Raw genomic sequence first — 57,671 nt, forward strand, 5'->3', positions numbered from 1 at the left:
ATTGATGGTGCTTCATATTCGATCACCTCTTCATTTCTTTAAACGAATAACATTCCATGACGTTTTAGCCAATTGTGCTGTTAAGAGACCATCACTTAAACATGTGTTTCTGTTTTGTTGTGGAGAGACTGCTTGATGATCTACTGTGTTAACCGCTTTCAAATCATCATGGGCAAGTTCAATATGTTCAATCAACTGATAGCCTTGAAAACTTCTTAAATCCATATCAATTGGCATGGTAGATTGCAAATGTTTATTAACTAGAAATATGGTCAGTTCTTCTTGTTCTTCGTTATACACAGCAGCTGAATCTACATAAGGGACATCTGTGAAGTCTTTACTATCATACTTCGGGGTCGTTAAGATAGGTTTCAACGAAATCCCTCGGCCATATACTGATGCATGCATATAAGGATAGAAAATCGTTTGTTTCCATGCACGCCCATTATTTTCAGTCATAATCGGCGCAATGACATTAACAAGCTGAGCCATTGCGGCCATTTTGACACGATCAGCATGTTGTAAAAAGGTAATCAACATACTCCCAACAAGTAATGCATCTTCAAAGTTATAATGATCTTCCAATTGCGGCGGCGCAATTGACCATGGTTCGATTTTCTTATCGGCATCATTAGAGTGGTACCAAACATTCCATTCATCAAAGCTTAACTGAATCGACTTCTTGCTGCGGTGCTTCGCTTTAATGTAATCACACGTGGCGATAACGGTTTTAATAAAATGATCCATATCTAAATTTTTAGCTAAATAGTTGGCTGAATCATTTGAACGATTTCCATAATATTGATGTAATGAAATGTAGTCTACTTGTTCATAAGCAACATCAAGTGTGGTTGCTTCATACTCAGGGAAAGTTTGCATAGCCGTACTAGAGCTTCCACAGGCGACTAATTCTATTGTAGGATCTACTAGTTTCATTGCTTTGCCTGTTTCTTGAGCAATACGTCCATATTCATAAGCTGTTTTATGACCAACCTGCCAAGGGCCATCCATTTCGTTCCCTAAACACCATGTCTTAATCCGATGTGGCTCTTGATAACCATGAGAACGGCGTAAATCACTCCAGTAAGTCCCACCAGGATGATTGGTGTATTCAATCAGATTACGAGCCGCATCAATACCTCGCGTTCCTAGATTAACTGCCATCATCACCTCAGCACCAACTTTTTTCGCCCAATCAGCGAACTCATTCGTACCGACTTGATTGGTTTCAATCGTGCGCCATGCCAATTCTAAACGTCGCGGCCGATCTTCCTTAGTTCCAACCCCGTCTTCCCAGTTATACGCCGATACCATATTACCACCAGGGTAGCGAACGATCGGAACTTGCAACTGCTTGACAAGTTCAATAACGTCTTTACGGAAGCCTTGTTCATCTGCTTCAACATGGTCAGGTTGATAAATCCCACCATAAACGGCACGACCTAAATGTTCTATAAATGAACCATAAATGCGCTCATCTACTTTAGCAATTTGATAGTTTTTATCCAAAATGAGATTTGCTTTTAACTTATCCATACAATCTCCTCCCACAAAAAATGATTTTTCGTTTTAGCTGCATTATGTAAAGCTAACTGTCTATTAAACCCGTTAGCTTTTTACATGTTATCCCAACTTTTACAGACAGTAATTTTTTTCAAAAATAACGCATCTTCAAACTCGTCTGATTTATTTCTTCATCCATCGTCTCCCTAAACCTTTAACATTCTCACCATACAATGGTTGTTAAGCTGTCTTATAACTCTTATTCATACGAATCGCTTTGTTCTTAGCAAAATAGAATACAAAAGCTAACATATAAATTAAGAAGCCAACCACATCCATACTTGCTAATTGGATAACTGCCCAGAGCGCTAACCAAATCATTGTTCGCTTTTGAATTTGGTTATCTTTTAGGTGAACACCCACTAGAAAGTTTATAATCGCCATCACGAACATAAATAAACCAAACGCTAAAATGACACGGGAAACATTTCCCATCAATGACGTACCTACTATAGCTAAATCAGCATTAGAACCTTCTAACGCTTGGGCACCAGCATCATTAAACCACCGATAGTAACCAAATAATGTCATCAGAGCTGTGAACAGATTCCATATTGCACCCGTCATCACTAATTTTCGTTCGAGACCTCTTTTCATCGCAATCACCATACCTTTTATTAGCCTTTAATCCCCGCATTTAAGTTAATAGCCGAAACAAAATATTTTTGAGCAAATAAGAAGAGTAGCAAGGTTGGAATAATAGCTAATATCGCAGACCCCATCAGTTGTCCAACCATTTGATAGTTACCATAAATATCTTGTAGTAATAACAAACCCGCCGTGACAGGCATTTTTTGAACATCGGTATAAACAATAACTGGCCACAAGAAATCATTCCACGACCCTATAAATGAGAATAATCCCCCTACAATTAATACAGGCTTAATCAAAGGTAGAACAATTCTAAAAAAGATAGTGAAATCACTCGCACCGTCCACTCGAGCTGATTCATCTAGCTCCTTGGGCACCCCCTTCATAAATTGTCTGACAAGAAAGATGTTTCCCATCCCAGCTAATCCAGGTACAATCATTGCCCATGGCGTATTTACCCAACCTAAAATATCAACAATGCGATAAAGCGGAATAATATTTACGACGTTAGGAAAGAAAGAAATACCAAGCAACGTAAAGAACAGAACATCTCTCCCTTTAAAACGCATTCTAGAATACCCGTAACCTGTAATTGAAATAACAACAACAACAAGTAAAGTATGTGTAATTGAAATAAAAAGTGAGTTACCGATCCACCTTAAAATCGGTGCTGAAGACGTATTTTCAAGAATAGCCATGTAGTTATCAACAATCCAATTTACCGGTAGCAAACGGAAGCCTTCGTTTACCACTTCTCCCTGAGAACGAAATGATGTGGTAAAACCAAATATCATTGGTACAACCCAAATTAAGCAGACCGTAATAAGAAATAAGTAAGCTAAATACTTAGATATATTATATTTTTTATTCATTAGTTATCCCACCTTCCCATAATGATTTACGCTGAATTACGGTTCATCACATAATATTGTGCTGCCGAAATAATTAAGATGACCATACCCAGTAACACCGCCATTGCTGAAGCCATTCCAGCAATAGACTGTCCAGACCCAAACGCTAAATCACGGATATACATCATTAATACTGTTGTGCTTTCACGTGGACCACCATTAGTCATCATCAATGGCTGACCAAATACATTAAATGACCCAGCCGTTGTCATAACCACTGTATAAATAAGCGGAAATCTTATTGAAGGTAGTGTGACACTAATAAATTTCCGAATCGGACCAGCCCCATCAATCTCTGCTGATTCATATAAATCTTGAGATACGTTGCTAATCGAAGCACGATAAATGATCATATTACCGCCAATACCACCCCATACAGTCATGATAAATATCGTCATCCAAGCATAAGGTTGTGTTGCCGTCCAAACCGTATCTGCACCAAAAAAGTTATTCATCATCCCTAATTGACTATTGAAAATCAATGACCATATTAAGGCGGCAGCTGAAATCGAAATAAGGCCTGGAATATAAATAATCGATTGAAAAAAGTTTTTGAATTTTACTTTTTTATGTTCAATTGCCGAAGCAATAACTAACGGTATAGCTACCATAAGCGGGACACTTACACCAACAAAAATCAGCGTATTTTTCATACCATTAAAGAATTCATGGTGAAAAGATGAGTCTTGATTGGTTAAAATCGTTCGATAATTGTCTAACCCTACCCAAGTTGGAGAAGTCATAAGATTCCAATTCGTAAAAGATGCATATACACCATAAATTGAAGGGATTAATATGAAGACTACGAATAAAATGATATGTGGACCTATAAAAAACCAATGCGAAAATTTACTTTTATCCATTACGGGTAACCTCCTTAACTTCTTTATATCAGTAATACGCCAAAGTAAATTTGGCGTATTACTTTAGCAACTTATTATTCGTTTGTATCTACATCATCATCAAAGTCTTCAACAGCATCTGCTGCATCCTCTAATTCTGCATCACCTTCTGCAACACGGTCATTAACAAAGCGTTGCATCTCATGCAATCCTTCATCTACATCCATTTCACCGTGAACAATATCTGCAATATAGTTATCAATAGCTTCTGCTACATATGGATAATGCTCATACGTGTAAATATATAATGAATCCTCATGTCTTTCATCTTGAGTATAAAAGGACTGCATAAATTGATCGTACTCTGGATCTTCTACAACTTCACGACTGGCTACAATTTGCCCTGCTTCTGCCCATTCAATTGAATGCTCTCGAATATATTCCAGAAATTCGCCGATGCCTTCCTCTTTTTCAGGTGTTCTCTCTTCACTTCTCAACATTGAGAACAAGTGCGCCGAAGAACGGTTATGGAAGACTTCAGCAGAATGTGAATACGTATTCGTCACACCGAAGTTCAAACTTTCAACTTGTTCATGTGCTAGTCGACTCCAAGTGCCATCCGTTGAGAATAATACATTACCAGATTGAAACATCAAATAACCATCTTCACCGTACGGCGTCATCAGACCTGCTTCATTAATTTCACGCAAATAACGAATAACTTCTCTCATTTCATCAGTATCGACAGTTGGTTCACCATCTGCTCCTTCAATATCACCGCCGACATTTTGTAATTGTGCTAATGCTACCCAACCTAACAATGCATCGTTCACCACATAATGACCCTCTTCTAATTGACCTTCAAGTTCTAACATTTCATCAAAGGTCACAACATCATCATCTAGCCAATCCATAACATCATATTGCTCTAATAAGTCAATATTGTAATACATTGCGCTACCGTGAATATCTAGGGGAATGGTATATTGGACATCATCGATAATACCGGCTGTCCATGCTTCTGGTAAATAGTTATCTTCATTTAATTCCGGTTGTTGCGAAATAATAGCATCCATTGGCACTAACAAATCATTGTTAACAAAACTAGGTACACGATCAGCATGAATCAACGTTAAATCGGGAATACCACTCCCTGACTGTAATACGGTGTAAATCTGTGTATACAAGTCAGATGTGATCACATGATTGACTGGATGTTCTGGATCCGTATCATTATAGTCTTCAACTAATTGATCCATATAGGCACCGTCTTCTCCTGTTAATGGTGTCCAAAATTCAATGACATTCTCATTTCCTCCACATCCTGTTAACAATAATGTCGTTACTGCTACTATTAGAAAAGCCAATCGTTTCTTCATGATAACTCCCCCACTTTCATAATATTAAGTTCAGCAAGACATATACATTCTATCCTTCACTAATATGGTTGTGTTTGCAAAACGGTTATGAACAAAGAAATGAAAGACTTGTTAAATCACAACCACATAACCGCAAAATCATACGTATATGTTTACGCTTTCATTATATCCGTATTTGTATGGTATTTCAATTGTTTTTTTACTAAAAACCACATATTCTTACTACAACCGTTAAACAAAGTGTCAATAACTTTGTTTTAACAAGTTTTTTGTTAGATTAACTCGATCGTACAACTATTTAAAAGTATCGGTTTTTCACCTATTACAACATACCCAGCGTAATCATTCCTTGTAAAAACAACGGCCCCCACACTACCTTTCCATCCCCAACCACGATTTACCTTACCTGTAATTAAACCCTGATCAAGATCGAGCTTGAATGTGATTAACTTTTGATTTATTCAAAAAAAGAGTAGACGCACTTTGATTGGTTACAACGCTAGTAAATGCAATATCTTTTATTTTTTTATAAGCGATATATTGTTTGATTAAAAATAATCGTAACAACAGTGTCATTACGATTATCGATGCTTATTTATTCGGTTTTTCAGTAGAATGGCGCACGATAAGTTCTGGATTAAAAACAATTGACTCTTTCGTTTCTTTATTGTTAATAGATATATTCAACTATTCATTAATAACTCTTTAATCATTTCACCATATAAAATCCCCCTTACTCATTTCTATTAATAAGCAAAGGAGATTTCCCTAGTATATTTATAGTTGCTTCTACTAAAATGTCTTGATCAAAGAGCAGTACATCTGAGAACAACGAATCTTATAAAATATTCTTCTTTAATGCGTATAGAATTAAAGAATCATTGATTAAAATATAAACAAGCAATAACTTATTGATCAGCTGCCAACTTTAGCATCTACGCACCTCAGTTATTATGAGATGTAACTAATAACTTGTCTATTTTACTAAAAGCACGTAGCATGACCCACATGACTAAGGTCGAAGTTAAACCAATCGAAAAAAATACAATCAGGCTTGGAAATTCCAAAGATAAATACACAATGGCAGAAACAAAGATAATGATTGTCATGGTGTAATGGATTTTACCTATACCAAATATTAAGGTATTTTTGATATGTTGCTTCAACGTTGCTTCATAGTGAATATATAATGGAAACAACCAAATAACCATAATAAGATATACAAAAGCAACAAAATAAAAGGCAAAAGGTGTGAAGAAATGCATTTCATTTTGTGCACTTTCAATCAATCTAAAATTAATATAAAGCACCATACCTATCGCTAGAACCACCCATCCTGTTAAATTGGCAAAAACAAATGCTCTTTTATACATGTCTTTAAACGTCTTCCATAACCTTATATCTTTTTGCCCATTTGCCAGTATCAGTTTTCTTGATACACCTAATGCCGCGACAGTAGCCGGAAAGAAGCCAAATATAAACAATCCTGAAAACAAGAAAAGAAACCACATGAAATTAATCATTGTTAAATTTAATATCCATCTTGATATGAGATCTATAGCTGAAATTGCACGCCCATTTCTCACTTCCAAATCACCCTTATTCTGATAAATTACTTATTAACCTTTTACTCCACCAACCGTTAGCCCTGATACAAAATATTTTTGGAAGAAAATAAATAGTATAATTATCGGAAGGATTGTGATGACTGAACCAGAAATTAAAATGTCGTAATTATTACCATACGGTGTGAGTAAAGATGCAAGCCCTACAGGTAGCGTAAACATATCATTAGACCGAATAACAAGTAATGGCCATAAGAAGTTATTCCAACTGCTTAAGCCTTGTAATATGGCCATGGCTGCAAACGAAGGAAGCATAAGAGGCATCATAATCTTAAAGAAGATCCCATACTCCGTTGATCCATCAATTCTAGCCGCATCCATCAATTCCTTTGGAAGACCTAATGCATATTGTCTAAAAAAGAAAACAGCAATCGGTGCAACAATCAAAGGTAACATAATACCAAAGTACGTATTGATCAAATTTAAATCAATAAATAATTGATAAAGTGGCAACATCAAAATTTCAAACGGAATCATTAATATAAGTAAAACCAACAAAAAGACAAAATTACGCCCTTTAAAGTTATAAACGGCCATGGCATACCCAACCATTGATGAAAAAAATAAAGATAAAACAATGGTTACAGTAGTGATAATTAGACTGTTGCCATACCACTGCCAGTAGTCGCCGGCTTCCCTGAAAATATACAAATAGTTGTTTAAGCTTAAATTAGACCAATCGATCGTCAAGCTGATTCCATTTCTCATTAATTCAGAAGAAGGACGAAATGATGAAATCAGTAAACTTAAGATTGGAAATAGTGCAACCAATGATATAACACAAAAGAAACAGTTAATGATCACCTTTATTAACATCGTTTTAGTATCTTTCATTATTCATCACCTCGCTTAAATGCACCTGTTAAGTTAAGCTGAATAATACTAATAACAAATATAATCAAGATAATAATAACTCCTAAAGCAGCACCAAATCCCATATCATTTCGCTGGACACCTTGTGTATACATATAACCGATCATAGATAGACCAATATTACCTGGAGAGTTTGTTTCCCAAAAGACATAACTCTCTTCAAACATTCTAAATCCATTTATAATTGAAATGGTCGTAACAAAAGTGATAATTGGCTTCAGATGAGGCACGGTGACATAAAAAAACTTTTGAAATACGTTCGCGCCATCAATGTCAGCTGATTCGTATAACTCTAAGGGGACATTTTGTAGTGCCGCCAAATAATACATAACATTTACGCCCATCCATCGCCAACTACTCAATATGACCATTAAAAACATAGCCGACCAAGATGTATATTGCCATTGAATGGGTTCTACTCCAAACCAACCGATGACTTGATTAGCAAACGATGACCCTGTTTCACCAAATAGCAATCTAAATACCGTACCCGCCACTATAATAGAAGCAAGCGATGGTATAAATAATGAAGCTCTGTAAAACGTCGAAAATTTAGCGAATTTAGAATTGAGCATAGCAGCCAAAAATATAGGAACAGTTACTAAAATGACACAGGTTAATATGACATATGTTGTTGTGTTCTGGAATGCTTGATAAAATGTAGGATTTAATATCCTTCGATAATTACTTAATCCTACAAACTCCGTTTGACCCGGTAATATTCTTTGAAAGCTCATAACAAACGCTTGTATAGTTGGATAAAATGTTAATAAAGTAAATGATATAATAAATGGGAAAATAAACACATAAGGTGCCACTTTTTTTGAGTTCAAAAAAGTTAAAAGTCTGTTTGGTCTTGTGTAAATGTTACTCTTCATTTCTTGTCCCATTTACCCATCCTCCTAATTTATTTTTCAAGGGAGACAGCTTACAAACTGTCTCCAAACTGTGTTTTAATCCATTATCGCTCTAACACTTTCAGTTGCTTGCTGCAAAGCTTCTTCCGGTGTTTGACTTTGTTGCCGTAAAACATTAAACATAATGTTAGAGTCTATCTCCTCTAATACATCTGGTGTATATGGTGTCATGTGTACACCAACCACATCGTCTCTAATGTCTAGCAAAATATCGAAAATATCATCATGAAAATAACGATAAAAATCATTATCTTCTCTTATTTCCTCTGAATCCCATACATCCCAACGTGGTGGATCAAAACCTAATTGTGTCCATAACGCTATGTTTCCTTCTTCTGTTAACTTGGCATATGCTAGAAAGTCTTTTGCAAGCTCTACGTCTTCTGCTTGATTGGTAACGGTAGTGCCTGTTCCTCCCATAGCAACTGATCTGGTATCTGATCCCGGCCATTCTGGCAGTGGACGCATTTCGATATTTCCATCTAAATCTTCCATATTGACCATAAATTCATTCATATAAAACGTGGGTGCAATCAGAGAAGCCTGCCCTCCACCATTCATAAAACCAAAAAATTCTTCTGAATGATAATGACCGCCAGGGGTTACATCAGCTATTTCATGTTCTATTACTAAATCTGCAACAAATTGCAGTGCCTCAATATTCTCTGCACTATCTAATGTCAAGTCGCCATTATCATCAAAAAAATCTGAACCAGACTGACGAACAAACGGCCAAATACCATACCAATTCTCAGCTATTGTAGTCATTGGTACACCTGTATTTTCCGTTACCTGTATCCCTGCTTCAACGTAGTCATCCCAAGTTATTATTTTATCAATATCAACACCCGCTTCTTCCATGATGGCGGTATTATAGTAAACAACAGTTGCCCCTAAATGCGTTGGCGCACCATAATATTGTCCTTCATGACTATACATATCCAGCCGCTCTGTTATAAAATTATCTATCTCGGGTTCAATTAAGTCATTTAACGGCTCCAATTGGATTTCACCTTGTAAAAAATTTGGAAACCTAGCAATTTCTATATCTACCATATCTGGTGCCCCTTGGCCTGATTGCAAAGCTAACGTTAAATTATTGTGCATTTGATCAAAAGGATAAGTCTCTGCAGTGAACTGAATTGGATTGTCTGGAAACTCTTCATTCCATCTTATAGCAGCATCTTCAAAGAAATCTGCGTGCGTTCCTGCAAAAGTCCAAAATGTTAATTCAGAAGCCCCTTCTATGTTGTCACCAACTGTTACGACCTCCTCAGCTTCTTCTCCGCTCTCTGTTGCTCCATTACCGCCACAAGCAATCAATACGATGGTCAACAGTAAAAAAACAAAACTGAAATATATTTTCTTCATAGTCTTCCCTCCTTAAGATATTACGCACATATGAAAGGTATAAAAAACAATTATTTGTTCGTACATATTATAAAAAATATTATACAATACTTTGTATGCAGTTTTGACGTTGTGAATTTCATCATAAAAAAGCTGTTCAAATATGGATTTCAAAATGAAATCCAATACACTCAATCTTGATCGCACAACTTTAATAAACACTTTCGTTAACGTTGAATATTGCATTTAATCAATGGATGTGAACGACTTGTTAAATATATGCAGTGTCCTACTAAAACATTCGTTTTATGACGACACTTTTTCATTCAACTTTACTTCTCTCTTTTAAATGGATTAACTTAGCTCACAAAAAAACCGTAACAACAAGATGTTATCACAGTTTCATTGATCACTTATTTAATTTGGCTGTAGATTGACGAATAACCAGTTCTTGTTCGAACACATATGAATTTATTGTTTCCTTCATTTTCTGGCGATTACTATTTTTATCTCTCACTAACTCTAAAATCAATTCAGCAGCCTTTTTACCTAACTCACTTTGCGGGTGTTTAATCGTTGTCAACTTCACCTCGGATACTTCGGCTAAAAAGGAATCGTCAAATCCTACAATTGATATGTCCTTAGGAATTTGCAATTCCCTTTTACGTAATACATCCAATAATGTAATTGCCAATTCGTCGTTATAGCATACTAAGCCGGTTGGCCGTTCTTTCTCAGGTAAAGCTAATAATTTTTCTAATTCTTCAATGGGTTTATGGTATTTATCTTCTGTTCGATACGTCACAATGTTATTTGGATTAATCGGCAAACTATGTTTACGGTGGGCTTTTAAATACCCTTTCATCCGCTTCGCGCCTTGTCCGTCATCATTTTTAAAGAAACCGACTATATTTTCATGACCTAGCTCAATGAGGTGTTCTGTTTGTTTCAATCCACCTAATTCATCATTAACGGTAATGCTGAGCGGCTCTAACTCATCATAATAAGCATTAATCATAATATAAGGAATATTTTGGCGCTCAAGATTTAAATAGTAGTTAATATTAGGATTACTTATCGCACTCTTGGTCGGTTCAACGATTACACCGTCAAAATGCTGTGTTAAGATCTTCTCTAAAAAGCGCCGCTCGTTTTCATGATCATTATTCGTACTAAACAAACTTACATGATAGCCGTTTTGACTTAAGTATGACTCAGCTCCTCTGATAATAGAAGGAAAAATGTAATCAGAGATATATGTGGTTATAATCGCGATATTTTTTTGATTCTGAGGGACTTGTCCGTTCTCCTCTTTTGATCGATCTGCACAAAAAGTGCCCGCCCCTTGTTCTCGATAAAGCCAACCTTGATTGACTAATTCCCCAATTGCTAACCGAACGGTATGTCGACTGACATTAAATTGTTTCATTAACTCGCTTTCCGAGCTGATCTTTTGATGGGGTTGAAAAGTCCCATCTAATATTTTTGACTTAATTGCTTGTTTGACGATACTGTATTTTGTCTGCATAAGTTACACCTCACTCACTAAATCTTATTATAACTCATCATATCATTTATTATATGTATTTAAAATAAGATTTTGTTATTCAAAGGTCGTTGCTTCATATATGTCGTTTAATCACTCTCGCATTAATTGATACGTATATGTTCATTCATAAAAATACCCCCTCCTCAATATAACAAGAAAACAATGTTAATCAAGTGGGGGATTGTCACCTTCATTCATTTTATGAAGATTTTTTCTTATTTAAGATATCAAAAGCAACTGCTCCCAACAATACTAACCCTTTAATCGCTTGTTGCCAGTCAATTCCTACACCAAGAAGGGACATACCGTTATTTAACACACCCATTATTAATGAACCAATAACAGCACCTACCACTGTTCCAATACCACCAGTAAGTGAAGCACCTCCAATTACAGCTGCGGCAATGGCATCTAATTCAAATAAATTCCCCGCTTGTGGTGTTGCTGCATTTAGTCGACCAGCAAAAACAAGGCCTGCCAACGCAGCCAGCACACCCATATTCACATAAACCCAAAATTTAACTTTCTTCGCTTTTACACCGGATAACAAGGCAGCTCTTTCATTTCCACCCACTGCATAAATATGTCTACCACCAATTGTTCTATTCATATAAAAAGTATAACCAGCCACTAAAATAAGCAAAATCAATAAAATATATGGAATACCAGCATAAGCAGCTAATCTATAAGCAAAAAAACCAATGATAATCACAACACTTACTACTTTAGTTACAAAAAGAGTAGGAGATGACACGACTTGATTGTATTTTTTCATATTCTTTCTAAATTTAACTTGCATCACGACATATAGGATACAAGCTATTACACCAAGGATTATCGTAAAAAGATGAAGAGAATCTCCCGAAAACCAATCATTCATGAAACTTGAACTGATGGTTCTAAACTGTGTTGGAAAAGGAGCTAAGGTTCGCCCGCCAAGTACGACCATGGTTAGACCTCTAAATAATAACATCCCTGCCAAGGTCACGATAAAAGCTGGCACTTTAATAAAAGCAACCCAAAACCCTTGCCAAGCACCAATCAAAGCACCGATCACTAGTGAAAGTAAAACAGCTAACACGACAGGCATATTCATGCTAATCATAAAGGTGGCAGAGATTGCGCCAATAAATGCAGCCACTGATCCTACTGAAAGATCTATTTCACCAGTTATGATGACAAGTACCATACCTATCGCTAGAATAATAATATAACTATTTTGCATAATTATATTTGTTATGTTTAATGGGGTTAACAATATCCCCCCCGTTAATACTTGAAAAATGATGACAATACCAACCAAAGCAATGATCATTCCAAATTTTCTTATGTTCTGTGTAATTAAATTCTTGATTTCGTTCATTTAACTTCACTCCTATTATCACGTGTCATATACGTCATCAGTTTCTCTTGGTTAGCTTCTGCTTTAAGAAATTCCCCTGTCATACAACCATTAGACAATGTATATATTCGATCACATGTCCCTAAAAGTTCAGGTAGTTCTGAAGAAATAACAATAATACATTTTCCATTTTCAGCTAATTTGTTCATTATTTTATAAATTTCATTTTTTGCCCCCACGTCAATTCCACGTGTAGGCTCATCTAATATAAGAATATCAGGGTCCGTATATATCCATTTTCCTAACACCACTTTTTGTTGATTTCCACCACTCAAATTGATGACTTTCTGATTAACATGAGGCGCTTTTATGTTTAATTTAACTTTTAGCTCCTCCACCACTTCCGATTCTTTATACTCATCGATGGTTATTTTTTTTAGTAATTTACTTAAACCGGATAGGGTCATATTTTTTTTAATGCTATCCTCTAGAATTAAGCCATATTCTTTACGATCTTCAGACACATACGCCATCCCATGTCTAATAGCTTCATCAACATCTTTGATTGAAATCTCATGCCCGTTCTTCTTTAGTTTTCCGCTCAAAAATTTCCCGTACATGCGCCCGAAGATACTCATCATTAATTCCGTTCGTCCGGCACCCATTAGTCCAGCAATTCCAAGTATTTCGCCTTTTCGAACGTTAAAATTCACCTTATTTGCCACTAATCGGTTTGGAATTTGCGGGTGAGCGACTGTCCAGTTTATAATTTCTAACATAACATCCCCAATGTTGACATTACGATCTGGATAAAGGTTATCTAAACTTCTTCCTACCATCCCTCTAATGATTCTGTCCTCGGTTATATTTCCATCTTTGGCTGATAAAGTCTCAATCGTTTTCCCGTCTCTCAAAACCGTTATATGATCAGCTACTTTTAATACTTCTTTTAACTTATGTGAGATTAATACTGACGTTAAACCTTGCTTTTTAAATTCTACTAATAGATCTAGTAAATTTTCACTTTCTGTTTCATTAAGTGCTGCAGTTGGTTCATCAAGTATTAAAAGGTTCACTTTTTTAGATAACGCCTTGGCTATTTCAACTAACTGTTGTTGGCCCACACCAATATGTCGAATCAAATCACTGCTTTCCACCCGCAAACCAACTTGTTGTATAAGTTTATTTGTTTCAATTGTTGTTTTTCCCCAATCAATGATCCCTTTTTCTGTTTGCTCATTACCTAAATATACGTTTTCTGCCACAGACAAATCCGGTATTAGTGCAAGTTCTTGATGGATAATGACAATTCCTTTCGCTTCACTTTCATTAATATCTTTAAATTCACATCGTTGATTTCTAAAATGAATCTCACCGCTGTATGAACCGAATGGGTGAATACCACTTAATACTTTCATTAAAGTTGATTTACCAGCGCCATTTTCACCTACTAGCGCATGAATTTCACCTTCCTCTACTTTGAAATTCACATCGTCTAATGCTTTGACACCAGGAAACGCCTTTGTAATATTCTTCATTTCTAATATCACATCACCCAAATCTAACACCTCTTTCAATTAAGAGGTAAATAACACTAAGCTATTTACCTCTTAATAATTTATCGATTAATGAATTTCATCCTCATCATAGTAACCCGATTCAATCAATACTTCTTCATAGTTATCAATATCCACGGATACAGGCTCTATTAAATACGACGGAACTATCTTTTCGTTGTTATCATATGTCTCTGTATCATTCACTTCTGGTTCTTCATTTTCAATTACAGCTCGAGCCATCTCGACAGCCTGTTCAGCTAGTAACCTTGTGTCTTTAAAAATCGTTTGCGTTTGTTCACCTTCAACGATCGATCGAATCGATGAACGTTCAGCATCTTGACCCGTTATAAGAGGTAAAGGACGTGAATCTGTACCGTAACCTACCGCTTTTAATGAAGAAACAATACCTAAGCTAATACCGTCAAACGGTGAATATACGACATCAATATCCTCGTCTGAATAATGTGCACTTAGCAAGTTATCCATACGTTCTTGTGCTTCTGAACCACTCCAGCGTAAAGTAGCGCCTTGGCTGAAATCCGTTTGCCCACTTCTAACTATCAATTTACCTTCATCAATATAGGGTTGGAGTACAGACATTGCACCATCCCAGAAAAAGTAAGCATTATTGTCATCGGGTGAACCAGCAAATAATTCTATATTATAAGATTCTTCACTTTCATCTAACGCCAACTGCTCCTCAATATATTCTCCTTGTAATACACCGACCTGAAAGTTATCGAACGTGGCATAATAACTGACATGTTCGTGATTCATAATCAAACGGTCATAAGCAATGACAGGTATATCTAAATTTTGCGCTTGATCTAGCACATCAGTTAATGCTTCACCGTCAATTGAGGCAATAACAAGTATGTCCACACCTTGTGTAATCATGTTTTCAATTTGAGATAGTTGATTTTCCACAACATCTTCCGCATATTGCAAGTTCGTTTCATAACCTAAATCTTCAAACATATCTACCATGTTGTTCCCATCATCAACCCATCTCTCTGAAGATTGTGTTGGCATGGCAATCCCAACTGTCCGCTTCTCACCATCTCCTTCTTCTGATTGACATGCTGCTATCAATAGTAAACTCAATATAATCATTACAATTAGCTTCTTCATGATAAATCCTCCTTCACCCTTTATATTGAATACGTTTACATTATATGCTTGGTTATACGTACATTTTACTCAATTTATAAATTAATTTATAAACACACCCTTAGAAGGCGATATATTGGGCTATTTTTAAATCTCATACTTGGATGGTAGCTTAATGGCGGATCACTAACTATTGCTACTAAATGATCTGTATCATCCTTTGAAACACTCTAAGTTTATAAAACGGACCTTCAATTCAGGACTTTAGCGTCCGTTAGCTCCCGTCTAAATTGATTTTCTATATGCTCTATTTTGAGGCAGGCATTTTATTAACGATTATTTGTGATAAAATCAGCATTTGCTTCGTACTTAGTGAATACGTTCGCTTTACTTTATACTTGGCACTTTTAAATTTTTCATTGGATCCAACTTATTCGTTAAATTTCACCATAGAAAAACCCGAGATCGCACATAATCTCGGGTTTTTCAAGTTAATACTATTTTTTAAATGCTATTTCATTCCATCTTAATTCATTTTTAAATTGGCGTAAGTTCAAGTCTTTATCAATGACGACACACTCGATATCTACCATCTCGGCGAAATCAACAAGTTGCTCTGTTGACACTTCAAAAGATAAGACCGTATGATGCGCACCACCTGCATAAATCCAAGCTGTGGCAGATTCACTCAATGAAGGTTCAGGTTTCCACAATACTTTAGCTACCGGTAAATGTGGCGTGTCTATTTTCGGTTCTTCCGCCTTAATTTCGTTTATAATTAGGCGATAGCGACCGCCCAATTCAACAAGTGATACATTGATCGCTTCTCCACCTTTGCCATCGAAGACAAGACGAGCCGGATCCTCCTTACCACCAATTCCGAGTGGATTTACAACAATCTTAGGTTTTGTCGCCGAGACAGTAGGACAAATCTCTAACATATGCGATCCTAAAATCATTTCATTATCTGGTTCTAAATGATACGTATAATCTTCCATAAATGACGTTGCCTTATTATCTGAGATCACTTTCATTAATCGCGTAAGGGCTGCGGTGCGCCAATCTCCCTCACCAGCAAAACCATAACCTTGTGCCATCAACCTTTGAGCGGCTAGACCTGGCAACTGTTTCATCCCATGCAAATCTTCGAAGTTTGTCGTAAATGCCGTATAATTCCCTTTACTCAAAAATGACTTTAATGCTAATTCAATCTTTGCTTGATAAAGGATTGCATCTCGAATCGGGCCATGTTCACTAGCCTGTTCAGGCAGTTGATATAGTGATTGATACTCTTTATACAGTTGCTCTAACGCTTCATTTGACACTTGATTTATTTCTTCAACCAAATCACCAATGCCATAGTAGTCAACGGTCCAACCAAATTTAATTTGGGCTTCAATTTTATCTCCATCTGTGACGGCAACGTTCCGCATATTATCACCAAATCGTGCCACACGGATATTCGTGCCTTCTTTAACACTAAGGGCTGTTTTCATCCATGTTGCTAATTGATTAATCACATGTTGATTTTCCCAATGACCGACAATAACTTTCCGACCCAATCCTAGTCGTGTACCGATAAACCCATATTCTCGGTCACCGTGAGCCGCTTGATTCGTATTCATAAAATCCATATCTATCGTTTCCCATGGTACATCACGGTTAAACTGTGTATGCAAATGAAGTAACGGTGTTTGCAAAGCTTTTAAACCAGCAATCCATGATTTGGCTGGCGAAAAGGTATGCATCCATGTGATCACACCCGCACAATCTTCATCAGCATTTGCCTCCAACGCTAATCGGTGAATGCTATCAGCGGTGGTTACCACTTGTTTAAATTTAATTGGATACGGTAACACACCGGCTCCATTTAGCCCTTCAACAATCTTTTTAGAATTCGCTTCAACTTCTAATATGGTCTCTTCCCCATATAGAGGCTGGCTCCCTGTAACAAACCAAAATTCGTAAGGTTTTATCTCTAACATATCCATTCCTCCAAACGTCGTTTATCTTTTATAAATAAAAATCATTGTCCATAATAGGCATTTTTACCATGCTTTCTTAAGTAATGTTTATCTAATAATGTTTGTTGCATATCTTGTGTATTGGGGTTAATTTGATAAGTTCTTAATGCCATTTTGGCAACCTCTTCAAGAACCACTGCATTATGGACGGCAGCAGCTGGGTCTTTCCCCCAATTAAATGGAGCGTGGTTATGAACAAGTACACTTGGAACGGCATTTTCATCGATTTGTTTAAATGTCTCCACAATCACATGTCCCGTTTCCAACTCATAATCACCGTTAATCTCAGCTTCTGTCATCTTCCTTGTGCATGGGATTTCTCCATAGAAATAATCACCATGTGTTGTGCCTAGTGCAGGAATAGGTTTTCCTGCTTGCGCCCAACTTGTCGCCCACGGTGAGTGAGTATGCACAACCCCGCCAATATTAGGGAAATACTTATACAATACTAAGTGCGTCGGGGTATCAGAAGATGGTTTTTTATTACCTTCTACGATATGTCCGTCTAAATCGACAACAACAAGATCATCAACCGACATATCCTCATAAGGAACGCCACTCGGTTTTATTACAACTAATTGAGATTCTTTATCGTAACCGCTTACATTACCCCATGTAAAAGTTACTAATTCGTGCTTAGGTAACGCTAAATTCGCTGCTAACACCTGTTCTTTTAATTTATCAAGCATGTTATTCAATCAACACCTTTCTCTCCGGAGTTTCTTGTACGGATGTATCATTACTCATTATCATTTTAATATAATTTGTACGTACATTCAATATGAAAGTTTATCTTTTTTTATTTTTCTCACAGGTTAAAAAAGCTTGTTTTATAAATATATAAGCTTATATTATTGTAATATGACTGTTTGTTTTCATTTAAATATTAAAAAAGTCCATACAAGTTCACCTCGAATTTAAGTAGATCATGATAATCAGCATTCCGTATATAGAGCATTTATTTATTGACAAAATAGTGCGTGCGTTTATATGTGATGGTCCTAGACCTTTTTTCCTCTGATGTTTTAATGAGTAAAACTTCCCTACTTTAGTCATGTTCAAGAATTAACCATTAAACCTGTATAATGGAAGGGTAATTATGACGAATGAAATCATAAGTCGTTGGAAAGAACTAAATTCTTTAAATCCAGAGCTCCCTTACCCACAAGAAGAGGTAGTCAATAAAAACTGGCTAGAAGTTGGATTATTTTACAATAAAGAACTAATTGATTTAGATTTGACCATATCTGATTATATTTTAGGAGGTATTTTGCAAGAGGGTCAAACTGCAGAGGAACTAGTGGCAGGTGAATTATACCAATATGAGGAGTAAACGCAATGAAAATTAACAAAAAAAGAAATTTTATTTTTATCTTCATCTTATTTATTTTATTAATTACCTTCTTTATTGCCTATAATCACTCTGGACCAAGCAAGGAATTTTTATTTGAGCAGCATGAGTTGGCGCTTAAGTTAAGGCTAGATATAGACTATCAAGTCAACCATGATTCGCTTGTCCCTATTCTTAACGCTACATCATATACAGATGAGTTACTAAGTAGATGGAATGCAATAGCTAATTTTCATCCGACGTTTAATTATCCTAAAGATGCTATAAAATCAGCCGATTGGAATGCAGTAGGAAAAGTCCTTGATCACGATTGGGAGATTTATGATGATATAGCTAATGATATGATAGCTAAAGCAGAGGACGTTCCAGAAAATTTTAGTTTACATGGCCAACATATTTATGATTATATACTAACTGGAGTTACCAACAAATTATATTTTAAAGAATTACTTATCGAGTTAGGGATTGAATAATTGCGATCATATTATTGGAGGGATAAGCCTAGTGTCTAATAAGAAGAAGCTTTTCCTACTATTTTTAGTCATTATTAGTATTATAAGTTGCTTGTATTATTTTATAATGCAAAATGATGAAAAATTGATAGAAAAAGAGCTAACGCATTTAATACAAAGCGATTTAGAAGGTTATCAATTTAAGTTTATTGACAATAATCACGCGCTTGCTTTTTATGGATGGGGATATCCTTCTCAACCTCATTATGGTTTGGTAGAGTTAGAAAAAACAATGTTTGGCTGGCAAGTTATTGATGGCTATAGTAACTTTTTTATATCAGAAGATAGCCTAATCTTATGGGAAGCTACTTCACTAGCTGACTATTTCATCTTAAGAGGACCTATACATCATCGCGTCTCAAAACTTGAACTGGTAAACCAAACAAGTGAAAAGTTAACCGCAGAAATATTTGAAGTGAACGCTGTGCATAACATGTTTTATTTCCTATTAGAAGAAAAGCCCTCAACGGGTGCTACGCTGATATTGCGAGATCCTGAAAATGAAATAATTGAGCAAGTAGATCTAGAGTTTGATGACAAATAATACTAATATACACTTTCTTCGCTTAACTTTAAGCATTTGAAGTGGGATTTTTGGTTATTGAGTCCAAACATTTAAATGTGGTGGAGTAGACAGCACCCCACCACACATGGCAAAACATCGGCATTGTCCCAAATGCTTTGTATTTATTTGCTGTTGTCTGGTACTTGAGGTGCTTATTCTTTTAGGTATGTTCTCCTCCAACGCTTTTCTATCTGATTCTAATTATTCACATACAGCCTCAAATCTTCACTGTTACACAGATATCCTCCACGTTTACTCGTTTTACAAAAGATTAACAATGATTCTACCACGCGCTTTTCCTTCTAATAACGTTGGTAGTGATTCACTTAATGCATCTAAAGTAATTTCTTGATTGGTAATCGATTGAAATTGTTTGGTGGTTAACTTAAGATCTGTAGCCATGCGTTGCCATACGTTTTTTCTAACATCCATCGGACAAAACACGGAGTCGATCCCAATTAAGTGTACACCACGTAATATAAATGGATGAACAGAAGTCGGGACTTTAACACCGCCTGTTAGGCCACTAACAGCGACAGCTCCATTATAGCTTAATTTACTAATAATCGAAGCAAGTGTCTCTCCTCCAACCGGATCAACAGCGCCCGCCCACGTTTGTTTATCAATGCTACGACGTTTTTCACCTGTAACTGCCTTTCGATCAATGATCGTTGTAGCACCAAGGTCAGATAACCATTGATGCGCTTCGTCTTTACCTGTACTCGCTTCAACATGATAACCAAGATTAGCTAACATCGCTGTCGCAATACTGCCCACACCACCAGAAGCACCTGTCACTAATACATTTCCTCGATCTGGTGTGACGTTGTGCGCTTGCAACTGATCAATTGAAAGGGCAGCTGTTAATCCAGCAGTACCTAGTATCATTGCTTCTTTCAATGTTAACCCATTAGGTAGAGGAAGCACCCACTCCGCTTTCACTCGTGCATATTGACTATACCCTCCATCATGGCTAACACCTAAATCGTAACTGGTTACAATAACAGGATCACCTGTCGAAAAACGGTCATCACTTGACTCAACAACCTCTCCAGCTAGATCAATACCAGGAATCATAGGATAATCTTTTACAATCGGACTATCTGACATATTTGCCAAGGCATCTTTGTAATTAATCCCCGAGTAGTGTACACGAATGAGAACTTCCCCTTCAGGCAAATCTCTTATCGTCAATGCCCTTACTTGACCATCGACTTGACCATTTTTTTCAACTAACTGATAAGCTTTGAAACTTCCATCCATCTTGATCACCTCTCCATATAGTATTCAAAAACATGCTTTGCACGATTAACTGATTCTGATTCCATTATACATTGCCATGTCAAAACAGGCACTTATTTTAGATAAGTGCCTGTTTACTATGATGTTTAAGAGCTTTCTTATCCTGCTTTAACCTCAGGTGTATAAAGCTCACTCTGCTGCTCTTTACGTGCCCATCTCACTAGAAGGTAGGTAAATGGTGTATCGGCTACAGCAACAATAAATTTAAATACATATTGTGTAATAATCATTGAGATCAAGACGTTTGTAGGAACAGTACCTATAAATGCAATGATAATAAAGATAGCTGTATCAATAAGTTGACTTGATGCTGTTGATAAATTATTTCTCAGCCATAACTTCTTCGTTCCATGTTTCTGTTTTAGACGATGGAAGACCGATACATCAATATGTTGACTAATGATATAGGCGAATAAACTAGCAAACATCACACGGAAACTACCGCCCAATATCGCCTCAAATTCTGCTTGCATCCCGAAGGCTTCTGCAGCTGGTAAATGAATCGCCGCTAAAACAAAAAACAAAGCAACAACTTGGGTAAAGAAACCGGCTCTTACTGTTTTCATAGCAGCATCTTTGCCATAAACTTCACCAATCACATCGGTAATTAAGTAAGTGACAACATAAACAATCGCTGCAGCTGGTAAAATAAATTCACCCACGCTGAACAATTTTACTGAAATAATATTAGATAAAATTAATAAACCAACAAATAAACCATTTAAATAAATAAACATTTTTAACGCTCCTTCACTATAATTAGGAGGTCTCTTCACTAACCCTCATTAGCGATTATCAACTTTTTCTGGGTACAGGTCGTGATTCAGCATACGATGTGTTGCCATCTCTTCATATTTCGTATTTGGCTTACCATAATTACAAAAAGGATCAATCGAAATACCACCGCGCGGGGTAAATTTCCCCCATACTTCAATATATCTTGGCTCCATCAATTCAATCAGATCGTTCATAATGATATTGATACTATCCTCATGAAAATCACCATGATTACGGAAACTAAACAAATAAAGTTTAAATGATTTACTTTCAACCATTTTTTGATCAGGAATGTAACTAACATAGATCGTGCCGAAGTCTGGCTGATTTGTTTTTGGGCATAATGTAGTAAATTCAGGGCAATTAAATTTAACAAAATAATCCCGGTTCGGGTGCTTATTGTCAAATGTCTCAAGAACTTCCGGTGTATAATCAAAGTTATATGTCGTCTCTTGATTTCCTAGTAGTGATAAATCTGTTAATTCATCTTGCTGACGTTGATCCATTTGTACACGTCTCCTTTCACTGTCTACTATCCTCAGGTTACGATCACACCCATATCGATCGATTCCTCATACACAAAAAAACCACACCCACTAAGGATATGGTTCGTTATCACGTCATATGCCCTTAGTTTTTTATAGAGGGTTTAAGCTAAGAACCTCTCCGATAAATAATCGGAAAATATTTTTCCATTACTGAGATAGTATACTGATTTACAAACGTGTTGTCAATAACGTTCTAGTTAGTTACTCAACTTTCGCACACTGAAAATAGTCATTCAACCTTGATCGTGCTCAATAGGCTTGTTGACATTACTTCTGCATGGATGTGCCGCGGACGTTTAGCACGTTATTTCGTTCCGAAAAGCAAGGGATTCGCTTTTCGCGGGGATGGCTTCAGCTAACTTGCGTCGCAAAGATCACGCCTCAAGTGGATCTTCAGCTCATCCTATTCCCGCAGAAGTCTCACCTCTTGCTTATTGCCACTTAGACAATGCGATTTCTCCATTTTGCGTACGAACGCAACTGCTTTCGTGCGAATTTCTTACTTTTCATGCGATCGCAACTCGCTTTCATGCGAATTTCTTACTTTTCGTGCGATCGCAACTAATTTTCATGCGAACGTAACCTGCTTTCGTGCGAATTTCTTACTTTTCGTGCGATCACAACTCGCTTTCGTGCGAATTCCTCTCTTTTCATGCGAACGTAACTCGCTTTCGAGTCAAGTCCAGCCGCACGAAATAAAGCACTATTTAGCAGATGAGATATGTGTAGACGCCTGCGGGAGTAGCCCACCTACGCGTCTAAAACAAAAGGTTTATAATCAATCAAAAATCTCTATTCAAAGGCAACGCTTGTATTTAATATTAGAGAAAGTTGAGTTAGTTAAATAACTCAGTTAAACTGTGTAGTACTTGATCGATTTCTTCAACCGACGTTGTTAATGGTGGTAAAATACGGATCACATCCGGTCCTGCTACGAGTATTAGCAACTGGTGTAACTCCCTTGCCTTGTTAACATAGTCAATCGCCGCTCCGTTTATTTGCAGACCCAATAAATAACCTGTTCCTCTAACCTCAATAATTGCATCAGCTTGTTCGGCTAATTGTTGTAACTTTGTTTTGAAATAAGTCGCATGTTCTTGGACGTCACTTAAAAATGAAGGTCCCAGTAAAGTTTCCAATGTAGCGAGACCAGCTGTGGTGGCAAGAGGATTACCGCCAAAAGTAGAGCCATGCGTACCTGGAGAAAAAGCCTTAGCAACATGCGCTTTTGCCAGAACAGCACCAATAGGAAATCCCGAACCAAGACCCTTAGCAACGGTAACGATATCCGGTTCAAAATCATATTGTTGATAGGCAAACAGTGTCCCTGTTCGTCCCATCCCAGTTTGAATTTCATCAACAATAATCAGCACATCGTGTGCGCGGCAAATTGCCACTAACTGCTCTACCCATGCTTTTCTAGCTGGAATCACACCCCCTTCTCCTTGTACAAGTTCTAACATAACCGCTGTCGTTTCTGGTTTAATCAAATCAGCCAGGGCATCGCTATCGTTATATGGCAGATGGCGAAAACCCGGCATTTTAGGTGCAAAGCCTTGCTGAATTTTTTCTTGAGCAGTAGCAGCTAAAGTTGCCAACGTTCGCCCATGAAAGGACTGTGAAAATGTCACCACTTCATATTGGCCTGTTCCTTTAATCTCGGCAGCATATCGCCGTGCCAACTTCAATGCCGCTTCATTGGCCTCGGCTCCACTGTTGCAAAAGAATACGTGATCAAAACAACTGTTTTCCGCTAGCTTACCGGCTAACTGTTGTTGACTTGGAATATGGTAAAGGTTCGAGCAATGCCATAGTTGTTCCAGTTGATCAACTAATGCGGCTTGCACATATGGCGGGCGATGTCCCAAGTTACAAGTCGCAATCCCTGATGTGTAATCTAAGTATTTAGCCCCTTGTTCATCCCAAACATAACTCCCGCTTCCTTTTGTTAATGTTAATGGAAAGCGATTATATGTTGACATGAGATTAGCTGTAGAGTCATCAATTATCATTTCTTTATTAGGCATGAGCAACCTCCTTTAAATAAATACGTGTGCCAACCGTTGCACCATTAATAAATTGAGCAATACTATTAGGGTTCATTCCATTAAGAATCGCCACTTCAGTTACACCAGACTTCAACGCATCAATCGCACCTCTTACCTTTGGAATCATCCCACCATTGATGACTTGATCGGCAATCAACTGTTCAATTTTCAATGGATCAGCAACCCGCAAGACTTCTTCTCCGACATAAATACCATCAATATCACTAACAAAACAAAGTGGAGCAGATAATGCAGATGCAATAGCTGCCGCTGCCGTGTCCGCATTAACATTATAGCGTTGTTGATGCGGCCCAATAGCAATCGGAGAAATAACAGGGATATAATCTTGCTTAATCATCGTCTTAATAAACGGTGTATTTACTTGTTCAACTTGACCGACATAACCAATTTTCTCTGTTGTTCCAATCGGAGTAGCTACAAGTAAATTGCCATCCACACCACTAATCCCAACTGCTTTACCCTGTTGTTCATTCAACTTTCTTACCATTTGCTTATTTATCGAACCACTTAGTACCATCTCAACTACATCTAACACTTCATGCGTTGTGACACGCAACCCATCAACAAACGTTGTCGCCACGTTCATTTGTTTTAGGTGCGATGAAATCATTGGCCCGCCCCCATGTACAATAATAGGGTTAACGCCTTTTGCTTTGGCCAGTGCAGCTATGTTTTTATAAAAAGCATCAGGCAATTGATCCACGATACTTCCACCACATTTAATTACTAAATTTTTCACGTTAACTCCCCCTCACGTTCGATATGAAGCATTTATTCTGACGTATTCATAAGATAAATCGCAACCCCAACCTACTGCACGACCTTGACCATTACCAACATTCACATCGATGATAATGTTGTCCTCCATTAAATAAGCCTTTGCCTCTGATTCATCAAACAGAACAGGAACACCGTTGCTGACTACTAAAATATCTCCTAATCGAACCGACACTTGATCAGGGTCAACGTCAACCCCACTATAGCCAATCGCTGTAATGATCCGACCCCAATTGGCATCTGAACCATGAATAGCTGCCTTGACAAGATTAGAAGAAACAACAGCTTTACCGAGCTTTCTCGCCCCTTCATCATCTGTTGTCCCAGCTACTTGCACTTCTATTAGTTTGGTCGCCCCTTCCCCGTCTCTAGCAATCTCTTTTGCTAACGTTTGGCAAACAAACTGTAATGCCTGTAAAAATAGCTCCCATTTCGGATGTGTCGGTTGAAGTGTCGCATGGCCAGCCTGACCGTTAGCCATGACTAACACCATATCATTCGTACTCGTATCTCCATCAACCGTAATCATGTTAAAAGACTGATTTGTTACCTCTTTTAGTGCTGAGTCAAGCGCATCAGCATCTACCTTTGCATCAGTGGTAATAAAGCTGAGCATCGTCGCCATATTAGGATTAATCATCCCTGATCCTTTAGCGGCACCACCGATCGTGACAAGCGCACCATCAATTTCAATCTGGACAGCTAGGCCTTTTTCTACCGTATCTGTTGTTAAAATCGCTGTTTCAAATTGCTCACTGGTTTGGACCATCGGATCAATTGCATGTATGCCTTGTCTCAGTTTAGCCATTGGTAAAAGTTCACCGATTAACCCAGTTGAAGAGACGGCCGCATAGTGGGGAGCTACATTAAATTTGTCAGCGATTAGATCTCGCATTTCATAGGCATCGGTAAGTCCTTGTTTTCCCGTACACGCATTAGCAATTCCTGAATTAACAAGAAGTACTTGTAATTTTTGCTCAACAGCTATACTTTCTCGCGTGACCGTTAACGGAGCCGCTTGAAAACGATTGGTTGTATAAACACCTGCAGTAACGGCTGGTACTTCTGAATATAACCAAGCCAAATCAAGTTTTTTCTTACGAATTCCACAATGTAAGCCACCCGCCTTATAACCAATAGGAGAGGCAATGTCGCCGTGTTTAATCATTTTTATATCTTCAGTCAATGTCGCTAGTTTCATTGTGTTAACCTCCTTAAGGATAGACAGGCAGATAAGCTAAACCGGTCTGCTCATCCCACCCATACATGATGTTCATATTTTGTACCGCTTGACCGGCCGCCCCTTTTACTAAATTATCAATTACCGCTATTACGGTTAACTTTTGGGTACGTTGATCAAGAAAAATTCCCAGATCACAATAATTACTACCATAGACTTCTTTTGTTGCTGGAATTCCACCTTGTGTACGCACACGAACAAAGTGATCGTCTTGATAGTAAAAATGATAGATCGCTTCCAATTCTGATTGCGTTACCTGTTGATTTAAATCCGCATAGATCGTCGTCATAATCCCACGTGTCATTGGAACAATATGTGGCGTAAAGTGGACACGATAAGATTGTTCAGATTTTTCAGATAAAGATTGCTCTATTTCTGGAATATGCTTGTGATTCCCAATCTTATAAGCCCTCGTATTTTCATTCATTTCCGAGAAATGAACCGTTAAAGAAGTACTTCTTCCAGCACCTGATACACCTGTCTTGCCATCAATAATCACCGAATTTGGTGAAATCAGCTTTTGCTCGACGATCGGCATGAGTCCTAACAATATTGCTGTCGGATAGCACCCTGGATTAGCAATGAGTTGAGCATTAGCAATTTGATCACGGTAGACTTCACTTAATCCATAGACAGCCTTATCTAAATACGTTTGTTCTGCTGTGTCTGAACCGTACCATGCTTGATATTGATTCGGATCATTCAAGCGGAAATCACCTGATAAATCAATACATTTAACCCCGGCGTCTAACAATTGAGGCACTAAGCGACAACTTACACTTGGTGGTGTAGCGAAAAAAACAAGTTCAACTTGCGCTACTATATCATCCACACTTAATGTATCCATCGGCTTATCAATCATATGATTCACATGTGGGTATACGTCTGAAAATAAAGTACCCGCTTGTGAGTGTGATATGATTTGCGCAATCTCCACATGTGGATGGTGTTGCAGAAAACGAATAAGTTCCACCGCTCCATAACCTGTTCCCCCGATAATAGCTACTTTCATCTCTATAAACACTCCCAATCCGATCTTGTTTGTGGTTAATTATTATACTTCATTTTGTATGTTTATACAATAGATATTCACTAATTTATTTGTTTTTAAGATTAAAATGAATATTTATACATTGTGGTTGTATATTAATATGGGTCAATATACATTTAAAAAAAGCGAAAAACAATACATAGCGCATCTAACGATCTCATTAAAAAATGGGGATTATATTTTTTAGACAACCCTTTATTTACTTCATAACATACAAAAAAAGAGCTGAAACAAAACCTAGCTTTTGTTTCAGCTCTTTTTTATTTAACTTAAGGCTTGATTTAAATCTTCTAATAAGTCAGCGATATCTTCTATACCGACAGAAATCCGAATCAAACCATCCGCTATGCCTAGCTCTAGTCTTCTCTCTCTCGGGATCGAAGCATGTGTCATCTTTGCCGGAATTGAAATTAAGCTTTCTACCGCGCCCAAGCTTTCTGCCAAAGTGAAGTATTTGACTTTGGCTAGCACACGATCAGCATTTGCTTCACTACCGACATCAAAAGAGATCATGCCACCAAACCCATTTGCTTGTTTGTTAGCCAATTGATGCCCTTGATGTGTTTCGAGCCCAGGGTAATACACGGTTATCACTTGATTATGATCAGCTAGAAATTCAGCGATTTGACGTGCATTGGTATCAATCGCCTCCATTCGAATACCAAGCGTTTTTATGCCTCGCATCAGTAACCAAGCATCTTGTGGCCCTAAAACTGCACCGACTGAGTTCTGAATAAAGTGGAGTTGTTCAGCTAGCTCTTCCGAGTCAACAACCACTAGCCCCGCCACCACATCACTATGCCCTCCAATATATTTGGTTGCACTATGGATCACAATATTTGCTCCAAAATCAATTGGGTTTTGAAAATAAGGCGTGGCAAATGTATTATCTACGATTAAATGCAGACCCTGCTTATTAGCTAGCTGGGCAACTGCTTCGATATCTGTTATTTTAAGCAATGGATTTGTTGGTGTTTCGATAAAGATTGCCTTAGTTTCCGGTTGAATAGCCGCTTCAATTTCTGCTAGCTCAGCAGTATTAATAAATGTGTAGTTTAAATTAAATTTGGTTAATACTTTCGTTATTAACCGATACGAGCCCCCGTAGACATCATCGGTAATAATAATGTGATCTCCGGGCTGAAAAAGCATCATCACACTTGTAATTGCAGCCATTCCCGAACCAAATGCAAAGCCCGCCTTACCATTTTCTAATTCAGCGATCACTGTTTCAAGGGCATGCCTTGTCGGATTACCTGTACGCGAATATTCATAACCGGTATGCTTTCCAGCTTCAGGTTGTTTATATGTGCTAACTTGATAGATCGGAACCGAAACAGCTCCTGTCTTTTCATCACCAGTAATACCACCATGAACCATCTTTGTTTTCTGTCGCATTATATGCCTCCTTGATAAATCTTTTTACTTAAGTAACGCTCACTACTATCCGGAAATACGGTAACAATATTTGTATTTGCTTCTGCTTTTTTAGCTTCTTGTACCGCCGCATACATGGCTGCACCTGATGAGCTACCAACTAACAGCCCTTCCTGCTTACCGAGCATGGTCACATAGTTAAAAGCATCTTGATCAGAAACTGTATAAATATCATCAAAGTGATTTTCATTCATATACGGGGGGATCACTTCCATACCAATACCCTCCGTTTTATGGGGGCCAGGCTTTCCTCCCCCAATGATAGAGCCTTCAGGTTCAACAATAATCGTCTTGATCTGATCATTCTTTTCTTTAAAATATTTTGCGGTCCCAGCAAATGTGCCCCCTGTTCCAGCGCCAGCAATAAAAATATCAATGACACCATTAAGGTCGCTCCACAATTCAGGGGCTAGCGATTGATAGTATGCATACGGATTGATCGGATTCTCAAATTGTTGGGGAAGATAACTATCAGGGTATTGCTGTTGTAATGTCTTTGCTCTCTCTACCGCACCTTGCATCCCCAGTGCAGAATCAGTATGGACAATCTCTGCTCCAAGCGCCTTCATCAGCTCTTGTTTTTCTATACTGAACTTTTCAGGCACACAAAATATAACACGGAGTTGATACTTCTGCGCGGCCAACGCTAAGCCAATACCTGTATTTCCAGCAGTCGGTTCGATAATCGTCCCGCCTTGTTTAACTTTTCCCGTCAACAAGGCATCTTCAACAATCGCCTGCCCTAATCGATCTTTGACACTACCACCAGGGTTAAAATACTCTAATTTTACATAGATTTTCGTTCCATTAGGTTGTCGAAAGCTTTTTAATTCAATTAATGGTGTATTTCCTATTGTTTCATGGATATGATTAACTAAAGGCATGTGACCACCCTATTCTGCAAAAACAACATGCCATTGGTCTTGCTTATTAAGCATATCCTTAGCAATTGTCTTTGCTCCATCTAGACTATGGTTGGCTGCCCAGCCACACTGGACTTCATTACAAGCAGGTACTTCCCTCGCTTCTAATACATCTTTTAAAGTTAAGGCTAACGCTTCGATGACTTCATCATATTGATCATTATTTAAAATGGATAGATAGAAGCCGGTCTGACACCCCATTGGCCCGATATCTAATACATGATCAAGATGATTTCTAATTTGTTCCGCCATTAGATGCTCTAACGAGTGTAGTCCGGGCATTTCCATATGTTCTTGATTGGGTTGTTTAAATCGAATGTCATATTTATAAACACGATCTCCATTTGTACCTTGGGTCACACCAACCAAACGAACATACGGGGCTTTCACCTTAGTATGGTCTAAATTAAAACTTTCAACATTCATTTTTTCATTCATCTCCTTTAACCTCCCTTTTTTTCTCAGCAACTAATAACCAAACGAAGTCATTCATCTGCTTAGATGAAATGTCAAAACCAGCCTCTATGAAAATAGTATTTATCGTTGACAAAAGCGGATAATGCTCTGTACGTAAATCTTCAGCTAAATTATAAAATAATTGTTGTTCCGCGCGTTTAATCGTCTCTTCCTTCACTTGACTAGATGCGAAGACCGTATCCGCAAAAACAACACGTCCTCCGATCGGTAATTGTTGATTAAATTGATAGCATGCGCGTTGTTTTTCATTATCTGTCAAGTGGTGAAAAGCGTATGTGCTTGCAATGGTTTCTATAAGTCTTTCAGGCTGTGAAAAATTCAAAAAATCGCCATTGACAATCGTCGCCTGTGGTAATTTCATACGTGCCTTTTTTCGCATCGCTTCTGAAGGCTCTACACCAATGACATCATGATGAGCTTGTAACAATTTTTCAGTTAAATTACCTGTGCCAACACCAAACTCTAATACTGTTCCTTTGACTTGATTAACAACCGCCTGCAAAATCTCGTCATAGTGAAGAAAAACAGCCTGATATTCTTGATCATCACCCGAAACCGTTCGATCATAATCTTCTGCCCAATTATCAAATAAAGAGACAAATTCTCTGCCCATGTCATTATACGCTCCCTTATAAATTCTTACTATATTACTATGAATTATCGGAATAATTGGTTATAACTTATCACAATTTATTTGTAAAAGCAATTTTTTAAAAAGGAATGACTGTGGGGATGATGATAGTAAGGGTTACTTTAATACCGTTAACAAATGTGATAAGCAACAGAGATAAGGGTGGTTTGAGGAAGGGGGGTGACTTAGCGTAGCGTGCTACCTAGAAGTAATTATTTTTTGTAATTATCAATTACGAGCCCCCCTTTTTATCATCAATAAAACAAACCTTCACTCAGGGCGTATTTTCATCTCTCGCCCACTGATGGTGAGTTGAGGAATTAGGAGATTAGCGTCCGCTGCTCTCGTAGCGGACACTTTACCTATTAGGTTTCTTCTCGATGTTGGTATTATTATATGGTCATTCAACCGTATTGGTTAAGGTGCCAATCCCCTCAATGGTTAACTCTACCTGATCACCAGCTCGCAAAAAAGCAGGTGGCTGTTGAGCAAACCCTACACCATCAGGGGTTCCAGTCAAGATGATATCACCAGGCTCTAATGTCATTAAGTTTGAAATAAATGCAACCAAATAAGGAATATTAAAAATAAGCTGATTTGTGTTAGAAAACTGACGCCTCTCTCCATTTACTACAGATTGAATCATTAGATTACCTGGATCTTCAATCTCATCAGCTGTTACCAACCAAGGTCCGATAGGTGTCGAGCGATCAAGCGTTTTACCTTGCAGCCACTGTGGTGTTCGTTTTTGTAAATCTCTAGCGGATATATCATTAGCGATCGTATAACCAGCGACAACGTCCAGCGCCTCTTCTTCTCTTACCATAGTAGCTTGATCACCAATCACAACAGCTAATTCGACTTCATAATCTAGTTGTGAAGTTTGCAAACTTTTCATAATCGCATCATCAGGACCAATTAATGCATTAGCAAATTTAGCAAACAAAACAGGATATTCAGGTATGTTACTGTTCATTTCGATGACATGATCACGATAGTTTGTACCCACACAAATAATTTTATTTGGTTTCGTAACGGGAGGCCCAAGCTTGACAGACTTTCTATTGTAAATGAACGTTGTCATCGGTGTTTCCCTATGATAGTTAAACGTTCGCTTGGCACTATTTAAAGCCACTGCTCCCGCTTGATAAAAAGCGACTGGATCCGCTGGACAAATATAATCTTCTTTTGCCCCTAATTGTTGTGACGCTTTAGCTAAATCGACCACTTGATCATCATTTATAAATCCAGTCCGATAACCTTGAGCCGAATCCTTTAACTTATAAGTAACGATTTTCATATGTAAATCTCCCCTTTGTTTTAACTTACTATACTCAACTTTCGCACACTGAAAATAGGCATTCAACCTTGATCGTGTTCAATAGACGCGGTATTCAATATGCTTACTTCTGCATGGATGTGCCGCATGCGTTTAGCACGTTATTTCGTTCCGAAAAGCAACGGATTCGCTTTTCGCGAGGATCACCCTATTCTCGCAGAAGTCTCACTCATTGCTTATCTCTACTTAGACGGGTGGTTCATACTGAATGCGATTTTCTCACTTTTCGTGCGATCGCAACTAGCTTTCATGCGATTTTCTTACTTTCTGAGAAAGTTGAGTTATTATACTAAACAAAATAGAGATGCTCAAATGAACATCCCTTTACGATTGCGTGATCAGGTTAACGGGCACACCATGTTCAATCGTATTTCCAATTGTACACCCGCGTTTTGCCGATTTTTCTAGTTTATTCCTTGTTTTTTCATCAAGATCTCCTTCAAACACAATCGAAACATCTAACTTCTCCATTCTGGAGGGGCGAGCCTCTGCATCTTTAGTCGCTGATACTTCAATCGTATAACCATCAATTTCAAGTTGATCTCTTTCAATAATCGCATCAACGGTTAGTCCCATACAAATACCAACAGAACTGCACAAATAATCAACCGGTGAAAAGCCATCAACAGGGTAGCGACTAGATGTAGCTATGCTTTCTGTACCTCTTTCATTTGTAATTTTGTGAGCGTGGTCTTTTTGTTTTTTTAAAGTAATCATCTGTTAACCTTCCTTTCAAAATTGTATTATTATCTTCTCTCAACATCAGTTTTTTAGACCGATTAAAATCGACTTAACCCTCTACGATCATAAGTGTTCGCATACTTTTTCCATTTCGCTTGTCTAATCATTTGATTAATCACTTCTGAGCAGATTAACCCTAATGCAATCGCTCCCGAAAGCATAATCACTCGTGCTGCTAACGGAATCGCCTGATCATAATTATTTTCAACAAATTGCCTCATCGCATCATAAGCCAAGCCACCAGGAACAAGGGGGATAATACCAGATACATTAAAAATAATAATCGGCGTTCGAAACCACTTTGCAAGGATTTGACTAACGATGGCGACGACAATAGCCGCTAACAACGTAGCAACAATGGCATCTATCACTAATAAACGAAGCAAAGTGTACACAAACCAGCCTAACATTCCAACCACACCACACTGCCATAGCACGCGGCGCGGCGCGTTAAAAATAATAGCAAAGCCTGCTGCTGCTATAAAACTAACCAATAACTGTTCTACAATCAAAAACTTGCACCTCACTTCAAATAGTCGATAGATTCTTTTACGGACGGTTATTATGTGATAAAGAGACTTCATTTATGAACTTGTTTGTTCCTGCAAATTTGCTCGCTTTTCTGATGCTTAACACTTTAAAATGATCACTTTGACGTTTCCTGCTTTTTTGTCTACTTTCTAACGTACAAGAAAAAATATAATCGACACACCCGCTCCAATTGCAAAAGCCGTTAAAAAAGCTTCGGCTCCTTTCGTTATCCCAGAAACTAAGTGACCTGCCATTAAGTCCCTGACTGCATTTGTAATTAGTAACCCGGGAACAAGGGGCATGACTGAGCCAATAATAATGTTGTCAATTTCAAGACCCCATCCCATTTGAACCACGAAAAAGGCAGTTACCCCTAATAGTATCGATGCTAGAAATTCGGCAAAGAAGCGAATTTTAATCACACTATGTAAATAGCGCATCATACCATAGCCAATGCCACCAACAATAACTGCTGGGATAAAATCATACCATTGACCATCAAACATGATCGTGAAACCACCACTAGCAAAGGCAGCTGCTAATAATTGAACCCAAGTTGGGTAAGTATCACGTTGCTGGTCAACTTGCCGTAATTGTTTGTCTGCCTCTTCTATTGACAGTTGACTAGACGATACATGGCGAGAAATACTATTAACTTGCGAGACTTTATGTAAGTCTGTGGCCCGTTCCTCAATCCGCACAAAATGAGTTGGCGCCGTTATATCATAAGCAAACATGATAGCAGTTGGGGTCGCATGAGCCTGGGCATTCTCCATCTCGAAAGCTTGAGCAATTCTTACCATCGTATCCTCCACGCGATATGTTTCTGCTCCGCTCTGCAGCATAATTTTCCCCGCTAATAAACAAATTTCCACGACTTCGGTTTGTTGCAAATCACACCCCCCTTTCTAGGTTCGCCTTTGTATCGCGTGATATAACATGATTAGTATTGACCCGACTAGTGCGAAGGCAGCCATTGTAAAATACAGCACATGACCACCATATTGCTCGATGATAAAACCTCCACCTAAAGAACCTATTATCCCCGATATACCAAAAAAAACAGTCATAAACATCAAATGACCCGTGGCCTGTAATTCAACTGGAATTAATCGAGAAACGTATTGAAAAGAAGCAAGGTAAAACACACCAAAGCAAAGGCCATGAAAAACTTGTAACAACACAATGATAGAGGGCGAATCAACTACACCATACAACAGCCATCTCCCTGCAAATAGTAACCCTGCGGTTGTCATAAAAATCAGTGGATGGAATTTTCTAAACCACTTTCCAGCAAAGGCGAATACAGCGGCTTCACTAGCAACACCTACAAACCACGCCCAGCCAACTAAACTATCTCGTCCTCCAAGTTCTCTAATAAACAAGCCGATAAAACTATCATTCGCTCGGTGTGTTATTGTGATTAACAATAATACAGCTAAGTATATAAGTAGACGATAATTTTTAATAAGTTTATGTATATCTTTAAGCTGAACAGGCGGCGTCTCCACTTTAACATCTACAATTCTAAAACTAACAATCAAGACTAATGTACCCATAAATAAATACGGAATGACTAAATATTGAATGCCGACCCAGCCAAGTAATTCACCGACTAAGAGAGCCGACGCTGCAAAACCAATCGATCCCCATGTCCGAATCGCACCAAAAGAAACACCTAAAGCAGACGCTCTACGTTGTGCCAAACTATCAGCAAGTGGGCCAATTGGTGAAACAAAAAAATAAAAAAAGATAGCGAAAACTAAGATCAGCATGAGCGTCTTCATTTGAAAGAACACTGCACTACTTATAAGTAAGCCACACGTTACGATGATCAGTATTTTTCGTACCGTTTGATACTTATCACTCATAAACCCCCAAAAGGGTTGTGAAAATATAGACACTGTCGGTCCAACTGCGAGTACCCAGCCAACTTCTTGACCCGTCAACCCTCGATAAGCCAATAATAGTGGCAAAAAACTCACAACCATCGTGTTCGCCCCATGAAAACTAAACAATAACATCTTTAACGGAACAAGCGATCCTTTATCTGTCACAAAAACTTCTCTCCTCACATGCATTCATCTAATAGTCCCTATTATAAGACTTTAATTAAGGAATGGGAAGGAAAGAATAGATATGAAAACCACAAAACACTCACGTTAGATCAACTTGATCACAATCAAAATCTCTTACTTTATAATCAGACACCTTGTTATAGATTGAAACGATGACCTTATCGTTTAAACGATCTACCACTTACTGCCTTCCCAAACACTTGAAGATCTAGCTTCACAAAGACCCCTGACACATTGAAGAAGGAGAATTTTTCCGAAAAACATTAAAATATATTTTGTTCACGACCAGGAATAAACGGTCTTCGTATTTCATCAAACCGTTCTGCAAAGACAAGGGATGACGCATCAGAGAGTAACGCTTTAATACTGATTATTAAAACAATGGCTATCATGATGCTTCTCAGTAACTTTTTCATTTAACACACCGCCTTTTTTTACTATACGTTTAGAAGTTATCTGATGAACAGCTAGCACTTAATCGTTAACGAATAGCTGCTAAAGTGGGGATTAGAACCGTTTTTGCAAATAAATCAAATGATCATTTTTGACGAATCCATGTTTTTATTAACTCATCATTATTAATGTAAACAGCCCACTCGATTTTATGCTCTATCATTGATAATCATTTACGAGAAAGCTCGATTAACGTATAATGTGTAAAAAATGAAAGGACAGTGACATGATGAAAAAAACAGGCTTAGCGATCATAATTTTTATCGGTATGACTATACTAACGCTTATCATATTAACGCAAATCTCATCTGATAAATCTGATAATATCCAGAAAAGCGCCGATATTAACACCATTTCTGCAGCAGATAGTTTTCAACAAGATGACGATCATTATTTTGTCTACTTTTGGCAGGAGGGCTGTGTTTATTGTGAGCAAATCGAAGATGAAATGGTAGACTATGCCAATAACGGGGAAATCCCGATTTATTTAGTAGATATGCTAGAAAATGAAAATCAATCTGCTTGGTATGATTGGGAAGCACACCACCAACAATACGATCAAGTGATTGGCGAAGTAATTGATGGCGAAGAACAGCTATATCAAGATACGGAATCATTAGATAGTGAAGTAAATTGGTCGATAACGACTGATGATAATGATCAAATAATTGCCGTCCACCAGACACCTTACCCTAACTTAGAACCTTTACAAGCAGATCAATTAGAAATAACAGGCACACCTACGCTTATTTATTTCGAAGATCAAACGGTTTCGGCTTATGCGATCGGTGATGAAGAAGTCACAGCAATACTTAATCAGTTTCCACAAAATTAAACGTGTATATGTGGAAGTTTTTTCTTTGCAACTTAAGAACTAGATCCCATGTCCCGAAATGCCACTTAATAATTACTCAACTACCTCATCTGAATGTTCAGGTTCAGCCAAGATAGCATAAAGGTAAACCGAATATTAAATATAAGCGTTGCCTTTGAATATAGATTTTCGTTTTATTTCGTGCGGTTGGGTTTACTCATTCCGTATGAACCACCCGTCTAAGTGGAGATAAGCAGGGGGGTGAGACTTCTGGGAGAATAGGATGAGCTGAAGTCATCCCCACGAAAAGTAATGGCAACAAGCATATTTAATACCGCGTCTATTGAACACGATCAAGGTTGAATAACTATTTTCAGTATGCGAAAATTGAGTAATTAGAAATGAATGAAAAAAAGCAAATCGAGACGCTAATCACTGCGTATCGGTTTGCTTTTAAATATGATATATCTAATACTAAAATTTCAAAAAATGCGAAAATAAAGAAAACACTAAATTCTACTTATAAGTAAATCCATTGCTTTTTCAATGCCTTTAACACGGCATTGGTTCTATCTGGAACTTCAAGCTTATGTAATATTGAACTAACATAATTTTTTACTGTTTTATCGGATAAATAGAGTTCATTTGCAATCCCCACGTTACTATATCCTTTAACTAAAAGTTGCAAAACTTCCCACTCTCGCTTTGACAAAATATCAAAAGGAGGGTCTGGCTTTTTGGACTGAGCGCGAACATACACTTCTAACAAGCAATTAGCTAGTGAAGGATGTACAAAGCGCTTCCCCTCTATTACCCATTGTATTGATTGCGTTAACCCCTGCTCATCCATGTCAAAATAAAGATAGCCATCTAACCCAAGCGCGAATAATGACGTGGTACAAGGATCATGGATATCTTCCACCCAAGCGACCACTTTTTTATTTAACGATTGAAAGTATTTCGCAAAGGTTTCGACGGGAATAGGTGTATGGATATCAATGATGACTAAATCAGCTTGCTGAGCATAATCGATTAATATTCTTTCATCCTTTGCATCACAACACACTATTTGGCTGTCAGAAAATTGTCGTTTTAATAATTCGATTATCCCATCACGTAAGAGTGATGCCTTTTTAACAAATAGTAATTTCATCGTCTATTCGATCACTTCTTTTCTCCAAATATTTAGTATTTGTTCTTATATTTTTGAGCAAATCGAACGCAAAACTTGGGGTGACCAACTTATTACATATGTTACTTATTTTAGCCAAAATCGTCAACCAAACCACCCACCAACATGGGGATTGTGAGCAGAAGAAACAAATTAAAGTTATATATTGGTAATTTTTTCGAGGCTTTTGTATCGTGACTTATATCATACTTTTATCAAGTAAATTTAATAGATAACATTCACGAAAGTAGACTTACAGATTGATATGAGCTAAATAGTACGTTTAGCTTATCTAAGATTAATCTTAATATAACAAATTTTTAATAGTTATTTAGACTTATTTTTCAACATAATAGTGTATTAGTCAACAGTCTTCCCTACTATCATAAATAATTTTTCATATTTCGACAAGACTAAAACTAAAATTAGTTTTTTATTCCTATTTTCCACTAAAAAATTGTAAAACTAAATACTTAAAAACAAGAGCTTATTAATAAAGAGGCCAGCCTATCACCCACCTAAATAGATTACCTCTGTTCTCTATTTTGTGGCGGTGTTTTACGGACGGTTAGCTGTGATAAACATCGTTAGCACCCATAAAATTGCGTTCGCTATAAACACCTCTATCATTAGGATTTGTTTGTACATATACTATCAAAAAAAGACCCTCGTGCCACGAGGATCCTCTAATCGTTTTGAATACCGAAGCGTGCGTTGATCTCTCCACGCAATAATTCTTTTCTACCATTTCTTTCTTGCTTTCGCTTTCTACGAAGCATTTCTTGACGGATTTCGAAGGTTTGAACACCTTCTTCACGTTTATTAGCAATGTCCATAAGATGTTCAACATCTAAAAATGAGTACTTACGATTACCTTTAGGAGAACGCTCAGGAAAGATAAGTTTACGCTCTTCATAATACCGAATCTGCCGTTCTGATAATCCCGTTAATTCACTTACAATCCCTATCGTTATCACTTTACGTTCTTTATATGAGGTTTCTTGAAGCAATTTGATCACCACCACTTTATGTTTGTGATACTTTATTATTAAGTATACCTTGTTACGTGATAAAATTCGATCGAATTGTAAGATTATCTTACAACGTTTGTATACATACCGCGCTCAAGGGGAAGTTTATTCACATCGATGTTTTGCATTCAAATAAATCGCATGACAACAGTTGTTTTGGTATAGTAGTGTTAAGGAGGATGAGCAATGGATATAACAATTTCACAACCAGCCATCAAATGGTTTATTAATGAAATGAACCTATCAGAAGGGGATTACATTCGTTTCTTTGTACGTTATGGTGGGCACGGAGGCGCTCAAGTTGGTTTTTCTCTTGGTGTTTCTAATCAAGATGAGCCTTTTGAACCTGTGACTAAAACGACAATAGACGGGATTACTTTTTTTGTTGAAAAGAAAGATGAATGGTATTTTGACGGATCTGATTTACATATAAAATATTCCAGAAAAAAAGAGGAGATTGAATTTCTCCTTCAATAATTGATTAACCAAAGCGCCGCCTTGTCAGGGTAACGCTTTGGTTGTCTTTTAATTATAGTTTATTTTAGCAATCACCGGACGTTCTGTCGGTTCAACTTGATCACCTGGAATACCAAAATACGGCGTACCATCCTCATTCCAAAATAAGCGTTGTATCCTTGCGTGACGGTTATGATCATATAATGAATTTCCCTTAATTTCTTTATAAGGTCTTGCGTGATAAATCAATAAGTCATAACCATCTTCATCTTGACTAAAACTGTTATGCCCCGGACCAAACTCTTGAGTTGTCGCACTCGTTTCAAATACCGGATCAGGTGTTTTTTGCCACACTGTAGGATCTAATAAATCCGCATCCTCATCTGCTACAAGATAGCCAACAGCATAGTGATGATCCGTTGCATTTGCCGAAAAGGCAATAAATATTTTTCCGTGTCGCTTAATCACAGCAGCACCCTCGTTAACATATAAAATACTATTCTCCCAATCATACTCAGGTGTTGATAATAATATCTGATTTTTTATCGTCCAAGGATTCTCCATTTCCCCAATATATAAATTAGAGACAGTGTCATTATCAACCTTTTGTGCCCAAACAAGATAACGTTTTCCTCTATGCTCAAAAGTTGTTGCATCCAACGAAAAACTCTGAAATTCCGTATTAACCTGCCCTTTTTCATGCCACGTACCTGTTAGGGGATTTTGACCTGTACATTCTAACACGTACGGTCTGATTGCCCATACGTCTTCTTTTTCACCCGCAGCAAAGTGAATGCACCATTTATCATTAATATAATGTAATTCTGGCGCCCAAATGTGCTCAGACATTATCCCTGTCTCATGGCGTTCCCAAATCACGATTTCTTCAGCATCGGGTAACGCTTTAATCGTTTTTGCACGCCTTAACACAATCCGATCGTAGAGAGGGTATGAACCAGTAAAATAATAATACCCATCACTATGTTTATATAAATAGGGATCAGCGCGCTGTTCAATAAAAGGACTCGGGTATTTTACCACCCTTAATTTCCCTTGAACTTCTCCTCGATCCGCATCGATAGCGTTTTCATTTTTCCATTCAACAGGATAGTACGCTTTTAGCCCATTCTCTAATTCTACTTCAACTTCTTCTGGCAACTCTAGCGTTTCACCTTTTTTTATCGTTAAATTAATCGTTGGTATGTCTACTATCTTCATTTAATTCTTCCTCTCTACATTTTCATAGTAACACCATTAATATAATATACAGGTACTTATAAGTTTATGTTTTTATAATATTAAATATAACATGTACGTATATTTTAGTCTAGAGAAAAAATTAAAATGAAATCATCCATAACCGTCACAACATAGCGTCTGTTAGCGACCCCTAAATAGATTTACCTCTACTCTCAATTTTGAGGTGAACGTTTTACAGAAGGTTATCTGTAATAAATAACCCGTATCAAGCGAAAGGCCCCTTTGTGGAGATTTTCGGTTAATACGGGTTATTTATGTCAATCATGCTTTTTTCGATGCCAATTAATGATAATCTTTCCTTTTATTAAAACAGACCGATGGCTGATCCATTCTGATCAATGTCCATCTTTAGCGCAGCCGGTTCTTTAGGTAGGCCCGGCATGGTTAACACATCACCAGTTAATGCAACGATAAAACCTGCCCCAATCGCAGGGCGTAATTCCCTCACAGTAATCGTAAAGTCAGATGGTCGTCCAAATAAATGGGGATCATCGGATAGCGAATATTGAGTTTTTGCCATACAGATAGGTAACTTGTCCCAACCGTTTTCGGTAAATGCCTTTATCTGCTGTTCAGCAAGTGGTGTCATTTTGACACCTTTAGCACCATATACTGATTTAGCAATACAGTCTATTTTCGTCGTAATATCCGCATCGAGAGGGTAAAGGGGTTGATAAGGGCGTTCATGACTATCGATAAGATTAATCACTTTCTCAGCTAAATCTAATCCGCCTTTCCCACCATCGGCCCAAACGGATGTTAGTGCCATTTCGATACCACGATCATTGCACCATTTTTCTACCTCATTCATTTCTGCTTCGGTATCAGACGTAAAGCGATTAAGCGCAACAACAAAAGGTAACCCAAATGCTTCTATCGTTTCAATGTGTTTAGCCAGATTATCAAGCCCTTTTCTCAATCCAGCTAAGTCCTCTTGATTGAGGTCGCTTTGCTTAACACCACCATGCATTTTCAGTGCTCTAATGGTCGCGACAATAACAACTGCCTGCGGGTCTAATTGCCCTATCCTTGATTTAATATTCAAAAACTTTTCCGCACCTAGATCCGCACCAAATCCTGCCTCAGTAACCACATAATCCGCTAATTTACTAGCCATTTTTGTTGCGATGAGACTATTACAACCATGAGCAATATTGGCAAATGGACCACCATGAATAAAGGCGGGAACCCCTTCTATTGTTTGTACAAGATTGGGTAATAGCGCATCTTTTAATAACAAGGATAGCGCCCCTTCGACTTTTAAGTCAGCAACCGTTACAGGTCTCTGATCTACTTTATAACCAATAACCATCTTAGCGAGTCTTGTCCGTAAATCTTGAAATCCTTCCGCTAAACAAAGAATCGCCATTATTTCTGATGCAACGGTAATATTAAATCCGTCTTCTCTAGGTATCCCTTGTTTTGTCCCCCCAAGACCGATAACAATTTCCCGAAGTGCGCGATCATTAAGATCCATCACACGCTTCCAAGTAATGCGTCTTGTATCAATTTCACAACTATTCCCTTGAAAGATATGATTATCAATAAATGCAGATAAAGCATTATTAGCGGTTGTAATCGCATGAATATCTCCAGTAAAATGCAGGTTAATATCTTCCATCGGTACAACTTGAGAATAGCCACCACCTGTTGCCCCACCTTTTAAGCCCATCACTGGACCTAAGGAAGGCTCTCTTAAGGCAACTGCTGCTTTCTTACCTAGCTGTTGCAGGGCTTGTCCTAGCCCTACTGTCACTGTTGATTTACCCTCTCCAGCTGGTGTCGGGTTGATCGATGTAACTAAGATTAATTGCCCATCTTTTTCACCTTGTAATCGTTGAAGCAGATCCAATGAAAGCTTAGCTTTATGATGACCGTACGGATACCACTCATGATCATAAACATTTAATTTTTCTATAATACGTTTAATCGGCTTTAATGATACTTGGTTCGCTATCTGTAAATCGGATTTCATTTATGACACACCCCATTCGCTAAAATCGTACATTTATATTGTTTAACCGTGTTATCATTCGTATTATAACACGGTTTTAGCTGATTTTATAGTTCCCTAATCTCATGGTCAATCATTGTGAAAAAGTGATCAATTAATTCACTTAAAAAGTTGTTAGCACTCAAACGAACCTTCAGTCAGTGGGCGTTTGCGTTCTTCACCCGCTGATTGAAGGTTCATTGAGTGAATCCGAACATTAGCGTCCGTTATCACCCATCTCAATAGATTTACCTCTGTTCTCCATTTTAAGGCGGATGTTTTACGGACGGTTATCTGTGGTAAACGGACGAAACAAATCATCAAAATATTTGCTCATGATGAGCGAATGCATTTACCTTGTTTGCTTTACAGCACGTTTACTATTTATCTCCCCTACTTCAAGTGTTTTACTCGTCGTGAATAGCTGTTAAGGCATCTTATCATCTCATTTGTCTACAAACCGCTTGATGCGCTTCATTGCCTCTGCTAATTGTTGCATTGAAGTCGCATATGAGCATCTAATATAACCTTCTCCACTATTTCCAAACACATGGCCAGGTACAACGGCTACTCGCTGGTCTTCTAATAAGGCCTCAGCAAAAGCTTCTGAACTCATCCCAGTTGCTTTTATTGATGGAAAGACATAAAAAGCCCCTCCTGGCATATGGCAGGTTAATCCCATCTCATTTAATGCTTTAACTACGTAATTTCTTCTTTGCCGGTAACTATTTTTCATCTCTTGAACACTATCTCTTCCATTCCTTAACGCTTCAAGTGCACCATGTTGAGCCATTGTAGGTGCGCACATGATCGTGTATTGATGGATTTTAGTCATTGCCTCAATAATCGCTTTAGGACCAGCTGCATAGCCTAAACGCCAGCCTGTCATGGCAAAGGCTTTTGAAAAACCAGAGATAAGAATGGTTCGATCAATCATATTAGGAATAGAAGCAAAGCTTGTAAACTCCTCATCATACAGTAGGTCGGCATAAATCTCATCAGATACTACGATTAAATCATGTTGTTCAGCTAGTTTAGCTATCGCCGTTAATTCCTCTCTATTCAACGCAGCTCCCGTTGGATTATTGGGACTACAAATAAGAATAGCCTTGGTCTTAGGCGTAATGGCTGACTTAATCTGTTCCGGCTGTATTTTAAATGCAAATTGCTCTGTCGCCTCAACAGCGACTGGTTCACCACCTGCTAACTTAATGGTTGGCGCATAAGAAACAAAGCTCGGTTCAATAACGATGACTTCATCACCGGGATTAATAATCGCTCGAAAAGCAAGATCAATGGCTTGACTTGCTCCAACGGTGATAAGCATTTGATCTTCAGCACGATAGGAAACGTGGTAATTTTCTAATAAAAACGAACGAAGCTCTTCTCGCAATTCCAATAATCCAGCATTTGCTGTATAGGCTGTATAACCTTGCTCCAAAGAATGAAAACTGGCTTCAATCACATTCCATGGTGTAACAAAATCAGGCTCCCCTACCCCGAGCGAAATTACATTGTCCAATTTAGACGCAAGATCAAAGAAGCGACGAATTCCCGAAGGCTTTAACTGATGGATATGGTCTGCAACGTAATGGTGAGATTGATCAATCATGGTGTCACCATCATTCGTTTATCTTGATCATCGTTATCATCAAAAATAACGCCATCATGTTTATACTGTTTCAATACAAAGTGAGTCACTGTTGAGACCACAGAGTCTAGAGTTGATAGTTTATCTGAAACAAAACGACTAATTTCCATCATGGTCTGACCTTCCAAAGTAATCGATAAATCATAACCACCACTCATTAGGTAGAGCGCCTTCACCTCAGGAAAGCGATAGATACGCTCAGCAACTTGATCAAACCCTTTTCCACGTGTCGGTGTAACCTTCACTTCAATCATTGCCGTGACACTTTCATGTTCTAATACTTTCGCCCAATTAATGAGTGTAGAATAGCCAAGAATAGCTGATTCTCGCTCTAATTTCTCAATCATCTCCTCAACTTCTGTAACCGTTAAATCTAACATACTCGCAATCATGTCTGTACCCAGTCGTCCATTCTTTTCTAACAATTGTAACAATTCAATCTCTTTTTGTTCCATGTCTACACCTACTTTTCTATTTATTTAATCATGTATTTAATTGAAATTATTCTTTATCGTACTACAAACTGACCTTAAGGTAAATAACTTTATCATCATACACAAGGAGCGATTCCCATAAACATGTAGAGTTGCATACATTATTACAAATAACCTGCGACAAGGAGTAGAAATATGAATGATTCTTATACTAATATGCTGGCTAAATTAAAGATTGGAAGTGCACATCCAGGTGGATTAGCATTAACGAAAAAAATAATCGATAAGGTGAAGAACTACCCTCACCAGACGATTTTAGATGCTGGTTGCGGAACGGGATGTACGTTAGCTTATTTAGCTGAACAAACCGACAGCACATTAATTGGTATCGATCAACACAGCCAAATGATCGACCACGCAACCAAGCGATTAGCAGGGATTGAACATGCTGAAGTTATCTTAGCTGATATGTCCGCCATCCCAATAGAAGCGAACTATGTCAATTGTGTTATTGCTGAGTCATCCGTTTCGTTCACAAAGATATTAAACACCTTAAGAGAATTTAATCGAATCCTCCAAAACAACGGAATTATTTGTCTCGTTGAGATGACAGCGATCAAACCGTTAACAGATCAAGAAGAGGAAGCTTTCTGCTCATTCTACGGTTTTGATTCTATTCTTACCAAAAATGATTGGATCGAGGCTATCGAAAAAGCTGAATTTACAGTACTAGAATCAGACCGTGTAGAACCTGAAACAAAAGGACCTATCGATTTAGAGATTGAACCAGGGATCGACCCAAGCTACTTTAAAATGATGGCAGAACATTATCACTTAATTGAACAATTAAAGGATAAGTTAGGCACACATATTTATATTGCCCAAAAACGAAATAACAAGGTAGAAACCAATGGCCATCGTTGATACAAAGGCTTTGCTAGCCGAATACATGCGTCACAGAGAAGAGCCAGCAGCACAACTTGAATACGTGATACAACCCATTAGCGCATATTTCGACGATACCGATCCAATAGAACTGCAGTGGTGCTTACAAAGTTACGGACTATTTCAAGAAAACGAGCTAAACAATAATCATATTGAGCAATTCGTTTCATCCAATATATGGGATGATATAGAAACAGATTTTACCGTGTTACAATACAATTGGCAAGGACCCGAAGTCGCCCTTTTTCTGTTGCCTTCAGACTGTAACAATCAGCAATTAATGGACACCTTTCATGGGGTTTCTGGACTAAGCTATGCTGATAAACTCTTTCTATTTATTCATAAGGATAGCTCACACCAACAAATACAAGCATTATTAACGCATGAATATAGCCATGTCTATCGACTAAAGCGCTTATATAAACGTGATGATCAACTTACTTTAGGTGATTCAATTATTTTAGAAGGGATTGCTGAAAAAATTGTACGCCTGAACGCTGATGAAGATAGCACGTATAACACTGCGCTTAAATATAGTGACGATCAGCTTTCTAATGCTCAATTACTCTGGCAACAAGTCGTTAAAAAGAACCTTAACTTGCCAAATCATCATCCTTTCCATGATCGGATTATGTACGGTGGGGGCGAAATCCCGCACTCAACTGGTTATCTCGTAGGTTACGCGTTAGTTAATCGATGGTGTCAACTGCACCAACCGACTATAATCGATCTTCTAAACATACCAGCAAATCACATTTTAACCGAAAACATTTTATAAAATTCACTAAACCTCAGCAAATAACCTCTACAACTTCTATGTGTTTATCATACTTTATAAGGAGTACTCAAAACACGCATTTTTTCTCGATTTAGTGTGCTTTTTTGAGTCGTTTCTCAATCTATGATGACATAGAAAGGAGTAATGAGATGTCAGCTTATTACCAAACATGCTACGAAAATATGGGTAAGCCTGTCTGTATTCGTACACGCGACGGAAAAGAGTATAGAGGGGTTATCCGCCAAGTTACACGCTCCCACGTTTATCTAGAACCCCTAGGAGGACACCACGGCGGTTACGGGTGGGGGTTCTGGGGGCCAGGTTTTGGTTTAGGGATTGCCCTCGGAGCAATTGGAACACTCGCTATCCTTCCTTGGTTCTTTATCTAAACACTAGGGTGGCTAGGCAGATTTATCTGTCTAGCTTTTTTCCTTTTAATCAGTGGAGCTAACATTATTCATGTCTTTAAACAATTGATCCACTAAACGCTCCGCTAATTTGCGATACATATTACTATAATGAGCAACAGACATAATCAAGAATAATTGATGAATATGTTCCGGGTTTTCTTGTGGAATTTCCGTTACGGCTTGCTCTGACTGATCAACTAAAGAATCAAAAGCTGTATTGAATTGGTTCACTTGCTTCTCCATCAATTCTGTATATTGTTGATAAATCGGATCTAATTCAATTTCTTCTTGTTCAACATAATGGTTGAGTTCAGATAATACCGTTCCAACATCGTTAATGGACAGTGCTCCTTTTAAATGATAAATAAACTGAATCAACATGATGTGCTCTTTTGTATATTTCTTATTTTGGATCGGAAACAACAATTTACCTTTTGCATAATTATTGATCATTGTTTTTGTTAGAATTTTATCTGTCTCGTGACGTTTACTACTGGCATATTTCTTTTCAAATAACTGTGTCACTTGATCCATGTATAAATCAATAGATGGAATATCTTCCTTTCTCACGATATTTTCTAAATGCAAACTTTCTAACATTGTTTTAAAATCTTCCATATCCTACCCTCATTTTCTGTTAAAACTTTATTTCTTTTAGTATAACGAATAATAATCACAACGTAAATATTGACGACACTTATTGTTGGTAGTATGATGTTGTTATATAGTTTTTAAAACTACATAATAATATGAAGAGGTGTTTAATATGAATAGTTATATTAGAGAGCCCATTAATGGCTTAACACATTTATTAGGAGCTATTCTCGCATTCGCCGGATTGCTTGCTATGGTGATTAAAGGAGCCCAAACAACAAATGCAACGTTCGATATTTTTTCTTTGATTATTTTTGGTATAAGTATGATCCTGCTTTATGCTGCTTCTGCTACTTATCACATGGTTATTGCCAACAAGCATGTACTCAGTTGGTTAAGAAAAATTGATCATGCGATGATCTTCATCTTAATCGCAGGTACATATACACCTTATTGTGTGATTGCTTTGCAAGGAAGGATCGGCTGGACTTTACTGCTGATCATTTGGGTGACCGCCATTAGCGGCGTTGCTTTTAAGTTAATTTGGTTTCATTGCCCAAGATGGTTATCCACCTTACTCTATATTGTGATGGGCTGGCTAATTATTTTTGTCGCATCTCCATTATCTGATAGCATTGAACGAAATGGACTGTTATTACTTATTATTGGTGGGGTCATTTACACCATCGGTGGCATTATTTATGCAGTCAAGCCTAAATGGTTAGAAAGCAAATACTTAGGTTTTCACGAGATCTTTCATCTGTTTATTATGGCAGGATCTTTCACTCATTTTTTAAGTGTTTATTTATATGTGTTGTAAAACCTGCTAAAATAACTTCATAACCATTTGATAAATGAGGGACTTTACTTGTTGACTATTTTTGAAGCATTCAATATCACACATCTCATTATACTTAGCTCTGTTTTGATGGCCTTAACTATCCTTCGTTTTACATTGCGAAAACTATTGGCCAAACGATTTGATAAAAACCCGAGTCGCTTAATCACGAATTGGGTGATTCTTTACTTGTTTATTTTATTTTTACTTAGTTATTACGGAGAGAAATATTGGATGGTCAGTTCCTTTATTTCTTTCGGTTCTATTCATGTCACTATGAATATAATTATTATCGCATTTTTAATTATCTCGTTGGCTTATCACCTGTCTCGTTTTATAACCGAGTTATTTATGCCGACGATTTATCAACGTTATCACCTTGATCAGGGTATCCAATTTACATTCAACCGCATCTTTCACTATATCATCATGATTATTGCCGTCATGATGAGCATATCGATAGTCGGAATAAATTTAGGTGCATTAACTGTCTTTGCTAGTGTTGCGGGCGTGGGGATTGGCTTTGGTTTGCAAAACGTCGCTTCAAATTTTATTTCAGGTATTATTTTATTATTTGAAAGGCCAATCAAAATAGGTGATCGAATTATTGTTGATGATATTATTGGAGATGTTGAACAAATTAATATGCGGGCGACTGTGATTCGGTCTGTCAATAATGAACATATCATTGTTCCAAACTCATATTTCTTGGAAGAGCACGTCATTAATCGATCATTCCAAAACCCTATCATGAGACTTACTGTCCCTATTGGCGTTTCCTATCAAGCCAATCCCGAGCAGGTACGCGATTTATTGTTAAGGGTCGCTCAAGAAGAAGTTGAAGAAAATGAAGCCGTGTTATTAGAACCGGAACCATTTGTTAACTTTGTCGGATTTGGCGATTCGTCTCTTGATTTTGAATTATTTATTTGGGTCAATGATTCTAGAGAGCTATTACGAGCAAAGACTAATCTTAATTTCAAGATACACCGACTATTAACCGAACATGACATTGAAATTCCATTTCCACAACGTGATCTACACTTACGTTCGATCGACCAAACCATTACCCAAGCATTTAACAACCATGCTAATGATAAATCATAAACAAGCGAAGACCAAAACAATAACTTTTGCCTCTAAATAATGCGAACACAGTGAACGTATCACCGCAGGTTGAAATATACTCGTTTTCACTTATCAGTACAAAGGAGAATGAAGGTTTAGTCAACTGCGGGTTTATTTATAATTAAAAATAGCGCTAGTAAGTTTTACTTACCAACGCTATTTATCTACTTAGCTATACGCCTATTTATGGGTAAATCACCCAATGCATGAAACTTAACTTTATTATCAACACTATTGGTGTCGACGAGCAAAATCAACAAAACGAAAACGGTCTGGACGGTGCCGAGATTCTGTATATTGAAATAATTGCGCATTATCTAAGTAGACAAAGTTTTTGATAACAACAATGTTATGGAAACCATCCAGTTGTAACAGTTCGCGATCTTCTACCGTTGGCTCTTCTACCGTAATTTCCTTTTTAGCAAAACTGATTTTCAGCCCAAGCTCACCCTCTAAATATGCGTAGATAGAACCCTGACATACAGCTTTTGTTAACATGGGCACAAAGGCCTCGACAAAATAGTCTTTGTCTAGTATCACCCGTTCATTTGCTAAATCTCTCGTACGAATAACCCGCCAAACTTTTTCTTCTGGTTTAACCCGTAAGTATTTTCTTACTAAACGATCGGTCTCGACATAGCCCAAATCATGAACAATCGTTTCAACCTTCTGATTCATTTTTTTCGCCAACTCTTGAAAACTAACTAAACCAGAAACAGGAAAGTCAAATTTATTTCGCTCAATAACGACAGAGCCCTTTCCCCTTACTTTTTGAATATACCCGTTTTGCGATAATAAATTGAGCGCTTTCCGTATCGTTTCCCTTGAAGTTTGATAATAATCTTTCAATTCATGTTCTGAAGACAAATATTGGCCGACCTTCCAATTCCCTTCTTCGATTTGTTCAACTAATTCCTGATATATTAATAAATACTTCATTTTCATCACCATCAACCTTACCTTTAGATAGTTAGAGGTTAAGATCTTAGATAATACACGACTGACTCATAAGGGCGTAACACCCCTGATCTCAGATCACCTTTTTGATCAGGATAATTGCTGATTAGCACTTCGGGCCGCTTATCATTCTCAAAACCTTCTTTAGCTAAATCATAGCTAACCGTGTCACCATAGAAATTATTGAGTACAATTAATTGTTGATCACGATCTCTCCTCATATATGCAAAAATAGCATGATGATCGGGTAAAAGCAAATGATAATCCCCTGTTGTGATGATTTCATATTGCTTTCTTAATTGAATTAACTTTTGATAATGATAGAAAATTGAATCTGGATCATTTAAAGCTTTTTCTGCATTAATTTCCTTGTAACGACTTCCCACTTCAATCCAAGGTGTGCCTTCTGTGAAACCGGCATGCCTCTGATCATTCCATTGAACAGGTGTACGTGAATTATCACGGGACTTTTGCTGTAAGATGGATAAGATTTCTTCTTCAGTCATCCCTTCTTCTTGTTTGATCCGATACATATTTAAAGATTCTACATCACGATACTGTTCAATGGAATGAAAAGTTGGATTCGCCATCCCAAATTCTTCCCCCTGATAAATATAAGGCGTCCCTTTCATCATATGAATAACGGTTGCAAGCATTTTTGCGGATGGCTTATGATAAACACCATCATTTCCAAATCGAGAGACAACACGAGGTTGATCATGATTACACCAGAACAACGCGTTCCACCCGCCACCATTGTGCATACCGACTTGCCAATCCGATAAAATTTGCTTTAAAGCTTGAAAATCAAAAGGCGCTTTGGTCCATTTATCTCCATTTGGATAGTCAACTTTCAAATGATGGAAATTAAATGTCATATCCAGTTCGGCTCGACTGGGATTCGTGTAGTTAATACAATGATCAATTGTCGTTGACGACATTTCACCTACTGTCATTAAATCATTTCCTTTAAAGACCTTCTGATGCATTTCTTTTAAATACTGATGAATTTTAGGTCCATCGGTATAAAATTTGCGCCCATCACCCGGAGGAACAGAACCATCATCATTCGGAAACGATTGATCTTTAGATATAAGGTTAATTACATCCAAACGGAAACCATCGACGCCTTTGTCAACCCAAAAATTCATCATCTGATAGATGGCATCTCGAACTTCTATGTTTTCCCAATTCAAATCGGCTTGTGTGACATCAAATAAGTGTAAGTAATATTGCTCCGTTGTCTGATCGTATTGCCATGCACTACCACCAAACTTCGATTGCCAATTCGTCGGTTCCTGCCCCTGACAGCTATCTTTCCAAATATAAAAATTGCGAAAAGCGTTATCCTTGCTTTGCGCTGATTGTTCAAACCATTGATGTGCTGTCGAGGTGTGATTAACCACAATATCGATAATGACTTTTAATCCGCGTTTATGCGCTTCAAGTAGCAAACGATCGAAATCTGCCATCGTTCCATATTCTTCAAAAATCGAAAAATAATCTGCAATATCATAACCATTATCGTGTTGAGGTGAATCATAGATTGGCGTTAACCAAATAACATCAACGCCTAACGCTTTTAAATAGTCTAACTTCTCAATAATGCCGTTAATATCTCCTGTGCCAGTAGCAGTTGTGTCATTAAAGCTTTTTGGATAAATCTGATAAACAACAGACTTTCTCCACCAAGGTTGCGTCACCTGATCATCCCCCTATGTTTTCTATTGTTATATATTCTTGTTTTTCGCCCACTGATGGGTAGTTGAGTGAATCAGGACATTAGCGTCCGTTTCCGACCGGATAATTAGCTTGAACACCGTTCTGTATGTTGAGGCGGGCGGTTTACGAACGGTTATCTGTAAGAAATGGTAGACAACCACCTTATCACACTTTTTTCAAGGCGATAAGATGGTTGCTTACGGATCATTTATGATTTACCTAAGCGTTGATATGCATTTTTACCCATCCGCGTTTTAGCAAAGATCATCGTTAAAACAATAGGTGCAGCTATCGCCACTGCCATTGCAACAAAGAACATTAGCCAATGCATCGCTTGAATAGATAGGAAACCTGGTATACCACCTACGCCGATTGAGTTAGCCATGACACCACTACCTACAGAGATCATAGCAGCAATCGAGGATCCGATCATGGCAGCCAAGAACGGAAAGCCATATTTTAAGTTAATACCAAACATTGCGGGTTCCGTTACGCCCAAATAGCAAGAAATCATAGCTGGAACAGATACCTGTTGCTCCTTTTTATCGCGACGATTAAGGATAATCATGGCTAGAACTGCTGATCCTTGTGCAATATTCGATAAAGCGACCATTGGCCAAAGATTGGTTCCATCAAATTGATTCATAAGTTCTAAATCGATCGCATTCGTCATATGGTGAAGCCCTGTAATAACTAGTGGTGCATAAGCAAAGCCAAATACAGCTGCAAATAACCAGCCAAACGCTGAAGTTAAACCAGCATAGACGACATCTGAAATCCATGAACCGATCACCCAACCAATCGGGCCTAATATAACGTGGGCGATTAATACAGCAGGTAATAACGCAAAAAACGGAACAAATATCATTGATACAACATTCGGGATAATCTTTCTTAATCCAAGTTCAAAATAAGCGAGTACAAATCCAGCAAGCATTGCCGGAATAACTTGAGCTTGATAACCAATCATATCAACGGTTGCAAAGCCAAAATCCCAAACTGGAATGTCTGATGCCCCTGGTACGTCGTAAGCATTAAGTAACTGTGGTGAAACAAGCGTTAAACCAAGTACAATACCGAGAATCTGAGTCGTTCCCATTTTTCTTGTAATAGACCAAACAATACCTACCGGTAAGAAATGAAATATCGCTTCGCCAATCAACCATAAAAAGTCATAGGCACCTTGCCAAAATTGAGAAAACTCAATTAAAGCCTGATCATTATTAGGTCCAAACTCAGCGATATCACCAATAATATTACGGAAACCTAAAATAAGCCCCCCTACAACCAAAGCTGGAATAATTGGTGTAAATATTTCTGCCAAGTTTGAAATAAGACGTTGCAAAACATTCATATTTTGCTTAGCAGCAACCTTAGCTTCATCTTTTGATGTATCCCCCACACCAGCAATAGCGGTAAATTCATTATAAAATTTAGCGACCTCATTACCTATAATCACTTGAAATTGACCCGCATTCGTAAATGTCCCTTTAACCAATTCCATTTGTTCAATCTTATCTTTATCAGCTTTATCCGTATCATTCAAAACAAAACGCATTCGCGTCGCACAATGTGTGACAACAGAAATATTATCGCTTCCTCCAATACGTTCAAGCAGTTCTTTTGCTGAATCCGTGTATTTACCCATTTATTTACCCCTTTCTTCAAAAGAATAATAATGCATTAAAAATAAACTTGTATATACATGACAGTGTTTACGCTTTCATTTTAACTTGTATATACAAGTTAGTCAAGAAAAAAGGGGGCAATTTAAATTTTATTTGAAAATACCCCGATCAACGTATCCTCCAGCAAGTTGAATAGCTTCTAAAGCATCATTAAAATCTGCCTCCGTTACTTGAAAGCTTAAAACAGCATTCCTATCACGCTTATCATCATCTGCTATTTCTTGATAAGCAACCACTTGTCCCATACCTCCAGCTATGTTCGGTGAGTCTGCTCCCGTTGTACCTGTTTGTGCATAAGGAATAACAAGATCAATATCCTGCTCTTGCTCAATATAATCAATCATCACCTCTTTTGTATCAAATTTACTTAATTTACTACGTAGTGCCTCCGCCTCGTCTTCATCATGAACATAAACTTGAACAGCTTTAAACATTGATTTCTCCTCCTTTAGTTAATGATGAGTCAGGTTTAATGTTCCCTTATTTTTTGTTATCAAACATTTAAAGTTACAGGGTGATGGGTACAAATGTGCTACTCGTGAACAAATAGCAGCTAACGTTTTAGTTTGAAAGCCTGAGGTTTTAACGTTGCTGTTACCCGCTTCATTTTTCTGGTTCTAAGTCAAATGTTGGGTGAGCTAACGCTCGCTCCTTATTCTTTATGCAATTCGCATCTTCACATCTTTATATTGATGATGTAATAAAACTTTTAATCGAAACCGATCAAATCGGCCAAATCCAAAAACATTACGCTTAATAACCTTTGTTTGATTGTTAATGCCTTCAACATAGCCATTATGCAAGTCAAAAGCGAAGCTATTTAAAATCTCTTTTTGCCAATTTTGAAAGGTTGAAATAGCTCTTTCAAATGCAATAACCCCTGACGCTTTAACAAGATCGTAAAGCCTATATCATGTGCCTTTTATCTCCCCTAAATCTTCTTAGTAAAAACCACTTTATTGCTTTTTTTAAAATATTACGCTGTTAAAAGTGGCTGTTGATTTGCGATCCAGGCATTTCGCTTTCCGCGGGCTCGCGCTGAGCCTCCTCGTTCGCACAGAACGCTCACTGTAGGGTCTCATCGTCTTCGCTTTTCCCGCAGGAGTCGAATGCCTTCCTCTCCAATCAACAAAGTTAAAAAACAATAAGCTTTAGCAAAACCCAAATATTCATCTAATGCAGACCTCAACAATAAAATCAACAGCACATGTGGAACAAGAGGTATTCCAAGAGACAAAAAGCATTTAAAGAGTTAGCCGCATCAAGATATAAAATAGAAGCAAAAAATGCAGAGCTGAAAAATAGACACGGGTATGAAAAAGCGATTACCTCAGGTCTGTTTGGCATGAAGATGCAAGGAGCTGCCACCCTTTTCGTCGTTAATATGAAACGAATGATCAAGCTAATCAATGAAAAAGAGATAAAATAGAGGCTCTATAGTCTGAAAAACAAGCGTCATTTCTCACTTTTATGATGAGGATTACGCGCGTTTTTTTTATTTTATTATTAAGGGAGACATATACCACTTTTTCAGCAGTCTCCATTCGTTTACACTTTTTTCGGTCATACGTATCAAACGCGTGTTGAACATGCCTTCTTACTTGTTCTAAAGCAGTATATATAGCGACAGAAATGAAATCGATCCAATCCTGGTAAAGTGATGTTAGAATACATGGTGCACGCAACTCCTTTTTGTTGGTTTTTGTTCGTCTAAACAAATCATAATAAAGGTTGTATACTATTTGACGTTGGTGAAGGGAATTCTCCATTTCATGCGTTTGTGTAATGGGGGTAGACTTTCGTTAACGTCTTTTCTATTTCTCTAAAAATAGCAATGGGTTCGGTCATCCAGTGATTCGCTTTCCGCAGGCACGGCTTCAGCTAACTCATGTGCGCACAAAACGCGCACATGAGTGGATCTTCAGCTCGTGCTATTCCTGCAGGAGTCTCATCACTTCCTTACCGAACCCGCATGAATTTACGTGTAGATAGACATTTAAACTAAGTTAAGATCTATTGAATCGAAATCAGCCCAAAATGCACCTAATCAAACAAACATTCACTTATAAAACCGGCAATAATTCTCACCAACGTCATTTGACAAAGAACCATAATAAATAAGGCGCTTGCGTGCTTTTTTTATGTCATTGTGTGATGACAACGAGACGCCTGCGGGAACAGCGCGAGCCGAAAATCCACTTTAGAAGCGCTTTTAGCGTCACACAGTGGAATATTAGACTAAACCCGTCACCTCGTGTGACAACGTCTAATTGACCTACATCCTGTAGGCCCGAGGCCGTGCCCGAGGCAAGCGAGTGGACGATCACACATCACTTTATTATAAAAGCAGCGTGTTGAATTGTATCTTTACCCCAACATATATTTTAGAGCCATATTTTAGAGCCCATTTTTCTTAATCCATACAAAAAAGAGCTAAGCAACACTTATTTCATGTGCGCTAGCTCTTTTAACTCATCCATTTAGGTGGTGTGTTTTTACTCCAAAAGACTTCACCAATTGGGTGATGAACTTCATAATTATCTGCTGCTAAATGGTAATGGAAATTAAACCAATAGCCCTCTTGTGGACGATGCTCTCTTCTGACATGGAATTTCGCAACAATTTGGTCCATTTCATCATCATATAAATCAAATATTTTTTCTCCATAGCCTGGTGTTTTATGCTCAATAATACTTAAAGTGAAAGCGGCGTTATGATCTTCACAATCAATCATCGTATTCATAACATATTCAAGGTTAGGAATGATTTCCTCTGTTACTTCCTGATTCACCTGTGTTAAAATTCGCGGACCCAGTTTCTCAAGCGTCCGTTCCTTTGCATCATTTACCAATATGTCCTTAGGGTCAAGTACAACAAGCTGAGTGGCCTGCTCTTCATCTGAAAAAGTAGGAGAATCATAAAGTTGTGCGCCAGCGATATCGGGTTGCTTTTTCGGCGATTCAATCTCCTTATGGTTCACTTCTGCATTTGTATCTAAATCTAGAGGGGGAACATAAATACCAAGTGTCATGACCGCCACTGTTGCAACAAATATTTTCTTAAGCCAAAGCTTCAACTTTATCTCCCCCTATCTACATAACCGTATCATTTATTAATTAATTTTATTTTACCATAGTCGTCTATAAAGTCCACCGTTAAATAACAGTTGTAACGAAATTGAAATTTCACTCGTTTAACCACACAAACATTATAAACCACTTAAACATATTGTATTTATATAGAAAATGAGGTGATACAGTTGAACCCATTAGAACAACACTTTCAACGATTTAGAAGAGGCATTATCGGCATTAACCAAGTCGTCCAGACACGTTATGGTTCCTTTCCCTTACTTTATGTGGAT

The 57,671-nt window shown here is 37.8% G+C and carries 56 protein-coding genes, 3 pseudogenes and 1 riboswitch (2 of these 60 running past the window's edge); of the genes and pseudogenes, 12 read left to right on the forward strand and 47 right to left on the reverse strand.

Annotation, left to right across the window (positions count from 1 at the left end; all coding sequences use genetic code 11):
* The 16 genes from JOE23_RS05755 to araD form a co-directional block, all read right to left on the reverse strand.
* Window positions 1-16 carry the beginning of a glycoside hydrolase family 27 protein gene (locus JOE23_RS05755; RefSeq protein ID WP_204436445.1) on the reverse strand. The gene continues 1,274 nt to the left of window position 1, outside the view, so only the first 16 of its 1,290 coding nucleotides appear in the window; its start codon is at window positions 14-16; the stop codon falls past the left edge of the window.
* 14 nt (window positions 17-30) lie between these two features.
* Window positions 31-1,536 (reverse strand): arabinosylfuranosidase ArfA, encoded by a 1,506-nt coding sequence (gene arfA / locus JOE23_RS05760; protein WP_204436446.1) that lies wholly within the window; start codon window positions 1,534-1,536, stop codon window positions 31-33.
* Between the two features lie 207 nt (window positions 1,537-1,743).
* Window positions 1,744-2,160, reverse strand: a complete 417-nt coding sequence (locus JOE23_RS05765; RefSeq protein ID WP_204436449.1) for a hypothetical protein — start codon at window positions 2,158-2,160, stop codon at window positions 1,744-1,746.
* 20 nt (window positions 2,161-2,180) lie between these two features.
* On the reverse strand, window positions 2,181-3,026 hold the full coding sequence (locus JOE23_RS05770) for a carbohydrate ABC transporter permease (RefSeq protein ID WP_204436451.1): 846 nt from the start codon (window positions 3,024-3,026) through the stop codon (window positions 2,181-2,183).
* 26 nt (window positions 3,027-3,052) lie between these two features.
* Window positions 3,053-3,928: a carbohydrate ABC transporter permease gene (locus JOE23_RS05775; RefSeq protein ID WP_204436453.1), complete on the reverse strand. Its 876-nt coding sequence runs from the start codon at window positions 3,926-3,928 to the stop codon at window positions 3,053-3,055.
* A gap of 74 nt (window positions 3,929-4,002) precedes the next feature.
* Window positions 4,003-5,286: an extracellular solute-binding protein gene (locus JOE23_RS05780; RefSeq protein WP_204436455.1), complete on the reverse strand. Its 1,284-nt coding sequence runs from the start codon at window positions 5,284-5,286 to the stop codon at window positions 4,003-4,005.
* A 944-nt stretch (window positions 5,287-6,230) separates the two neighbouring features.
* The gene (locus JOE23_RS05785) at window positions 6,231-6,872 is read right to left on the reverse strand and encodes a DUF624 domain-containing protein (protein ID WP_204436456.1); all 642 of its coding nucleotides are present in this window, start codon (window positions 6,870-6,872) and stop codon (window positions 6,231-6,233) included.
* Window positions 6,873-6,905: 33 nt separating this feature from the next.
* Window positions 6,906-7,745: a carbohydrate ABC transporter permease gene (locus tag JOE23_RS05790; RefSeq protein ID WP_017471157.1), complete on the reverse strand. Its 840-nt coding sequence runs from the start codon at window positions 7,743-7,745 to the stop codon at window positions 6,906-6,908.
* Window positions 7,745-8,674, reverse strand: a complete 930-nt coding sequence (locus JOE23_RS05795) for a carbohydrate ABC transporter permease (RefSeq protein WP_204436458.1) — start codon at window positions 8,672-8,674, stop codon at window positions 7,745-7,747. The genes JOE23_RS05790 and JOE23_RS05795 overlap by 1 nt, the downstream gene beginning before the upstream one ends.
* A 63-nt stretch (window positions 8,675-8,737) precedes the next feature.
* Entirely contained in the window at window positions 8,738-10,072 is a 1,335-nt protein-coding gene (locus JOE23_RS05800; protein WP_204436462.1) for an ABC transporter substrate-binding protein, read from the reverse strand.
* Between the two features lie 388 nt (window positions 10,073-10,460).
* On the reverse strand, window positions 10,461-11,579 hold the full coding sequence (locus tag JOE23_RS05805) for a GntR family transcriptional regulator (RefSeq protein ID WP_017471160.1): 1,119 nt from the start codon (window positions 11,577-11,579) through the stop codon (window positions 10,461-10,463).
* Between the two features lie 220 nt (window positions 11,580-11,799).
* Window positions 11,800-12,963: a multiple monosaccharide ABC transporter permease gene (mmsB, locus tag JOE23_RS05810; protein WP_204436464.1), complete on the reverse strand. Its 1,164-nt coding sequence runs from the start codon at window positions 12,961-12,963 to the stop codon at window positions 11,800-11,802.
* Entirely contained in the window at window positions 12,960-14,501 is a 1,542-nt protein-coding gene (gene mmsA / locus JOE23_RS05815) for a multiple monosaccharide ABC transporter ATP-binding protein (RefSeq protein ID WP_204436466.1), read from the reverse strand. The genes mmsB and mmsA overlap by 4 nt, the downstream gene beginning before the upstream one ends.
* Before the next feature lie 66 nt (window positions 14,502-14,567).
* Window positions 14,568-15,632, reverse strand: a complete 1,065-nt coding sequence (gene chvE / locus JOE23_RS05820) for a multiple monosaccharide ABC transporter substrate-binding protein (protein WP_204436468.1) — start codon at window positions 15,630-15,632, stop codon at window positions 14,568-14,570.
* 476 nt (window positions 15,633-16,108) lie between these two features.
* On the reverse strand, window positions 16,109-17,596 hold the full coding sequence (gene araA / locus JOE23_RS05825) for an L-arabinose isomerase (RefSeq protein ID WP_204436471.1): 1,488 nt from the start codon (window positions 17,594-17,596) through the stop codon (window positions 16,109-16,111).
* Window positions 17,597-17,637: 41 nt separating this feature from the next.
* Window positions 17,638-18,324 carry an L-ribulose-5-phosphate 4-epimerase gene (araD, locus tag JOE23_RS05830; RefSeq protein ID WP_204436473.1) on the reverse strand — a complete coding sequence of 229 codons (687 nt, stop codon included), beginning with the start codon at window positions 18,322-18,324 and terminating at the stop codon, window positions 17,638-17,640.
* Between the two features lie 410 nt (window positions 18,325-18,734).
* On the opposite strand from araD, the gene JOE23_RS05835 reads away from it, so the two are divergent.
* Genes JOE23_RS05835 through JOE23_RS05845 form a run of 3 tightly spaced genes read left to right on the forward strand, consistent with a single transcriptional unit; the run spans window position 18,735 to window position 20,042 of the window.
* Window positions 18,735-18,968 (forward strand): hypothetical protein, encoded by a 234-nt coding sequence (locus JOE23_RS05835; RefSeq protein ID WP_204436474.1) that lies wholly within the window; start codon window positions 18,735-18,737, stop codon window positions 18,966-18,968.
* A gap of 5 nt (window positions 18,969-18,973) precedes the next feature.
* A complete protein-coding gene (locus JOE23_RS05840; protein ID WP_204436475.1) occupies window positions 18,974-19,459 on the forward strand; it encodes a hypothetical protein in 486 nt (161 codons plus the stop codon).
* A gap of 31 nt (window positions 19,460-19,490) precedes the next feature.
* Window positions 19,491-20,042, forward strand: coding sequence for a hypothetical protein (locus JOE23_RS05845; protein ID WP_204436476.1), 552 nt, complete (start codon window positions 19,491-19,493; stop codon window positions 20,040-20,042).
* A gap of 282 nt (window positions 20,043-20,324) precedes the next feature.
* Here the strand turns inward: JOE23_RS05845 and JOE23_RS05850 are convergent, their stop codons facing one another.
* The 17 genes from JOE23_RS05850 to JOE23_RS05930 all read right to left on the reverse strand — a co-directional run bounded on the left by JOE23_RS05850 (window position 20,325) and on the right by JOE23_RS05930 (window position 36,400).
* The gene (locus JOE23_RS05850; protein ID WP_204436478.1) at window positions 20,325-21,326 is read right to left on the reverse strand and encodes an acrylyl-CoA reductase family protein; all 1,002 of its coding nucleotides are present in this window, start codon (window positions 21,324-21,326) and stop codon (window positions 20,325-20,327) included.
* Window positions 21,327-21,463: 137 nt separating this feature from the next.
* Window positions 21,464-22,102 (reverse strand): queuosine precursor transporter, encoded by a 639-nt coding sequence (locus JOE23_RS05855; protein WP_204436480.1) that lies wholly within the window; start codon window positions 22,100-22,102, stop codon window positions 21,464-21,466.
* 48 nt (window positions 22,103-22,150) lie between these two features.
* Complete coding sequence (gene queF / locus JOE23_RS05860; RefSeq protein WP_204436481.1) at window positions 22,151-22,648, reverse strand: preQ(1) synthase; 498 nt, start codon at window positions 22,646-22,648, stop codon at window positions 22,151-22,153.
* A 118-nt stretch (window positions 22,649-22,766) separates the two neighbouring features.
* Window positions 22,767-22,813: riboswitch (PreQ1 riboswitch) on the reverse strand.
* A gap of 713 nt (window positions 22,814-23,526) precedes the next feature.
* Window positions 23,527-24,717: an acetylornithine transaminase gene (locus JOE23_RS05865; protein WP_204436483.1), complete on the reverse strand. Its 1,191-nt coding sequence runs from the start codon at window positions 24,715-24,717 to the stop codon at window positions 23,527-23,529.
* Window positions 24,710-25,498, reverse strand: coding sequence for an acetylglutamate kinase (gene argB / locus JOE23_RS05870; RefSeq protein WP_204436484.1), 789 nt, complete (start codon window positions 25,496-25,498; stop codon window positions 24,710-24,712). The genes JOE23_RS05865 and argB overlap by 8 nt, the downstream gene beginning before the upstream one ends.
* Window positions 25,499-25,510: 12 nt before the next feature.
* Entirely contained in the window at window positions 25,511-26,737 is a 1,227-nt protein-coding gene (argJ, locus tag JOE23_RS05875; RefSeq protein WP_204436485.1) for a bifunctional glutamate N-acetyltransferase/amino-acid acetyltransferase ArgJ, read from the reverse strand.
* Window positions 26,738-26,750: 13 nt separating this feature from the next.
* Entirely contained in the window at window positions 26,751-27,788 is a 1,038-nt protein-coding gene (argC, locus tag JOE23_RS05880; RefSeq protein WP_204436486.1) for an N-acetyl-gamma-glutamyl-phosphate reductase, read from the reverse strand.
* 303 nt (window positions 27,789-28,091) lie between these two features.
* Window positions 28,092-29,225, reverse strand: a complete 1,134-nt coding sequence (locus tag JOE23_RS05885) for a bifunctional cystathionine gamma-lyase/homocysteine desulfhydrase (RefSeq protein ID WP_204436487.1) — start codon at window positions 29,223-29,225, stop codon at window positions 28,092-28,094.
* On the reverse strand, window positions 29,225-30,148 hold the full coding sequence (locus tag JOE23_RS05890; RefSeq protein WP_204436488.1) for a PLP-dependent cysteine synthase family protein: 924 nt from the start codon (window positions 30,146-30,148) through the stop codon (window positions 29,225-29,227). The genes JOE23_RS05885 and JOE23_RS05890 overlap by 1 nt, the downstream gene beginning before the upstream one ends.
* Before the next feature lie 9 nt (window positions 30,149-30,157).
* Window positions 30,158-30,625, reverse strand: coding sequence for an S-ribosylhomocysteine lyase (locus JOE23_RS05895; protein WP_204436490.1), 468 nt, complete (start codon window positions 30,623-30,625; stop codon window positions 30,158-30,160).
* Window positions 30,618-31,277: a class I SAM-dependent DNA methyltransferase gene (locus JOE23_RS05900; RefSeq protein ID WP_204436492.1), complete on the reverse strand. Its 660-nt coding sequence runs from the start codon at window positions 31,275-31,277 to the stop codon at window positions 30,618-30,620. The genes JOE23_RS05895 and JOE23_RS05900 overlap by 8 nt, the downstream gene beginning before the upstream one ends.
* A gap of 418 nt (window positions 31,278-31,695) precedes the next feature.
* Window positions 31,696-32,595, reverse strand: a complete 900-nt coding sequence (locus tag JOE23_RS05905) for a fumarylacetoacetate hydrolase family protein (protein WP_204436494.1) — start codon at window positions 32,593-32,595, stop codon at window positions 31,696-31,698.
* Window positions 32,596-32,958: 363 nt separating this feature from the next.
* Window positions 32,959-33,351 carry an OsmC family protein gene (locus JOE23_RS05910; RefSeq protein WP_204436496.1) on the reverse strand — a complete coding sequence of 131 codons (393 nt, stop codon included), beginning with the start codon at window positions 33,349-33,351 and terminating at the stop codon, window positions 32,959-32,961.
* A 62-nt stretch (window positions 33,352-33,413) separates the two neighbouring features.
* A complete protein-coding gene (locus JOE23_RS05915; RefSeq protein WP_239585288.1) occupies window positions 33,414-33,887 on the reverse strand; it encodes a threonine/serine exporter family protein in 474 nt (157 codons plus the stop codon).
* A 168-nt stretch (window positions 33,888-34,055) separates the two neighbouring features.
* Entirely contained in the window at window positions 34,056-34,799 is a 744-nt protein-coding gene (locus JOE23_RS05920; protein ID WP_204436498.1) for a threonine/serine exporter family protein, read from the reverse strand.
* A gap of 15 nt (window positions 34,800-34,814) precedes the next feature.
* Window positions 34,815-35,963, reverse strand: a complete 1,149-nt coding sequence (locus tag JOE23_RS05925) for an MFS transporter (protein WP_204436501.1) — start codon at window positions 35,961-35,963, stop codon at window positions 34,815-34,817.
* Between the two features lie 284 nt (window positions 35,964-36,247).
* The gene (locus JOE23_RS05930) at window positions 36,248-36,400 is read right to left on the reverse strand and encodes a hypothetical protein (protein ID WP_204436503.1); all 153 of its coding nucleotides are present in this window, start codon (window positions 36,398-36,400) and stop codon (window positions 36,248-36,250) included.
* Between the two features lie 266 nt (window positions 36,401-36,666).
* Between JOE23_RS05930 and JOE23_RS05935 the strand changes: the two genes are divergently transcribed.
* On the forward strand, window positions 36,667-37,272 hold the full coding sequence (locus tag JOE23_RS05935; protein WP_204436506.1) for a hypothetical protein: 606 nt from the start codon (window positions 36,667-36,669) through the stop codon (window positions 37,270-37,272).
* Window positions 37,273-37,771: 499 nt separating this feature from the next.
* Here the strand turns inward: JOE23_RS05935 and JOE23_RS05940 are convergent, their stop codons facing one another.
* Both JOE23_RS05940 and JOE23_RS05945 read right to left on the reverse strand, forming a co-directional pair.
* Complete coding sequence (locus JOE23_RS05940) at window positions 37,772-38,404, reverse strand: response regulator transcription factor (protein WP_204436508.1); 633 nt, start codon at window positions 38,402-38,404, stop codon at window positions 37,772-37,774.
* 704 nt (window positions 38,405-39,108) lie between these two features.
* Window positions 39,109-39,432, reverse strand: a complete 324-nt coding sequence (locus JOE23_RS05945; protein WP_204436511.1) for a MerR family transcriptional regulator — start codon at window positions 39,430-39,432, stop codon at window positions 39,109-39,111.
* Between the two features lie 207 nt (window positions 39,433-39,639).
* On the opposite strand from JOE23_RS05945, the gene JOE23_RS05950 reads away from it, so the two are divergent.
* Complete coding sequence (locus tag JOE23_RS05950) at window positions 39,640-39,930, forward strand: HesB/YadR/YfhF family protein (protein WP_204436514.1); 291 nt, start codon at window positions 39,640-39,642, stop codon at window positions 39,928-39,930.
* A gap of 48 nt (window positions 39,931-39,978) precedes the next feature.
* Here JOE23_RS05950 and JOE23_RS05955 read toward each other — a convergent pair whose 3' ends face one another.
* The 4 genes from JOE23_RS05955 to JOE23_RS05970 all read right to left on the reverse strand — a co-directional run bounded on the left by JOE23_RS05955 (window position 39,979) and on the right by JOE23_RS05970 (window position 45,268).
* Window positions 39,979-41,127, reverse strand: coding sequence for a glycoside hydrolase family 43 protein (locus JOE23_RS05955; protein WP_204436516.1), 1,149 nt, complete (start codon window positions 41,125-41,127; stop codon window positions 39,979-39,981).
* A gap of 346 nt (window positions 41,128-41,473) precedes the next feature.
* Window positions 41,474-43,144: a formate--tetrahydrofolate ligase gene (locus JOE23_RS05960; RefSeq protein ID WP_204436519.1), complete on the reverse strand. Its 1,671-nt coding sequence runs from the start codon at window positions 43,142-43,144 to the stop codon at window positions 41,474-41,476.
* Window positions 43,145-43,607: 463 nt separating this feature from the next.
* The gene (locus JOE23_RS05965; RefSeq protein ID WP_204436521.1) at window positions 43,608-44,774 is read right to left on the reverse strand and encodes an aminotransferase; all 1,167 of its coding nucleotides are present in this window, start codon (window positions 44,772-44,774) and stop codon (window positions 43,608-43,610) included.
* The gene (locus JOE23_RS05970; RefSeq protein WP_204436523.1) at window positions 44,771-45,268 is read right to left on the reverse strand and encodes an Lrp/AsnC family transcriptional regulator; all 498 of its coding nucleotides are present in this window, start codon (window positions 45,266-45,268) and stop codon (window positions 44,771-44,773) included. The genes JOE23_RS05965 and JOE23_RS05970 overlap by 4 nt, the downstream gene beginning before the upstream one ends.
* A 174-nt stretch (window positions 45,269-45,442) precedes the next feature.
* Here JOE23_RS05970 and JOE23_RS05975 point away from each other — a divergent pair, with 174 nt between their 5' ends.
* The 3 genes from JOE23_RS05975 to JOE23_RS05985 all read left to right on the forward strand — a co-directional run bounded on the left by JOE23_RS05975 (window position 45,443) and on the right by JOE23_RS05985 (window position 47,359).
* Window positions 45,443-46,171, forward strand: a complete 729-nt coding sequence (locus JOE23_RS05975; protein ID WP_204436526.1) for a class I SAM-dependent methyltransferase — start codon at window positions 45,443-45,445, stop codon at window positions 46,169-46,171.
* Window positions 46,158-46,970 carry a DUF2268 domain-containing putative Zn-dependent protease gene (locus JOE23_RS05980; RefSeq protein WP_204436528.1) on the forward strand — a complete coding sequence of 271 codons (813 nt, stop codon included), beginning with the start codon at window positions 46,158-46,160 and terminating at the stop codon, window positions 46,968-46,970. Before JOE23_RS05975 ends, JOE23_RS05980 begins: the two co-directional genes overlap by 14 nt.
* Window positions 46,971-47,119: 149 nt before the next feature.
* Entirely contained in the window at window positions 47,120-47,359 is a 240-nt protein-coding gene (locus JOE23_RS05985) for a hypothetical protein (protein WP_204436530.1), read from the forward strand.
* A gap of 45 nt (window positions 47,360-47,404) precedes the next feature.
* Here JOE23_RS05985 and JOE23_RS05990 read toward each other — a convergent pair whose 3' ends face one another.
* Window positions 47,405-47,998 (reverse strand): DUF1836 domain-containing protein, encoded by a 594-nt coding sequence (locus JOE23_RS05990; RefSeq protein WP_204436532.1) that lies wholly within the window; start codon window positions 47,996-47,998, stop codon window positions 47,405-47,407.
* 148 nt (window positions 47,999-48,146) lie between these two features.
* Between JOE23_RS05990 and trhA the strand changes: the two genes are divergently transcribed.
* Both trhA and JOE23_RS06000 read left to right on the forward strand, forming a co-directional pair.
* A complete protein-coding gene (gene trhA / locus JOE23_RS05995; RefSeq protein ID WP_204436540.1) occupies window positions 48,147-48,794 on the forward strand; it encodes a PAQR family membrane homeostasis protein TrhA in 648 nt (215 codons plus the stop codon).
* A 48-nt stretch (window positions 48,795-48,842) separates the two neighbouring features.
* Entirely contained in the window at window positions 48,843-49,919 is a 1,077-nt protein-coding gene (locus JOE23_RS06000) for a mechanosensitive ion channel family protein (protein ID WP_204436545.1), read from the forward strand.
* A gap of 252 nt (window positions 49,920-50,171) precedes the next feature.
* On the opposite strand, the gene treR is transcribed toward JOE23_RS06000, so the two are convergent.
* The 5 genes and pseudogenes from treR to JOE23_RS06025 form a co-directional block, all read right to left on the reverse strand.
* Entirely contained in the window at window positions 50,172-50,885 is a 714-nt protein-coding gene (gene treR, locus JOE23_RS06005) for a trehalose operon repressor (protein ID WP_204436547.1), read from the reverse strand.
* A gap of 32 nt (window positions 50,886-50,917) precedes the next feature.
* The gene (gene treC, locus JOE23_RS06010) at window positions 50,918-52,600 is read right to left on the reverse strand and encodes an alpha,alpha-phosphotrehalase (RefSeq protein WP_204436550.1); all 1,683 of its coding nucleotides are present in this window, start codon (window positions 52,598-52,600) and stop codon (window positions 50,918-50,920) included.
* Window positions 52,601-52,827: 227 nt separating this feature from the next.
* Entirely contained in the window at window positions 52,828-54,267 is a 1,440-nt protein-coding gene (treP, locus tag JOE23_RS06015; protein ID WP_204436560.1) for a PTS system trehalose-specific EIIBC component, read from the reverse strand.
* 129 nt (window positions 54,268-54,396) lie between these two features.
* Window positions 54,397-54,741 (reverse strand): hypothetical protein, encoded by a 345-nt coding sequence (locus JOE23_RS06020; RefSeq protein ID WP_204436562.1) that lies wholly within the window; start codon window positions 54,739-54,741, stop codon window positions 54,397-54,399.
* Between the two features lie 225 nt (window positions 54,742-54,966).
* A pseudogene (locus tag JOE23_RS06025) lies at window positions 54,967-55,218 on the reverse strand (transposase); the annotation flags it as partial.
* 332 nt (window positions 55,219-55,550) lie between these two features.
* Between JOE23_RS06025 and JOE23_RS17835 the strand changes: the two are divergent.
* Window positions 55,551-55,736: pseudogene (locus JOE23_RS17835) on the forward strand (IS5/IS1182 family transposase); the annotation flags it as partial.
* Between the two features lie 115 nt (window positions 55,737-55,851).
* On the opposite strand, the pseudogene JOE23_RS06030 reads toward JOE23_RS17835, so the two are convergent.
* A pseudogene (locus tag JOE23_RS06030) lies at window positions 55,852-55,951 on the reverse strand (transposase); the annotation flags it as partial.
* 823 nt (window positions 55,952-56,774) lie between these two features.
* Window positions 56,775-57,383, reverse strand: a complete 609-nt coding sequence (locus JOE23_RS06035; RefSeq protein WP_204436568.1) for a YpjP family protein — start codon at window positions 57,381-57,383, stop codon at window positions 56,775-56,777.
* Between the two features lie 183 nt (window positions 57,384-57,566).
* On the opposite strand from JOE23_RS06035, the gene JOE23_RS06040 reads away from it, so the two are divergent.
* On the forward strand, window positions 57,567-57,671 hold the 5' end (the start) of the coding sequence (locus JOE23_RS06040) for an aminotransferase class V-fold PLP-dependent enzyme (RefSeq protein WP_239585290.1). 1,365 nt of this gene lie beyond the right edge of the window; 105 of the gene's 1,470 nt are visible here — the first part of the coding sequence; its start codon is at window positions 57,567-57,569; its stop codon lies off the right edge, out of view.

It is taken from the genome of Amphibacillus cookii (assembly GCF_016908375.1).
Classification (GTDB): domain Bacteria; phylum Bacillota; class Bacilli; order Bacillales; family Amphibacillaceae; genus Amphibacillus_C; species Amphibacillus_C cookii.

Coding starts and splice junctions, on each gene's coding strand:
- araD (WP_204436473.1), bottom strand. CDS start 18,324: ATGCTTGATAAATTAAAAGAACAGGTGTTAGCAGCGAATTTAGCGTTA.
- JOE23_RS05930 (WP_204436503.1), bottom strand. CDS start 36,400: ATGAAAAAGTTACTGAGAAGCATCATGATAGCCATTGTTTTAATAATC.
- chvE (WP_204436468.1), bottom strand. CDS start 15,632: ATGAAGAAGCTAATTGTAATGATTATATTGAGTTTACTATTGATAGCA.
- JOE23_RS05965 (WP_204436521.1), bottom strand. CDS start 44,774: ATGATTGATCAATCTCACCATTACGTTGCAGACCATATCCATCAGTTA.
- JOE23_RS05865 (WP_204436483.1), bottom strand. CDS start 24,717: ATGCCTAATAAAGAAATGATAATTGATGACTCTACAGCTAATCTCATG.
- JOE23_RS05885 (WP_204436487.1), bottom strand. CDS start 29,225: ATGCGACAGAAAACAAAGATGGTTCATGGTGGTATTACTGGTGATGAA.
- JOE23_RS05900 (WP_204436492.1), bottom strand. CDS start 31,277: ATGGGCAGAGAATTTGTCTCTTTATTTGATAATTGGGCAGAAGATTAT.
- JOE23_RS05970 (WP_204436523.1), bottom strand. CDS start 45,268: ATGGAACAAAAAGAGATTGAATTGTTACAATTGTTAGAAAAGAATGGA.
- JOE23_RS05950 (WP_204436514.1), top strand. CDS start 39,640: ATGGATATAACAATTTCACAACCAGCCATCAAATGGTTTATTAATGAA.
- treR (WP_204436547.1), bottom strand. CDS start 50,885: ATGAAAATGAAGTATTTATTAATATATCAGGAATTAGTTGAACAAATC.
- JOE23_RS05940 (WP_204436508.1), bottom strand. CDS start 38,404: ATGAAATTACTATTTGTTAAAAAGGCATCACTCTTACGTGATGGGATA.
- JOE23_RS05775 (WP_204436453.1), bottom strand. CDS start 3,928: ATGGATAAAAGTAAATTTTCGCATTGGTTTTTTATAGGTCCACATATC.
- JOE23_RS05975 (WP_204436526.1), top strand. CDS start 45,443: ATGAATGATTCTTATACTAATATGCTGGCTAAATTAAAGATTGGAAGT.
- JOE23_RS05800 (WP_204436462.1), bottom strand. CDS start 10,072: ATGAAGAAAATATATTTCAGTTTTGTTTTTTTACTGTTGACCATCGTA.
- JOE23_RS05955 (WP_204436516.1), bottom strand. CDS start 41,127: ATGAAGATAGTAGACATACCAACGATTAATTTAACGATAAAAAAAGGT.
- JOE23_RS05905 (WP_204436494.1), bottom strand. CDS start 32,595: ATGAAAATCGTTACTTATAAGTTAAAGGATTCGGCTCAAGGTTATCGG.
- JOE23_RS05795 (WP_204436458.1), bottom strand. CDS start 8,674: ATGGGACAAGAAATGAAGAGTAACATTTACACAAGACCAAACAGACTT.
- JOE23_RS05850 (WP_204436478.1), bottom strand. CDS start 21,326: ATGGATGGAAGTTTCAAAGCTTATCAGTTAGTTGAAAAAAATGGTCAA.
- argJ (WP_204436485.1), bottom strand. CDS start 26,737: ATGAAACTAGCGACATTGACTGAAGATATAAAAATGATTAAACACGGC.
- JOE23_RS05790 (WP_017471157.1), bottom strand. CDS start 7,745: ATGAAAGATACTAAAACGATGTTAATAAAGGTGATCATTAACTGTTTC.
- queF (WP_204436481.1), bottom strand. CDS start 22,648: ATGGATCAACGTCAGCAAGATGAATTAACAGATTTATCACTACTAGGA.
- arfA (WP_204436446.1), bottom strand. CDS start 1,536: ATGGATAAGTTAAAAGCAAATCTCATTTTGGATAAAAACTATCAAATT.
- JOE23_RS05770 (WP_204436451.1), bottom strand. CDS start 3,026: ATGAATAAAAAATATAATATATCTAAGTATTTAGCTTACTTATTTCTT.
- mmsB (WP_204436464.1), bottom strand. CDS start 12,963: ATGAACGAAATCAAGAATTTAATTACACAGAACATAAGAAAATTTGGA.
- JOE23_RS05780 (WP_204436455.1), bottom strand. CDS start 5,286: ATGAAGAAACGATTGGCTTTTCTAATAGTAGCAGTAACGACATTATTG.
- JOE23_RS05980 (WP_204436528.1), top strand. CDS start 46,158: ATGGCCATCGTTGATACAAAGGCTTTGCTAGCCGAATACATGCGTCAC.
- JOE23_RS05805 (WP_017471160.1), bottom strand. CDS start 11,579: ATGCAGACAAAATACAGTATCGTCAAACAAGCAATTAAGTCAAAAATA.
- JOE23_RS05895 (WP_204436490.1), bottom strand. CDS start 30,625: ATGAATGAAAAAATGAATGTTGAAAGTTTTAATTTAGACCATACTAAG.
- JOE23_RS05765 (WP_204436449.1), bottom strand. CDS start 2,160: ATGAAAAGAGGTCTCGAACGAAAATTAGTGATGACGGGTGCAATATGG.
- treP (WP_204436560.1), bottom strand. CDS start 54,267: ATGGGTAAATACACGGATTCAGCAAAAGAACTGCTTGAACGTATTGGA.
- JOE23_RS05910 (WP_204436496.1), bottom strand. CDS start 33,351: ATGATTACTTTAAAAAAACAAAAAGACCACGCTCACAAAATTACAAAT.
- JOE23_RS05835 (WP_204436474.1), top strand. CDS start 18,735: ATGACGAATGAAATCATAAGTCGTTGGAAAGAACTAAATTCTTTAAAT.
- JOE23_RS05935 (WP_204436506.1), top strand. CDS start 36,667: ATGAAAAAAACAGGCTTAGCGATCATAATTTTTATCGGTATGACTATA.
- argC (WP_204436486.1), bottom strand. CDS start 27,788: ATGAAAGTAGCTATTATCGGGGGAACAGGTTATGGAGCGGTGGAACTT.
- trhA (WP_204436540.1), top strand. CDS start 48,147: ATGAATAGTTATATTAGAGAGCCCATTAATGGCTTAACACATTTATTA.
- JOE23_RS05985 (WP_204436530.1), top strand. CDS start 47,120: ATGTCAGCTTATTACCAAACATGCTACGAAAATATGGGTAAGCCTGTC.
- JOE23_RS05890 (WP_204436488.1), bottom strand. CDS start 30,148: ATGCCTTTAGTTAATCATATCCATGAAACAATAGGAAATACACCATTA.
- JOE23_RS05840 (WP_204436475.1), top strand. CDS start 18,974: ATGAAAATTAACAAAAAAAGAAATTTTATTTTTATCTTCATCTTATTT.
- araA (WP_204436471.1), bottom strand. CDS start 17,596: ATGTTAGAGATAAAACCTTACGAATTTTGGTTTGTTACAGGGAGCCAG.
- JOE23_RS05990 (WP_204436532.1), bottom strand. CDS start 47,998: ATGGAAGATTTTAAAACAATGTTAGAAAGTTTGCATTTAGAAAATATC.
- JOE23_RS05960 (WP_204436519.1), bottom strand. CDS start 43,144: ATGAAATCCGATTTACAGATAGCGAACCAAGTATCATTAAAGCCGATT.
- JOE23_RS05855 (WP_204436480.1), bottom strand. CDS start 22,102: ATGTTTATTTATTTAAATGGTTTATTTGTTGGTTTATTAATTTTATCT.
- JOE23_RS06020 (WP_204436562.1), bottom strand. CDS start 54,741: ATGTTTAAAGCTGTTCAAGTTTATGTTCATGATGAAGACGAGGCGGAG.